52 protein-coding genes and 2 tRNA genes are annotated in these 53,034 nt (G+C 48.7%); 28 read left to right on the top strand and 26 right to left on the bottom strand.

The genetic code is table 11. The annotated features are described in order from the left end of the window. Nucleotides 1-252 precede the first annotated feature (252 nt). From HFE64_01680 to HFE64_01640, 9 genes are all read right to left on the bottom strand, one after another. Nucleotides 253-340 (bottom strand) — tRNA-Ser (locus HFE64_01680). Nucleotides 341-426: 86 nt separating this feature from the next. Next, nucleotides 427-1,125 carry a CvpA family protein gene (locus HFE64_01675; GenBank protein MCI8632181.1) on the bottom strand — a complete coding sequence of 233 codons (699 nt, stop codon included), beginning with the start codon at nucleotides 1,123-1,125 and terminating at the stop codon, nucleotides 427-429. Beyond that, on the bottom strand, nucleotides 1,118-2,470 hold the full coding sequence (locus tag HFE64_01670; protein ID MCI8632180.1) for a hypothetical protein: 1,353 nt from the start codon (nucleotides 2,468-2,470) through the stop codon (nucleotides 1,118-1,120). The genes HFE64_01675 and HFE64_01670 overlap by 8 nt, the downstream gene beginning before the upstream one ends. Next, the gene (locus HFE64_01665) at nucleotides 2,430-3,551 is read right to left on the bottom strand and encodes a GerAB/ArcD/ProY family transporter (protein ID MCI8632179.1); all 1,122 of its coding nucleotides are present in this window, start codon (nucleotides 3,549-3,551) and stop codon (nucleotides 2,430-2,432) included. The genes HFE64_01670 and HFE64_01665 overlap by 41 nt, the downstream gene beginning before the upstream one ends. Continuing rightward, a complete protein-coding gene (locus tag HFE64_01660) occupies nucleotides 3,548-4,513 on the bottom strand; it encodes a hypothetical protein (GenBank protein MCI8632178.1) in 966 nt (321 codons plus the stop codon). Before HFE64_01660 ends, HFE64_01665 begins: the two co-directional genes overlap by 4 nt. Nucleotides 4,514-4,623: 110 nt before the next feature. After that, the gene (locus HFE64_01655; GenBank protein ID MCI8632177.1) at nucleotides 4,624-5,985 is read right to left on the bottom strand and encodes a peptidase C1; all 1,362 of its coding nucleotides are present in this window, start codon (nucleotides 5,983-5,985) and stop codon (nucleotides 4,624-4,626) included. Further along, entirely contained in the window at nucleotides 5,972-6,310 is a 339-nt protein-coding gene (locus HFE64_01650) for a hypothetical protein (protein ID MCI8632176.1), read from the bottom strand. The genes HFE64_01655 and HFE64_01650 overlap by 14 nt, the downstream gene beginning before the upstream one ends. Next, nucleotides 6,311-7,210: a DUF3881 family protein gene (locus HFE64_01645; GenBank protein ID MCI8632175.1), complete on the bottom strand. Its 900-nt coding sequence runs from the start codon at nucleotides 7,208-7,210 to the stop codon at nucleotides 6,311-6,313. 4 nt (nucleotides 7,211-7,214) lie between these two features. After that, nucleotides 7,215-7,892 carry a hypothetical protein gene (locus tag HFE64_01640; protein MCI8632174.1) on the bottom strand — a complete coding sequence of 226 codons (678 nt, stop codon included), beginning with the start codon at nucleotides 7,890-7,892 and terminating at the stop codon, nucleotides 7,215-7,217. Between the two features lie 316 nt (nucleotides 7,893-8,208). Between HFE64_01640 and HFE64_01635 the strand changes: the two genes are divergently transcribed. From HFE64_01635 to HFE64_01625, 3 genes are read left to right on the top strand one after another with little or no spacing between them, the layout of a single operon-like run. After that, entirely contained in the window at nucleotides 8,209-8,658 is a 450-nt protein-coding gene (locus tag HFE64_01635; protein ID MCI8632173.1) for a hypothetical protein, read from the top strand. Further along, entirely contained in the window at nucleotides 8,655-9,251 is a 597-nt protein-coding gene (locus tag HFE64_01630) for a hypothetical protein (GenBank protein MCI8632172.1), read from the top strand. The genes HFE64_01635 and HFE64_01630 overlap by 4 nt, the downstream gene beginning before the upstream one ends. A gap of 32 nt (nucleotides 9,252-9,283) precedes the next feature. Further along, on the top strand, nucleotides 9,284-10,531 hold the full coding sequence (locus HFE64_01625; protein MCI8632171.1) for an AI-2E family transporter: 1,248 nt from the start codon (nucleotides 9,284-9,286) through the stop codon (nucleotides 10,529-10,531). Between the two features lie 33 nt (nucleotides 10,532-10,564). On the opposite strand, the gene trxA is transcribed toward HFE64_01625, so the two are convergent. Continuing rightward, complete coding sequence (trxA, locus tag HFE64_01620) at nucleotides 10,565-10,882, bottom strand: thioredoxin (protein ID MCI8632170.1); 318 nt, start codon at nucleotides 10,880-10,882, stop codon at nucleotides 10,565-10,567. 232 nt (nucleotides 10,883-11,114) lie between these two features. Between trxA and HFE64_01615 the strand changes: the two genes are divergently transcribed. Continuing rightward, nucleotides 11,115-12,053: a CPBP family intramembrane metalloprotease gene (locus HFE64_01615; protein MCI8632169.1), complete on the top strand. Its 939-nt coding sequence runs from the start codon at nucleotides 11,115-11,117 to the stop codon at nucleotides 12,051-12,053. On the opposite strand, the gene trmB is transcribed toward HFE64_01615, so the two are convergent. From trmB to HFE64_01585, 6 genes are all read right to left on the bottom strand, one after another. Then, entirely contained in the window at nucleotides 12,031-12,687 is a 657-nt protein-coding gene (gene trmB, locus HFE64_01610) for a tRNA (guanosine(46)-N7)-methyltransferase TrmB (GenBank protein MCI8632168.1), read from the bottom strand. The two genes, HFE64_01615 and trmB, sit on opposite strands and share 23 nt — an antisense overlap. After that, complete coding sequence (locus HFE64_01605) at nucleotides 12,684-14,261, bottom strand: mannitol dehydrogenase family protein (GenBank protein ID MCI8632167.1); 1,578 nt, start codon at nucleotides 14,259-14,261, stop codon at nucleotides 12,684-12,686. The genes trmB and HFE64_01605 overlap by 4 nt, the downstream gene beginning before the upstream one ends. After that, the gene (uxaC, locus tag HFE64_01600; GenBank protein MCI8632166.1) at nucleotides 14,258-15,673 is read right to left on the bottom strand and encodes a glucuronate isomerase; all 1,416 of its coding nucleotides are present in this window, start codon (nucleotides 15,671-15,673) and stop codon (nucleotides 14,258-14,260) included. The genes HFE64_01605 and uxaC overlap by 4 nt, the downstream gene beginning before the upstream one ends. Next, complete coding sequence (gene uxuA, locus HFE64_01595) at nucleotides 15,670-16,743, bottom strand: mannonate dehydratase (GenBank protein ID MCI8632165.1); 1,074 nt, start codon at nucleotides 16,741-16,743, stop codon at nucleotides 15,670-15,672. The genes uxaC and uxuA overlap by 4 nt, the downstream gene beginning before the upstream one ends. 106 nt (nucleotides 16,744-16,849) lie before the next feature. Further along, nucleotides 16,850-16,922 (bottom strand) — tRNA-Lys (locus HFE64_01590). A 488-nt stretch (nucleotides 16,923-17,410) separates the two neighbouring features. Beyond that, nucleotides 17,411-18,184 carry a hypothetical protein gene (locus tag HFE64_01585; protein MCI8632164.1) on the bottom strand — a complete coding sequence of 258 codons (774 nt, stop codon included), beginning with the start codon at nucleotides 18,182-18,184 and terminating at the stop codon, nucleotides 17,411-17,413. Nucleotides 18,185-18,304: 120 nt separating this feature from the next. Here HFE64_01585 and HFE64_01580 point away from each other — a divergent pair, with 120 nt between their 5' ends. The 8 genes from HFE64_01580 (at nucleotide 18,305) to HFE64_01545 (ending at nucleotide 28,029) form a co-directional block, all read left to right on the top strand. After that, nucleotides 18,305-20,008, top strand: coding sequence for a M3 family oligoendopeptidase (locus HFE64_01580; protein MCI8632163.1), 1,704 nt, complete (start codon nucleotides 18,305-18,307; stop codon nucleotides 20,006-20,008). 3 nt (nucleotides 20,009-20,011) lie between these two features. Beyond that, nucleotides 20,012-20,545 carry a hypothetical protein gene (locus tag HFE64_01575; protein ID MCI8632162.1) on the top strand — a complete coding sequence of 178 codons (534 nt, stop codon included), beginning with the start codon at nucleotides 20,012-20,014 and terminating at the stop codon, nucleotides 20,543-20,545. A 187-nt stretch (nucleotides 20,546-20,732) separates the two neighbouring features. Next, a complete protein-coding gene (locus HFE64_01570; GenBank protein ID MCI8632161.1) occupies nucleotides 20,733-23,009 on the top strand; it encodes an ABC transporter substrate-binding protein in 2,277 nt (758 codons plus the stop codon). A gap of 98 nt (nucleotides 23,010-23,107) precedes the next feature. Next, nucleotides 23,108-24,094 (top strand): ABC transporter permease, encoded by a 987-nt coding sequence (locus tag HFE64_01565; GenBank protein MCI8632160.1) that lies wholly within the window; start codon nucleotides 23,108-23,110, stop codon nucleotides 24,092-24,094. Between the two features lie 16 nt (nucleotides 24,095-24,110). Continuing rightward, nucleotides 24,111-25,619 (top strand): ABC transporter permease, encoded by a 1,509-nt coding sequence (locus HFE64_01560; protein ID MCI8632159.1) that lies wholly within the window; start codon nucleotides 24,111-24,113, stop codon nucleotides 25,617-25,619. 14 nt (nucleotides 25,620-25,633) lie between these two features. Next, nucleotides 25,634-26,821 carry an ABC transporter ATP-binding protein gene (locus tag HFE64_01555; protein ID MCI8632158.1) on the top strand — a complete coding sequence of 396 codons (1,188 nt, stop codon included), beginning with the start codon at nucleotides 25,634-25,636 and terminating at the stop codon, nucleotides 26,819-26,821. Beyond that, nucleotides 26,778-27,812 (top strand): ATP-binding cassette domain-containing protein, encoded by a 1,035-nt coding sequence (locus HFE64_01550; GenBank protein MCI8632157.1) that lies wholly within the window; start codon nucleotides 26,778-26,780, stop codon nucleotides 27,810-27,812. Before HFE64_01555 ends, HFE64_01550 begins: the two co-directional genes overlap by 44 nt. Then, nucleotides 27,802-28,029 (top strand): hypothetical protein, encoded by a 228-nt coding sequence (locus tag HFE64_01545; protein MCI8632156.1) that lies wholly within the window; start codon nucleotides 27,802-27,804, stop codon nucleotides 28,027-28,029. The genes HFE64_01550 and HFE64_01545 overlap by 11 nt, the downstream gene beginning before the upstream one ends. 25 nt (nucleotides 28,030-28,054) lie before the next feature. Here HFE64_01545 and HFE64_01540 read toward each other — a convergent pair whose 3' ends face one another. After that, nucleotides 28,055-28,741 carry a prolipoprotein diacylglyceryl transferase gene (locus tag HFE64_01540; protein MCI8632155.1) on the bottom strand — a complete coding sequence of 229 codons (687 nt, stop codon included), beginning with the start codon at nucleotides 28,739-28,741 and terminating at the stop codon, nucleotides 28,055-28,057. A 54-nt stretch (nucleotides 28,742-28,795) separates the two neighbouring features. Continuing rightward, nucleotides 28,796-29,092, bottom strand: a complete 297-nt coding sequence (locus HFE64_01535; protein ID MCI8632154.1) for a DUF4190 domain-containing protein — start codon at nucleotides 29,090-29,092, stop codon at nucleotides 28,796-28,798. Nucleotides 29,093-29,299: 207 nt separating this feature from the next. Here HFE64_01535 and HFE64_01530 point away from each other — a divergent pair, with 207 nt between their 5' ends. The 3 genes from HFE64_01530 to HFE64_01520 all read left to right on the top strand — a co-directional run bounded on the left by HFE64_01530 (nucleotide 29,300) and on the right by HFE64_01520 (nucleotide 31,473). Further along, entirely contained in the window at nucleotides 29,300-29,638 is a 339-nt protein-coding gene (locus HFE64_01530) for a helix-turn-helix transcriptional regulator (GenBank protein ID MCI8632153.1), read from the top strand. Nucleotides 29,639-29,825: 187 nt separating this feature from the next. Further along, nucleotides 29,826-30,047 (top strand): helix-turn-helix transcriptional regulator, encoded by a 222-nt coding sequence (locus HFE64_01525; GenBank protein MCI8632152.1) that lies wholly within the window; start codon nucleotides 29,826-29,828, stop codon nucleotides 30,045-30,047. Nucleotides 30,048-30,219: 172 nt separating this feature from the next. After that, nucleotides 30,220-31,473: a PDZ domain-containing protein gene (locus HFE64_01520; GenBank protein ID MCI8632151.1), complete on the top strand. Its 1,254-nt coding sequence runs from the start codon at nucleotides 30,220-30,222 to the stop codon at nucleotides 31,471-31,473. Between the two features lie 47 nt (nucleotides 31,474-31,520). On the opposite strand, the gene HFE64_01515 is transcribed toward HFE64_01520, so the two are convergent. Both HFE64_01515 and HFE64_01510 read right to left on the bottom strand, forming a co-directional pair. After that, nucleotides 31,521-32,039: a hypothetical protein gene (locus HFE64_01515; GenBank protein ID MCI8632150.1), complete on the bottom strand. Its 519-nt coding sequence runs from the start codon at nucleotides 32,037-32,039 to the stop codon at nucleotides 31,521-31,523. Continuing rightward, the gene (locus HFE64_01510) at nucleotides 32,036-32,956 is read right to left on the bottom strand and encodes a helix-turn-helix transcriptional regulator (GenBank protein MCI8632149.1); all 921 of its coding nucleotides are present in this window, start codon (nucleotides 32,954-32,956) and stop codon (nucleotides 32,036-32,038) included. Before HFE64_01510 ends, HFE64_01515 begins: the two co-directional genes overlap by 4 nt. A gap of 248 nt (nucleotides 32,957-33,204) precedes the next feature. Between HFE64_01510 and HFE64_01505 the strand changes: the two genes are divergently transcribed. Continuing rightward, nucleotides 33,205-34,173, top strand: a complete 969-nt coding sequence (locus HFE64_01505) for a biotin--[acetyl-CoA-carboxylase] ligase (GenBank protein ID MCI8632148.1) — start codon at nucleotides 33,205-33,207, stop codon at nucleotides 34,171-34,173. Here the strand turns inward: HFE64_01505 and HFE64_01500 are convergent. The 4 genes from HFE64_01500 to HFE64_01485 form a co-directional block, all read right to left on the bottom strand. After that, a complete protein-coding gene (locus HFE64_01500) occupies nucleotides 34,168-35,418 on the bottom strand; it encodes a peptidoglycan-binding protein (GenBank protein ID MCI8632147.1) in 1,251 nt (416 codons plus the stop codon). The two genes, HFE64_01505 and HFE64_01500, sit on opposite strands and share 6 nt — an antisense overlap. A gap of 105 nt (nucleotides 35,419-35,523) precedes the next feature. Beyond that, complete coding sequence (locus tag HFE64_01495; protein MCI8632146.1) at nucleotides 35,524-38,067, bottom strand: response regulator; 2,544 nt, start codon at nucleotides 38,065-38,067, stop codon at nucleotides 35,524-35,526. A gap of 21 nt (nucleotides 38,068-38,088) precedes the next feature. Then, complete coding sequence (locus HFE64_01490) at nucleotides 38,089-38,445, bottom strand: Hpt domain-containing protein (GenBank protein MCI8632145.1); 357 nt, start codon at nucleotides 38,443-38,445, stop codon at nucleotides 38,089-38,091. Next, nucleotides 38,442-40,538 (bottom strand): diguanylate cyclase, encoded by a 2,097-nt coding sequence (locus HFE64_01485; protein ID MCI8632144.1) that lies wholly within the window; start codon nucleotides 40,536-40,538, stop codon nucleotides 38,442-38,444. Before HFE64_01485 ends, HFE64_01490 begins: the two co-directional genes overlap by 4 nt. 520 nt (nucleotides 40,539-41,058) lie before the next feature. Here HFE64_01485 and HFE64_01480 point away from each other — a divergent pair. The 11 genes from HFE64_01480 (at nucleotide 41,059) to HFE64_01430 (ending at nucleotide 50,992) form a co-directional block, all read left to right on the top strand. Further along, on the top strand, nucleotides 41,059-41,790 hold the full coding sequence (locus HFE64_01480) for a hypothetical protein (GenBank protein MCI8632143.1): 732 nt from the start codon (nucleotides 41,059-41,061) through the stop codon (nucleotides 41,788-41,790). 136 nt (nucleotides 41,791-41,926) lie between these two features. Beyond that, nucleotides 41,927-42,514, top strand: a complete 588-nt coding sequence (locus HFE64_01475) for an RNA polymerase sigma factor (GenBank protein ID MCI8632142.1) — start codon at nucleotides 41,927-41,929, stop codon at nucleotides 42,512-42,514. A gap of 38 nt (nucleotides 42,515-42,552) precedes the next feature. Next, nucleotides 42,553-43,503 carry a transglutaminase domain-containing protein gene (locus HFE64_01470; GenBank protein MCI8632141.1) on the top strand — a complete coding sequence of 317 codons (951 nt, stop codon included), beginning with the start codon at nucleotides 42,553-42,555 and terminating at the stop codon, nucleotides 43,501-43,503. A gap of 12 nt (nucleotides 43,504-43,515) precedes the next feature. Beyond that, nucleotides 43,516-44,553 carry a type II secretion system F family protein gene (locus HFE64_01465; protein MCI8632140.1) on the top strand — a complete coding sequence of 346 codons (1,038 nt, stop codon included), beginning with the start codon at nucleotides 43,516-43,518 and terminating at the stop codon, nucleotides 44,551-44,553. Between the two features lie 25 nt (nucleotides 44,554-44,578). Further along, nucleotides 44,579-44,899, top strand: coding sequence for a hypothetical protein (locus tag HFE64_01460; GenBank protein MCI8632139.1), 321 nt, complete (start codon nucleotides 44,579-44,581; stop codon nucleotides 44,897-44,899). 23 nt (nucleotides 44,900-44,922) lie between these two features. Further along, on the top strand, nucleotides 44,923-45,405 hold the full coding sequence (locus tag HFE64_01455; protein MCI8632138.1) for a DUF4860 domain-containing protein: 483 nt from the start codon (nucleotides 44,923-44,925) through the stop codon (nucleotides 45,403-45,405). Between the two features lie 40 nt (nucleotides 45,406-45,445). After that, nucleotides 45,446-45,889, top strand: coding sequence for a hypothetical protein (locus HFE64_01450; protein ID MCI8632137.1), 444 nt, complete (start codon nucleotides 45,446-45,448; stop codon nucleotides 45,887-45,889). Between the two features lie 5 nt (nucleotides 45,890-45,894). Next, a complete protein-coding gene (locus HFE64_01445; GenBank protein ID MCI8632136.1) occupies nucleotides 45,895-46,398 on the top strand; it encodes a hypothetical protein in 504 nt (167 codons plus the stop codon). After that, nucleotides 46,395-47,453 (top strand): PilT/PilU family type 4a pilus ATPase, encoded by a 1,059-nt coding sequence (locus tag HFE64_01440; protein MCI8632135.1) that lies wholly within the window; start codon nucleotides 46,395-46,397, stop codon nucleotides 47,451-47,453. The genes HFE64_01445 and HFE64_01440 overlap by 4 nt, the downstream gene beginning before the upstream one ends. 23 nt (nucleotides 47,454-47,476) lie before the next feature. Next, nucleotides 47,477-48,868: a transglutaminase domain-containing protein gene (locus HFE64_01435; GenBank protein ID MCI8632134.1), complete on the top strand. Its 1,392-nt coding sequence runs from the start codon at nucleotides 47,477-47,479 to the stop codon at nucleotides 48,866-48,868. A gap of 15 nt (nucleotides 48,869-48,883) precedes the next feature. Next, entirely contained in the window at nucleotides 48,884-50,992 is a 2,109-nt protein-coding gene (locus HFE64_01430) for a glutamine synthetase type III (protein ID MCI8632133.1), read from the top strand. 392 nt (nucleotides 50,993-51,384) lie between these two features. Here HFE64_01430 and HFE64_01425 read toward each other — a convergent pair whose 3' ends face one another. Further along, nucleotides 51,385-51,864, bottom strand: a complete 480-nt coding sequence (locus HFE64_01425) for a GNAT family N-acetyltransferase (protein MCI8632132.1) — start codon at nucleotides 51,862-51,864, stop codon at nucleotides 51,385-51,387. An 81-nt stretch (nucleotides 51,865-51,945) separates the two neighbouring features. Then, nucleotides 51,946-52,383, bottom strand: a complete 438-nt coding sequence (locus HFE64_01420) for a MarR family transcriptional regulator (protein ID MCI8632131.1) — start codon at nucleotides 52,381-52,383, stop codon at nucleotides 51,946-51,948. Between the two features lie 379 nt (nucleotides 52,384-52,762). Here HFE64_01420 and HFE64_01415 point away from each other — a divergent pair. Next, on the top strand, nucleotides 52,763-53,034 hold a 272-nt coding region (locus tag HFE64_01415), incomplete at its 3' end, for an NUDIX domain-containing protein (GenBank protein ID MCI8632130.1).

Genomic DNA, 53,034 nt, shown 5'->3' with positions numbered 1-53,034 from the left:
GTCTTTTCTTACCGTTCTCTTCTTCGCTGCTTTGCTTGCAAAGCAACGTTTTTTCTTCTCAGATGTTACACTGTTCGATTTTCAATGTCCGCGCTGCTCTTTCGAGTCAGCTTATCTAATTTACCACATCTCTTGTCCTATGTCAAGTGCTTTTTTCACTTTTCTTTCAGCTTCTTTCTGATGTGGAACGGATGCTATTCTACTACATCCTTTGCTTCCTTGTCAATACCTTTTTTATAAAATATTGACAAACGGAGAAGGAGGGATTTGAACCCTCGCGCCAGTTTCCCGACCTACGCCCTTAGCAGGGGCGCCTCTTCGGCCACTTGAGTACTTCTCCATGGCTTACTTCGTTGGCTCCTCACCACGAGTGCTTTGTTTATTATATCGACTTCCCTATTCTTTGTCAACTATCTTTTCTCAATTTTACCCGAAAATTTCCATGATCCAATCGATCAGGTGATTGCTATGATAAAACCAAGAGGCTACGGAGCTTTTTTCAATGGCAACAACCAGTGTTGTAAACACATTTTGCCCTGTGGCAAACATTGTTAATATAAACATACTCAGCGCAATCACACAGGCACCGATAATGCCGCCAGCCGCCAGCCCCAGAATCCGATTTGCCAGGCCAATAAGCGGAATCTTATTAACAGCCCCCAGTCCTCTGGCAACGATCCGCAGAAGCAGCAGGGCAACCACAAATACCAATAGCACTGCTATCGCATTCACAACCATGTTTGCTAAAAACACACCAATATAATCTTTAAACGAGTTCACGCCGAGCGCCGCATAGGCTTCATAATTATTATTGCCCAGCAAGCTGCTCTTTAATGCTTCGGGAAGCGCCATACTTTCGATAAATCCGCTAGCCTCTGCCATTCCTGGCTGTGCGGGCGCCTGAAGCCCCGCTCCAAAACTGCTGGCCAGCTTCGCCTGCACGCCAACTGCGCGCAAAAAATCAGCTACATATTCATATAACTGCCACGCCAAAAGGATTGCAAGCAGCCAGCTAAACATCGTTACGACGGTACGTGCCAGACCTCTGTGCCAGCCGCGCGCCAGATAGAACACAAATATAAAAATCACGACTGCGTCCATTATAAAAGGAAGTAATTTAATCATTCTCACCCTCCATTGCATTTTTTATGGCCACCCGATAATAACAAATCTGACCATTTCGCAGCCCCGCAACTGTATTTCCGCTTTCAAAAGCAACTAGGCGATTATATTCTTCCAATAAATCAACCTGCCACTTTGGAGATCCCTTTGCCGACATTCCATAATAGGTTCTGCCCGCTCCGCAAATCAGCGTATCTCCCCATGCATCCAGATAGTCCGCATCGGCAATATTTTCTTCATGCAGGACCGCTCCCCGATAGCTATAGATCACAATATTGTTTTCTGCCGGTCCTGTCGCACCAGCCAGCCCCTCTCCTAAGCGAACAGCAAAATAGGAATCCATCATCACCAAGGAAGCGATTTGATAATCCAGCTTTTTCTCCCACAGCACCTCACAGGCACCACTCGTTGATAATACGCCCACCCGGTCGCTGCCTGCGAAGAAACAATCGCTTCCGTCAAAGCGCAGATCAGAAACCAGACAGCCCTCAAGAGAAACACTCCCCAAAATGCGGTCTACCAGTGCTGAACCATTTTCTGTTAGATCAAATACGGTGATAATGCTCTGCAGCTTTGTGCCTGTATAATGCACGTAGGCCGTTGCCATTCTGGCATTGTCCGCACTCAGAGCAATCGCAATCGGAATCCCGTCCGCATTAGCATAGGTATACCGCTGCATCAGCATTTCACCTGTATTGGAATACAGGTTTACGCTATGCCCATCGCCTCCATCAAGCACAACGGCACTGGAGCCCTCCTCGTTTACACATTGCATCAGTACCTTTTTCTCGGTAGTAATCTGCGTTTCCACAACGCCGTCCCGGATTAAAAGCACCGACGTGCCAAGCCGGTCTGCTACCGAAATATAATCGCCTGCTTCCAGCATATACGGAGAAGACATCGTAAACGGAATATCCCAGACCACCTGACCGGTTTCACTGAGTGCCTGCAGGCCATCCTGACTGCATCTAAGCAGATTTTTCCCGTATAAAACAACGGTAGTATTGCCCTCTGCAAAGCTGACGGTCTGATCCATTTTCTCTAAGGTATAGCTGGACCGTCCCTGAATCATATTATAAAAACGATCGGAAAACAGAAAGGCCGCCAGCGCCACCAGACAGACGGCCACCATTCCCATCAGGATCCATTTTTTCTTATTTTTTTCGGGCTCTTCAAGCTCGCGGTCATCCTCTATGTCAAATTGCGAATCCTCTTGATCAAAGCTAAATTCATCGCCCTCTTCCGGCCCTGCCGGCTCGCCGCCGTAAAATTCCTGTTCAAATTCATCGTCAGCTGTTTCCAGCCAGTTATTGATGCGGCCGTCTTTGCCTCCGCTTTTGTTTTTCATATAGGGTCTCCTTTTTGGGAATGCATTGTATCATCATTAGAATTAACTGTCCTATTCCCAGATAGCCGAAAAATCGGTAGCCCTTGGTCACCAGCCCTGTAAAGCCAAAGCCGGATAAAATAAGCGCGAGCAGGATCATCGTCAGGCAAATAATGCTCCTGCTGAGCGGCAGCGCGGCCTGCACGCGCCGGATGAAGCCGAAACCATCTGAAACTGCCGTGGTATACATGGCCCCCAGCAGCACACCTACATATAATTTCTGCCAGAAGGCATGCTGATCCAGAAGCGCCAGCACGGGAATAGATACTCCCTGTATTGTATCATAATTTGAAAATGTTGCAACCCCTAGCGCCAGAGTCAATATGAGTAATACAGCGCCCCCGAGACACGCAGCCTGAGCCGCTTCTTTTTTCGTATGTATGTATGCCGACAGCGATACCAGCACCGCTGCCGCCCCCAACATGTTATAAGACGCATACAGCACCGCGCTGCCAAGTGCCTGCGGCAGGTTTTTCATCGGCTGCGCCGTAAAAATGGACAGCGGCTCCAGCAAAAGTCCTGCTGCTTCTTTTTTTGCAGCAAAGCTGAGCAGGGTGTAGCCCCCCAGCATCAAGATGCCGGCAATGAGGATCGGCGTCAAAATCCGGTTGATCCAGATGATGCCGCCGCTCTCACTTTTTAGAGCCAGAAAAGTAAGGCCAGCCATGGCGGCAGCTCCTGTCCACTGCGGAAGATGCCATTGCTGTGAAAAAATGGCGCCGCTGCCAGCCAGCATGACGCCATATCCAAGCAGCATAGAAAGCGTAACCATGACGTCCAGCAGCGCACCGATCCATTTTCCGGCAATCTGCTTGGTGAAGGTGCCATAATCTGTGTTTTTATGCTCATATGCAATTTTAAGCGTGATATAGGTGGATCCTGCAAATATCACTCCCGCTAGGATCATTCCCATAAATCCAGCCTCTCCGTAGCTGGTAAAATACGCCATTATCTCTGCGCCGGATGCGAATCCGGCGCCAATTACCGTGCCGATGAGCACCAGAGCGATATGCCAGGCATTAGAAGATTGCTTCTTCTTCATTCTCCGCTCTGCTGCTCCGCATCGCCTCCCTGATCGGGAGTCGATGCCTCTGATCCTGCAAGCGTGGATTCCACACCAGCCATTGTTTTATGCATCTGTTCCATTTGCAAGTCCATCGTCTCCAATCGGCTTTGAATTCCATCCAAGGTGCTCACGCTGTTAAATAAAAGCATTCCCATGACCAGCGTGATCATCAGCAGAACTGCAGATATGGATGTGAGTACCCGCAGCGGGCTGCTTTCCTGATATTTCTTTTTCTCCGCCGGGTCACTAGCCCGAGAAGCGGCCGCCGGCGCAGGTGTTTTCTTTTCTTTTAACAAATAGGATAAAAAAGGTCTCTTCGACGCTTCCACCGGCAGCTCCCACGGCAGCGGGCCTTCCTCCTTATTTTCCTCTTCTCTTCGGCTGCTGATACCGGCGCTCATGCTATTTTCTGAAAATTGACCGCCTCTAAAATCGGCCGGATTCTGATCAGAATACACATAATACCCGCCCAGCTCATGATAATTGCCCTCAGACCACTGATAAAATGCCAGTGAACCGTCCAGTCCGTCGCCCATCATCAGGATGGGCGACTGCGCAAAAAATTCTTCATTTTCTTTAGCAAACCGCCAGGCTCCGTCATTGCCGTATCCCGGCTGATTTAAGGCCCATCCCACTACCTGATAACTGGGATACTGCCGCTGCCGCCGGCGCTGCAGACTGCTCAGCTGTTCCTCTGTAAAATGGATCTGCCGGCTGCTGCCCGATTCACCTTCTAAAATCCCGCGGATCAAATATACCGTTTGTCTTCCCAGACGGTATTCGCGCCCCAGCAGATAATAGAGCTGAAACCGTCCCACGCGGTTTGTCATATTTTCTTTTAAAAAAAGATCACTTTTTTCTTCTAAATATACCTTTACTTCTTCATTTGGCCTTCCTATACAGCGCACAATGCCCTGTCCGTTCTCATTGGTTGTCATACTGCTCTCCCCCTTGATACTTTCTGTAGGCAGAGTTTACCATATTTTACCAAAATAAAAAGCCGAAATTTGTCGGCTCTTTTTAAAAAGTTATCGACAAATTTCAGCCTCTATCTCCTCGTAAACGCTTTCAAGCACAAATTGCACCGTAGCTTCAGTCCTGCATCCTGCCAGCTTTCCCCATCGCTGCTGATATAGCTCTCGCCCGCCTGCACCTCCGCCTTCGTCCACTGAGAATCCTTCTGATAATATTCAGCCGCCAGCGGCATCTTCACATCAGGCGTTGTAATCCGCAAAATAATAGCAAAATGCTGCTCGCTCTGCAGCTGTATTTCCTCCTCCAGATCAATGGTATAATAGCCAGCATGTCTGAGGTTTCCCTGTGCTACCAGCTGCTTATTATCAAACTTAGCCGCATCCGGATCCACCACCACATATATTTCATAGGAAGTCAGCTCATCCGTGGCGTAAAAGCTAACAGCAGCCAGCCGTTCCTCTGTCTCAGCCGTAAATACATTAGCGCCCCATGCCGTTTCGCCTTCATACCCCATCTGCCCCGTCCAGCCAAACTCGTCATGCTGATAGATCCCGTCATATACGCCCGGCTGATCCAGCCGCGAATATGTCAGCGTATTTTGCGCAATCGTCGTATCATAATACGAAACATAGAAAAACCCTTGATCGCCAAACTCCTCTCCCCAGCTGTTCTGACAGATGAAAGCTCCGTCCCCTGCCGGACATTTCACAAAATGATCCCGGCTGTATGCATCATCCCAGCCAATAATTAGTATATCATGATTGTACTGCACGGCCCCGTCATAATAATAGGCACAGCTTTCCGGCTGATAATACTGTGAGCTGCCCTCCTCCTTCAGAATCGCATCATCCGCATACAGAGAGCTCTGCACAGCGCCGTTTTGCATCACCGCCCGTTTAATCGCATAGCGGTCATTCTTCAAAAGCTTTGCCTCCTGCAAATGCGCACGCACCTGCGCCTGCGGGTTGGTCTGGCCGTCCGCATACGGATCATCCGACTCCCACACCGGCCCTTTCCAGCCCGTCAGATAGGCCAGCGCCATTGTAAAATTGCCGCCTTCCTCCGTGCTCACGCCAAAGCCATGATTCATCGCCATATGATCGACCGAAAAGCTTTCTACCTTTTGCGGAAGCCACAGCACCTCCAGGCCGCCAAGGGCGGCAAATGCCCAGCAGGTCCCAAGCTCTCCCTGATTCTTAATGCTGGCGGTGCGTCCGATTTTCCGATTGTCCCACTCGGACGGCAGCTCCCATCTCTCGATATCTGTATGGCTGGTAAGCTCTTGGTCGGCGGCCCCGTCTACCTGTTTCCAATTCTCGGTCTCGGCCTGCCATGTGCTGATCACCAGTGCCTCCTCCTGCCTCTGACACCCAAGAAGCAGTCCGCAGAGAAGCATGCAAACAAGCCCTATTCGATATTTTCTACTCCTCATCATCTTCATCTGTCCTTACAATCTCGATCTCAAAGCTTTGATAGGGAAAATGCTCAATAAAATGATCCTGATGAAACTTTGTCTGCCGAAACCGCTGCATTTCCTGATGGTTTTGCGCAAGCCAAATCGGCCGCGGCAAATCCAGCGCATGAATGATTTCATCTATGCAGCTTTCTAGCCGCAGCGCCTCTGCCCAGTCCGTATGTTCATCTGTAGCCGTATGGCTTTGATAGATCTGATTCTTGTGCCATATCTTTCCCCAAACCTGCAGCACCTTCCCTACCTCCTGTTTCGTCAGCTTTTGCGGCTCTGCCGCTCTTATGCTCAATTAAAAAAATGTGTTTTGATCTTCTAAAATCATACGCGCCGGATCCAGCCGCCCGTAAAAATAGACCTGACCTAAGAAACGCCGGCCTGGCTGCGGATCACCGAGCAGATCGCGCGGATTGATGCAGACGCGCACGACCTGCCCGAGCACCTCTAGCTCGAGATAATATACCCACTCCTCGGTGTAGGAGTTCATGAGCTTTTCTACGCGCAAGATATCTCCCAGCAAAAAGAAATGATTATCGGCTCTTTCGGCCGGATACATGAATCCGTCGAATATGCTGTACACATCCTCTTTCTGCAGGCGCTCCTCGATCTCTTGCTGTGTAAGATCTTCATCATACTGTATTTCGCTATAGGCCTCTTCATCGCCCTGCATCGCGCGCTCCAGAAGCTCGCGGCGCCAGGCCTCGCTTTCTCGGATGGCCTCTTCGTCTTCTTTGCTTCTCTCGATGCCAAGCAGTACCTTGCCTTCTGTGGAAAGTCCGTAACAGGAGGTGTATAGCTGTGTTTTTCCTTTTAGATGAGGCTCCAGATAATACCGGTGCACCTCGGTAAGCTGCAGGCAAAGCCCCTCTAATGTGGCTTGCTCCTGACCTGCCAGATATAGCGAATCCCCTGTGCTCTCCTGAAATTCACAGTCCACCAGACTATAGCCGCGCTTTTCCCTGAGCGCCGGCACAGCCATAAATATATTGATGTAATCCTTTCCCTTCAGTTCGCCGCGCAGGACCATCCGAAACGGCCCCATATCTTTAAATATTTCCACATGCATTTCGCCGGCTTTGATAAATTGCTGTCCTCTGAGCTGATTTTTCTGCAGCAGCTCATTGATCAGCCGGTCCATATTGCGCTGACTGGTGTATTGACTCATCCCAATCGCCGAAAATTTTCGCAGCATATGATTACTCCTTTATCATGACGTATGCCGTTGCCGTTTGATCCGTCCCTTGCAGGCTGGCCTGTATCTCAAAGACGCCCTGCCTGTCAGGCGCCGTATAGGCGCCATACTGATTGATTGTACCGGCATTTTCTCCAATTACCTTCCACTGCACCGTACCCTGCAGGGTATCGGCTTTGCGGCAGCTAAATGTGTATTTCATCCCTGGGCGCAGTGATTTCGGCGGATTGGCAATATAAAATAGCTGCGCCTTTGCGGCCGTCTCTTCTTTTTCTGTCATCAGCTCTTCTTTTCTGGCCTGCCAGATCAGGCACAGTGTTCCGGCCGGCATTGGCGATTCGAGCCGGATCCCAATCTGCAGATACCCTGTCTCCTCTTCCAGACAGGCGGCCAGCTTTGCCTCCGGCACACCGGGAATATAGCTTGACTGATGAAAGACCTGGCTATCGCCGTATAAAATGCGCCGACTTTCCAGCGGTTTTTCATCTATCCCCATTTCATCTGCCAGATGCAGGGAAATCTCATGGCGCCCCGGTCCCAAACCTGTATCGATCCGGCGCGTGTAAAAGCACTGCCCTGCTCCGCGGCTTTCCTGCACGGTAATCCTAATTTCTCCGCCGGCAAACGGGCCTTTTAGGGACCGCGCTATATATTCTATCGTAACACCCTTACTCTCATGCATATAAAATCTCCAGTCTACTATTTACATATGTCCTATTCTAGTCCCTTTTCTTCCCATGCGCAAGATTTTTTTCAAATTATCAATTTAAAAAGAGCTCCGCCTATGGTATAATAAGCGCAGCAAAGTCGGCAAAGCAGTTTTGGCTAATCAAGTCCCTGAGCCGCCTTATGAGTTTGGCGTAAAACGCCAAACTCTGATATCGTCATGATATAATACAGACACAGGACGATCGCAAGAATCCCACAGGGATTTCTTGCCAAGTTCAGCGAGGAACGAGCTGAACTTCTTCAATAAAAAACAGGAGGATTATTCTATTATGAAAACTTTTTCTACCGAACGCCGTGGTTATAACATAAATGAAGTCAATCAGTGGGGGCAGGAGCTCGAAACAAAACTGGAAAACCAAGAAAAGCAGCTTGCCGAGTATCGTCAAAAAGAAGCTGCCATCAATGAATCCGTTGTCGAAGCCCGGCTGCTGGCTAACAAAATTATTGAAGAGGCTAAAACAGAGGCCGAGAAAATCCATCAGGACTCATTGGATTCCATGACGGATATCAAGGCTCAGCTCACAGCAATGCGTGAAAAATTAACGGCCTTTCAAAATGACTATAACCATGCGCTCCAGCAATATTTAGTAGCTGTACGCTGCACCGATATGGTAAAGCTGTTTGATGATCTTGATCAGTTTATGGAAAAGCTCGGACTAAACAAACCAGAAGAAGATGCCGTTGAGCTAACAGAGCTACAAACGGAGGAAAAGGCATGATCTGGTTTTATATTCTTGGCACGCTGATGCTGGCATTTTTTCTTTTAAAAAATATCCACAGCACCGGTGAATATAAAAAATATGCTCAGCAGGCTTTATTTGTTTTTGATGATACAACTAAAATGCATAAGGTTTCCCGCATTTTTTTTACCATTGGTTTTTTCACATCCATTGGCATGCTTCTCATTGCCTTTTTTATATTAAAGGTCCGGGAGCCGGACACCCTGATGATTCTCATTTGCCTCATCATTGGCTGCCTATTGTTTGGCTTTTTTCCCTTCACTCCCGGCAGGTGGGTCCTCACTCAGGATGGCATCTATCTATACAACTATAATCTTTTTGTTCCCTGGAGCCAGATGATCGGCAATCAAATCGTCGCGCGCAAAAGAAAGACCTTTTTAATTCTATCGCTCAAGCAGCAGGATGGAGAAGCGCTTAAAAGAACGATGTATCCTTTGCTGATTCCTGCCCATCAAGCCGTTGATATCTCGCATATGATCCGGGATTTTGTCAGTCTTATAGAGAAAAAGCAATACCGCAAGCGCTTTAATGAGGAGCGGTCCCTCTCCTTAAAAGACCGAAAATTTTATTGATTTCACTCGTTTAAAAGGGAAGGGAGGGCTTTATGAGCTCAAATAAACAGCGTCTGGCATGGCTCCGCAATCTGCCGCCGTTATTCACTCTTGCGCTCGTCACGGCATTTGGCATTTTGTTTTATAAGATCGTTCGCGATATCGATATATCCGGCATTCACTTCTCCCGCATCCTAACTATTTTAAATCCGTTTATCACTGGCCTTGTGATCACTTTTTTTCTTGTTCCGCTTGTCAAGCTTTTTGAGAACCGGCTCTATCGTCTTAAAAAAATCAAGTTGCCTGCTAAAGTGGTTAAACTTTTAGCCACCCTCATCAGCTATGTTTTGATTTTCGGTCTGCTCATTCTCATACTAGTTTATATCATCCCTCAGATGTTTGCCGGCCTTTCCACTTTAATCACACTGCTGATCGATTCTATTCAATACTTATACGGCAACCTCAATAGCTTTATAGATTATTGGGATCAGAGCTCCTGGAGCTCTCTGATTTCCGGTCAGGATGTGTACCGTTTTTTAGGCGATCAGCTTTCTTCTCTGGCAATCAATCTGCAGAATATCGCTTCTACCGTATTACCCATGCTATACAAAACCATCGCCGGCATCGCTTCCGGCTCTATCAATTTCATTGTAGGCATTATCATATCCATTTACCTTGTCAACGATCGGCACCGCGTTGCCTTTGCTGGCAAACGTCTTTTGTATGCCCTTCTGCGGCAGAGCTGGGCCGACCGCGTTTTAAATCTTGCTCAGGAAACGCTCCTCATTTTCCGGCGTTTCTTTATCGGCAAGGCTTTAGACTCTCTGATCATCGGAATCCTCTGCTTCGTTTTCATGAAGCTTTTCCGGCTGCCCTATGCAGAGCTGATCAGTGTAATCGTTGGAATCACAAATATCATTCCGTATTTCGGACCTTTTATTGGAGCGATTCCTTCTATTTTAATTATCCTAATGGTTTCTCCTATGGATGCCCTCATCTTTTCTGTGTTTATTCTGGCGCTGCAACAGCTGGACGGCAACATCATCGGCCCCGCTATTCTTGGCAATTCTCTTGGTTTGAAGCCGATCTGGATCATCTTCTCCGTCACTGTCGGCGGCGGTCTTTTCGGCATTGCCGGAATGCTGATCGGTGTTCCTGCTTTCACCGTGTTATACACCTTGTTTCAGCGTATGATCCAAAACCGGCTAAAACGCAAGGGGATCGCCTCCTCTGAACAAATTGAGGAAATCGACCGTCAGCGCCTCCGCGCACAAAAAAATAAGGAAGAGACAACGCCTTAATTTCCTTGTCTCTTCCTTCTATTTATCATATGCTTATAAAACTGCGTTTATTTTTTCCTGCATCTGAGCCTTCGGAATAGCGCCGATCACCTGATCAGCTGTCTGGCCGTTTTTAAATAGGATAAAGTTGGGAATACTCATAACTTTATACTGACTGGCCAAATTGGGATTTTCATCCACATTAATCTTAGCGACCTTGATCTTCCCTTCCATCTCATCACTGATCTGCTCCAGCACTGGGCTCATCATCTTGCAGGGGCCACACCAATCCGCATAAAAATCCACCAAAACAGGCATGCTGGCTTCCATAACCTCTGTCTGAAAATTTTCTTCCGTAACCTTAATTACCATCACAAACTCCTCCTTTTCTAATTTGCAGTACACCACAAGTTCAGCTCATTCTTCGCTGAACTTGTGCCGCCTTTGCTATGCCATAATGATATCGGAGTTTGACGCCAAGCGTCAAACTCATAGCGCAGCACAATTACTTGAATAGCCGAAATATATCCAGCTGCGTTTATTATACCATTAAGCTCTCTGAGCATCAACCTCATATTGGGCAAAATGCCCAGAAAGGCTTCTTATGAATCGATTGCTGCGCACGAACCTTTTTGTTTTTTGCTTTATTATTCTCTATTTCGCGCTTAGTTTTTCTATCGGATTTATTTCCGCACTTCTTCCCGAGAATGCCCATGCATCGTTATGGACCTCTCTGCTTATCTACCTGCTTAGCTTTGGCATTCCCGCGCTCGTTTATGCGCTCATTGCCAAACGAAAAAACAATCAGCGCCTTGCCGACTTCTTTTCTTTTCACAGGCTCCCCGTGGTCTCCATTTTGCTCGTCATCGCAGCCGCTATCACCGTCCAGCCGCTTATGATGCTGATTTCCTCCATCTCACAGCTATTCTTCCGAAATATTACCACCTCTTCCATGCTTCAAATGGCCGAGATGCCGCTGTGGGCCTTTTTAATCTCCTCTGCTGTACTGCCCGCTTTCTTTGAGGAGCTTATTTGCCGCGGCATCATCTTTAATGGCTATCAAGACACCCCCGCGTGGTATGCTCTTTTCATCCCCGCGCTGTTCTTCGGCATGCTGCATCTTAATTTTCAGCAAAGCCTCTATGCCATCGCCGGCGGTATTTTCTTTGCTCTGCTTGTAAAGGCCACCGGTTCTCTCTGGTCCTCCATTATCGCCCATCTAACGATCAACGGACTGCAGAGCCTTTTCGCATGGTATATGCTGCAATCAGGCGCCTATGACAGCGCCGCCGCTCTAGAACTGCCCACCGGCTGGATGGGCATGCTGCTAGCGCTGATCCCTTATATATTCTTAACCGCCATTACCCTGCCGCTGCTCATCCTGTGTCTGCGCCAGCTTTTTATCCGTCACCGCAAGCCCGAACAGACTCTCCGTCCCCTCTGGCCTCATTGGCATCAGGGCGCCTGGGTCATGTACGGAATCATAGGCTTTTTACTTTTATATACAATTGCCACCGAAATTATGATTCGTCTGCTTCCATAATCCGCGGCGGATAGGCCTTTAAATAATGAATATTTTTCCCCGCCCTGACAAAATTCTCCTCGTACTCCGTCATCACATTTCCTTCTATGTAGGGGCTGTGATGCAGATCATCACTCATCTCTCCGATGCTCCAGCCCTGCTCCTTAAGACTTTCCAGTGAGAAGGCAAACAGCGCATCATTATCCGTTTTAAAAGAAAGCCACCCCTCCGCATTCAGAAGGCGGGCATAGAGCGGCAAAAACCGCTTCGATGTCAGCCTTCTTTTTGCATGCTTTTCCTTCGGCCAGGGATCGCTGAAATTCAGATAAATACAGCTAAGCTCTCCCTCCGCAAACACCTGATCCAGCTCCTGCGCATCCCAGCGAATCAGCCGAACATTATGGCCCGCCTCCGGATACATCTGCCCGGCTGCGCGCGCCAAAATCGTCGACATCCGCTCATCGCCAATCCACAGCCCATCCGGATGCCGGCTTGCCATCTCCTTAATAAACCTGCCTTTTCCGCAGCCAATCTCCAGACAAAGCCGCTGCTCCGGCGCCCCGCGCCACTTTCCCCGAAGCTCCGCTGGGTCCGCTACAACAAACGATGAAGCCGCTAAAATTTCTTCCGTATTTTTCAGGTACCGTATCCTCATCTGCAGTCCCGCCCCAAATATTTCTTTAACGTAGCGCGCACAGCGCCAACTCCCGTCATCATCTCCTTAAAATACCGGATAACGGGCTCGGCTAATCCGACCTCCTCCAGATCCACACCAAAAATGACGGCATTTTGCAGAAGCGGCCGCAGCACTTCCTCTTCCACAGCTTCCCCTAGCCTCATTCCCGCAAACACAGGCAAAAGCATAGGCAAAAGCGGATCAGGGCTAAGCTGCATAGAATTCCCTTCATCATCTACTGCAACCAGATAGCGCAGCCATCCGGCCAGCACAAGGGGGATGAATCTCATCTGCTTTACTGAATCCGGCGAGGCGGCCCAGGCCTTGATGGTCTCGCCAAAGCGGACAGCCAGTTTCTGCGATGTATCCGTTGCAATACGCTGAGGCGTATCGGGCATAAATGGATTGGGCAGGCGCTGCGTGAGCACCTCTTCTAAAAACTGCTGCGGATCTATAACGCCGGGATTAACCACAAAGGGCATTCCTTCCTCTTTGCTCATCTTTGAAACAAAGCTCTTAAGCTCCGGATCCTTCATTTCATCGGCGATAGGGGTATAGCCCAATAAACAGCCGTATATGGCCAAACAGGTATGCAGCGGATTGAGGCAGGTGGAAACCTTCATTTTCTCCACCTGATTTACTGTCTCACGCGTTGTCATGATGACGCCCGCTTCCTCCAGCGGCGGCCTGCCATTGGGAAATGAATCCTCGATCACCAGATACTGCGCTGCTTCTGCATTGACAAACGCCGCTGTATACGTCCCTTTTGCCGTCACAAGCGGCTGGATATCTTCCAGTCCATCTGCCAGCAGCACCTTTTCAACAGCTGAATTAGGCCGCGGTGTGATCTTATCAATCATTGTCCAGGGGAATGAAATTTCATTTTGCAGATAGGCGTAATCCTCCTGACTGATCTGGCCGCTGCGCTGCCATGCGCTTGCAATTTCCATAACCGCTTGCTGCAGCTTCTCCCCATTATGAGAGCAGTTGTCCATACTGACCAGCGCCAAGGGCTTGCCGCATGCGGCGCGCCTGCCGATGCAAAGTGCGGTAAGCTGCGCCATAAGGCTCCGGCAGCCTTCGGGGCCGTTTTGCATATCATAGGCAATATCGGGCAAAAGCTTCTGCGATGCGTCCCGCAGCGCGTAGCCTTTCTCTGTAATCGTAAAGGAGACCATCTGCAGCGATGGCGCATCAAAAATCTCAGCAAGCCGCTTTTGGTCCTGGCTGAGAATAAGGCTTTCGGCTATGGAGGCAATAACCTGTTTGTGCATGGAGCCGTCTGCGTATAATGTGACACCGATGGTCAGGTTGTCATAGGGACGAAGGCTTTTGGTGACGATTTCTTCGTCATAGCTTTCGCAGCAGAGGATGCCGATGCCCAGCTTTTGACCCAGTGCCGCCGGGAAAATCCGAAAAATGTTGCCGGCGCCAAAATGCAGCCAGCGAGGGGCTTTTTTTGTGTTTTCGGCCAGTTGCTGCGGCTCAAATGCCGGCATCTGATATCCATCCCATCTGTGTGGGCTTTGAATTTCTTTTAATGATAGCTTCATTCTCCGACCTCTCCTTCAAATCCAAAATACCGGTTTGCATTGTGGTAGCATATATCTGCCACCAGCTTATGCAGCTGCTTCTCATCATTGGGGTATTGTCCGATTTCGACCCATTCACCGATCATGCTGCAAAGCAGCCGGCGGAAATATTCATGACGCGTGTAGCTCAAAAAGGACCGCGAATCGGTGAGCATGCCGACAAAGTCTCCTAATACGCCGCATGCAGCCAGACTGTTTAGCTGCGCGCGCATGCCGTCTAGGTGATCGTTAAACCACCATGCACTGCCGTGCTGCAGCTTGTTTCCGTCCTGAAAGCAGCCGATAATCGAATCGATCGCCGTGTTATCAACAGGGTTTAACGAATAGACAATTATCTTAGGCAGACCCTGATTTTCTGCCATCTCGTTTAAGAGCGGCGCCAGATTTTGCACGCCAGAGGCCGGGTTGACTGCATCATAACCGGTATCCGGCCCCAGCAGCGCATACTGCCTGCTGTTTACATTGCGCTGACAGCCAAAATGAAGCTGCATGACCCAGTGCTTCTCTGCATATTTCTGGGCACAGTACACTGTGAGATATGTTTTATAGGCATCTGCCTGCGCAGGTGCCGGCTTCTTTCCCTGCATGGCCTGTGTAAAGGCCTGCTCGGCTGCCTCTAGATCCGGCTTAACATACATACAATAATCCAGGCCATGGTCGGCTCCTAGGCAGCCGCAGGCGGCAAAATAGTCGATTCGCTCTGCAAGCGCTTCCGCTACCTCCTGCGCGCAGGTAAGCTTATGTCCGCATACGGCAGACAGCTGCTCGATATATTGGCAAAAGCCCGGCTTCTCTATATTGATGGCCTTGTCGGGCCGGAATGTGGGCAGCACCTTGATTTTAAAGGAATCATCCTCTGCGAGCTGCTTATGCCACCGCAGATCATCGATGGGATCGTCGGTTGTACAGATGGCTTTTACATGAAAGTGCTCCATCAGCCTGCGCGCGGAAGACTCTTTTAGCTTTTCATTGCACTGCTCATAGATGAAATCCGCCCGTTCGGGCGTAAGAATCTCTTCTATATTAAAGGCCCTTCGCAGCTCCAGATGGCTCCAGTGATACATGGGATTTCCGATTAGCTTTGGCATGACGCGGGCAAAAGCCCTGAACCTTTCTTGATCATCCGTCGCTTTTCCGGCTTTGCCGGTGATATATTTTTCATTGGTTCCGTTGGCACGCAGCAAACGCCATTTGTAATGATCGCCCCCCAGCCACAGCTGTGCAATGTTTTCGAAATGCCGATCCTCCGCAATTTCCTGGGGTGAAATGTGGCAGTGATAATCCAGTATCGGGAGCTGCTTGGCTGTTTGATGATAAAGTCTTTTGGCTGTTTCGGTGGTAAGCAGAAAATTTTCGTTCATAAAGGTGTTCATCTGTCTGCCTCTGCCAGCCTTTCGAGCATGTCCCAGCAGCCCCACAGATACATGACGCCGAGTGCTCTGTCGTACAGGCCATACCCGGGTCTGCATTTTTCGCCCCAGATATGGCGGCCGTGATCGGGTCTTACATATCCGGTATAGCCGCAGTCATGATAGGCCTTGACAATTTCGAGGATACCGACGTCTCCGTCGCAGTCCCGGTGAGATGCCTCTGTAAAATCTCCGTTTGGATAATGTTTTACGTTGCGGATGTGGGCAAAGGCGATTCTGTCGCAATAGGTGCGGATGATGTCTGCGACGTTGTTGGCTGGGTTGGCGCCTAGGGATCCGGAGCACAGGCACAGACAGTTATACGGATCGTCTACCATGGCGAGAAAACGGCCGATGGATTCTTTGTCGACCAGCAGACGGGGAAGGCCGAAAATATCCCACGGGGGATCGTCCTGATGAATGGCCATCTTGATGCCTGTTTCATGACAGGTGGGCATGATTTTTTCCAGAAAGTACTGCAGGTTTTCCCAGAGCTTTTCCTTTGTCACGGTGCGATATGCATCAAAGAGCTCGTGCAGCTTCGCTAGGCGCTCGGGCTCCCAGCCCGGCATGGTGAAGCCTTCGCATTCTTTTATGATATACTGTGCCATTTCCTCTGGATCTTCTTTGATTAAATCCTTTTGATAGAAAAGGGCTGTTGATCCGTCTGGCATGGGATGGTACAGGTCGGTTCTGGTCCAGTCAAAAATAGGCATGAAATTATAGGTGACAACCTTGACCCCAAACTGGGCTAGGTTGCGCAGCGTTGCCTTGTAATTTTCAATATACTGATCGCGGCTAGGCCGTCCGATTTTGATATCGTCATGCACATTGACGCTCTCTACCACTTCCATGTGAAAGCCGGCGCCTTCGATTTGTTTCCTTGCTTCTTCTATTTCTTCTATTTCCCACACCTCGCCTGCCTGCTTATGGTGCAGCGCCCATACGAGCCCTTTCACTCCCGGGATCTGTTTGATTTGCTCTGGCGTAATGCTATCGTTGCCTTCGCCATACCATCGAAATGTCATTTGCATTATGTGCGCCTCCTGCTTTATTTTAATTTATTATCTAATAAAATGCGGTGTTTATCAAGACATTTATGAAAAAAATAAAACCCGCTGTTTAAGCGGGTTTTATGCATGAGCCGCGGGGGATTCGAACCCCCGACACCTGGATTAAAAGTCCAGTGCTCTACCGGCTGAGCTAGCGGCCCATTTCTCATGCGTTCTATACTTTATCATATCTAAGCTTGTTTGTAAAGAGCTTTTTGGAATTTTTCTCTATTTATTTGAAATCCAGCGGCCTTTTGCTTTTATGCTCGATACCAATTTCGGCCACGATATGCCCGTGATTTTGAATGGCTTTTTAATAACCACTGATTACAAATTGACAAATGCTCAGCTGAAATATCTATTTCACGATTGACCACTTCTAATCTACCCTTGATTTGCTTTTATTATCCTGCATTTCACTGATGATTCAAAACTTTTTCTCCGTTTTTGGGCTCGACTGCCCGAAAGGCACTACTAATATCATCCTTTATGCCCGTCATTTTATAAATCGATCCATTTTCCACTACCAGACCCTCTCCTCTTACCCGTGATTTTTTTATATCTTTTCGCTATCACTACTATCCGCTGCAATGGGGACGGACCTCCGACTATCCGGGCTTATCGTTTTTCATCTGCCAGGTCCGTCCCGCTAATCCAGCCTATACCAATTTATCATCCTTCTTGCCTCTTCTGCACTAAATGCGCCATTTTCATCCATTGTGATGATCAGATTTCTTTGCGGCACAAAGCCGGCCTCCTCATAAATCATCAGTTTTTTTCTGAATTTCTTAGCATAGTCCTCCAGATGCATCAAACCGGCATGCTCCCATATCAGCATCGTGCCATCTCTTCGCCATACGGTAAAATCCGGCTTTAAATGCCAATTTCCAATTGTCATTGGTTTTTCATATTCATACCGAATTCCTCTGGAAAACAATAAATTGGCAATGATCTCCTCTGATTTAGAGGCCACCAGATCTCCGCGGTCAGTGGCATGCTTATACTGTGAGGCATATTTTTTGTCCTTAGCCTGTTTCTGCGCCGTTTGCCGCTGATATTCAGCCGCTTTCTTCTCCATTTTCTTCTGCTCATAAGCTGCTAATACCTCCCGCCAGTTAATCCTCATCGCACGAAGAGCCTTTTTCATCCTGTTCACAAAAAGCCGCAGCACCGTCCTGCGCCTTTTCTGTTCTTTCATAATCTGTATCTGTTGACGTGTCTGCACAAGCTCGCTTTGCCGCACATACTGCTGGTACTGCTTTCCCTTACGATAATACTGCCAGTACGAATATTTCTTATCCTTTCCTTTCCAAACAATCGTCCCCGGCGAATGCCCTAAACTCTCATTCAATCTTTCGAGTCTGAGATGCATATCGTAAAACATCTCACACATTTGTTCCTCAGCCTTTTCAATTTCTACCATATCCATCACCTCCTATTATTAGTATCGTACAAATATAAGATAAATCCCCATCCATTGCATCACTGATCATTCTGTGCTAAAATTTAAACATCTTATCATCAAAATAAATGGAGGATTCTTATGAAATTTTCTCAAATGCCCTATCAACGGCCCGATTTAGCACAGCTCAAGGCCCAAATGCAGGAATTTACCAACCGCCTTCAGCAGGCTCAAAGCTATACGCAGGCCAAGGATGTATTCCTAGAAAAAGAAAACTTTGAAAAGCATTTTGAAACCATGGCCACGCTGGCTCAGATCCGCCATAGCATCGATACCCGTGACACATTTTACGACCAGGAAATGCAGTTTTGGAATGCAGCTATGCCCGAACTTGAGGAATATGCTCAGGCCTGGACGATCGCCCTACTCCACTCTCCGTACAGAGCTGATTTTTCAAAAGAATACGGAGATCTCATGTTCAAAAACGCCGAGATCTCCCTCAAGACCTTTTCCCCCGAAATCATTCCCGAACTACAGCAGGAAAACGAACTGACGCAGGCATATGAAAAGCTATTGGCCTCTGCTCAGATTCCATTTGAAGGCAAGATATATACGCTCTCTCAAATCGGCCCCTTCAAAAGCGATCCTGACGACGCACGCCGCTTGGCCGCTTGGAAAGCAGAAGCCTCCTGGTATAAGGAAAATCAGGCACAGCTAGATGATATCTATGATCAGCTTGTCCATCTGCGCGATAAAATGGGTAAGAAACTCGGCTATGAGGGATACACCACGCTCGGCTATTACCGGATGGGCCGAAACTGCTACACCAAGGAAGATGTTGAACGCTTCCGTGCTGCCGTCATTAAGCACCTAGTTCCCGTATCCGATCAGATCTATCGCGAGCAGGCCAAGCGTTTAGGAAAAGAGTATCCCATGAGCTTTGCCGACAACGCCCTGCAGTTCCGCTCCGGCAATCCCAAACCAGCCGGCACTCCTGACGATATCCTCGCACAGGGCAAAAAATTCTACGACGAGCTCTCGCCCGAAACCAGCGAATTCTTCAATACCATGCTGGATAACGAATTATTAGATGTCCTGTCCACCGAAGGCAAGGCCGGCGGCGGCTATTGCACCAGCATTCCTGATTACGAAGTCCCCTTCATCTTCGCCAACTTCAACGGCACCCAGGGAGATGTTGAGGTCGTCACCCATGAAGCCGGCCATGCTTTTGCCTGCTGGATGAACCGCACCCGTATTCCTTCCGAATACATCTGGCCAGGCATGGAAGCCTGCGAAGTACACTCCATGTCCATGGAATTCTTCGCTTGGCCTTGGGCAGAAGGCTTCTTCCACGAAGACACGCGCAAATTCTATTACAGCCATCTCTCCGGGGCGCTCACCTTCATCCCTTATGGCACCCTCGTCGATCATTTCCAGCATGTTGTCTACGAAAAGCCGGATCTCACACCCGCCCAGCGCCACAGCGTCTGGAAAGAGCTGCTAGGCATCTACATGCCCTGGATGCGCCTCGACGGCGATATCCCCTTCTACAGCGAGGGCGAGGGCTGGCAGCGTCAGCATCACATCTATTCCAGTCCTTTCTATTATATTGATTATTGCCTCGCACAGACCGTATCACTTCAATTCTGGGCCCTCATCCAGCAAAACCCCGCCAACGCCTGGAAGCATTATATGGCATACACTAAGCAGGGCGGCAGCCGCGTATTTACCGAGCTCCTCCAAAATGCAGAGCTCGATACCCCCTTCGAAGAAAAATGCCTGCAGACCGTTTGCAGCGCTGCTAACAGCTGGCTCGCCGATTTTGACTTAACAGGAATCGAATAAACCATGAAACACACATCACCCAAGCGGCACAGCCGCAAAAGCTATCTAAATGACTTTCACCAAACTCCCAGCGGCGCATATGCTTATAAGGGTGCCCTGTATTCTTATATTCCAAAGAACAAGAGCCTAAAACAGGCTCTTGTTCAGCTTTGGGCTCTCTATGGAAGCACTCTGATCGCCGCTATCATTGCCGGCTGCCTGCCAGTATATGGCATGCGGTCCTCTATTTACGTGATTTTACCCTATACGGCACTGCTCATCTGCACGATTCGGCTCTGCTGGGCGCTCGGCCGCCTAACAGCAGGCGGAAATCCGCTTCGCGAATATATTTATCTTGCCTGTCTTCCTAAGTTTCCTGTTTGGACTACGCTTGCCATAATTTGCACGGCGTGTCTGCTCCTAGGCGAGCTCACCCATCTGATTCTATATCGGACGGAGACACACGCTATCCTTTGGTTCTTTTTCACATTGATCTACATCCTCATTGCCGCTTTTTGGAGCAAACGCCTCATTCGTCAAATGCAATGGTCAAAATAAACAAATTCTCTCTTTAAGTGTCCGCATATTGCACACAGGCGTGCATTGACAAAGCACTATATTGCAAGTAAAATATCCTTCAAAATCAAAAGATGATTTTTACACTTTAAAATCTTTCATTTTCAAGAACACCGGGAAGTTTTAACCCGTTTAGTTCTCTATATTTTTCCAAAAGGAGGATTTCAAAATGAAGAATCCAAAACGGTTACTTGCACTATTGTTAGCCTTGACGATGTGCATCGGACTTTTGGCTGCATGCAGCAAAGATGGAAACGACCCTTCCTCTGATGCGCAGACCGCCAATGCAGGCGCCGACAAAGAAGACAAAACTCTGGTCGCTGCCAGCAACCATTTCGAGGGAAAATTTTCTCCCTTCTTCGCGCAAAGCGCCGAAGATCTTAACATCGTCAACATCACACAAATTTCATTATTAGGCACCGATCGTGTGGGCGCCATTGTAGAAAAAGGAATTGAAGGCGAGACCCGCCCCTACAACGGTACCGATTATCATTACACCGGCACATCCGATCTCACCATCACTGAAAATGAAGATGGCACCGTATATTATGACTTCACCTTGCGAGATGATTTACAATTCTCCGACGGAACTCCTGTGGATATTGATGACGTCATTTTCAGCATGTATGTATTTGCCGACCCAACCTACGACGGATCTACCACACTCTATAGTCAGCCTATTTTAGGAATGGATCAGTACCGCAGCGGTATGTCCACCCTTTCCGTCCTTTTAGCCGCCGCTGGCAAAGACAACACAGACTTTACAAACTGGACAGAAGAGCAGCAAAAGGCTTTTTGGAAGGCGATTGAGGAGGGCGGCGCTAAATTCGCTCAGGAAATCGTAGATTACTGCGCTGCCGAGGGTTACAATGCTGAAGGCGATGTCGCCGCTGCCGCTGCCAACTGGGGCTTCGAAGGCTTAGCAAGCGATGCTACCGCAGAAGATTTCTTTATGGCCATCGGCGACTCCTACGGCTGGAATTTTGCTTCCATCGAAGCAGAAAGTGCCGGCTCTGCTTTATCTGACCTCATTCCGGCAGAAGTATATCAGTATTCCACTATTGGTGTTTCTACCGGGGATTCCGCTTCCTATATCGAAGGAATCCAGCGCACCGGAGATTACAGCATGCGCATTGTCGCCACCGAGATTGCCGCCAATATGGTATACTCCCTGGCCCTTCCCATCGCTCCTTTGCACTATTATGGAGATGAAAGCAAATATGATTATGACAACCATAGCTTTGGTTTTGACAAAGGCGATCTTTCCAGCGTACGTGCCAAGACGACTAAACCCTTAGGCGCCGGCGCTTATACGTTTAATAATTATTCCAATGGTACTGTATATCTAGACGCGAATGCTTCTTATTATCAGGGCGCTCCGGCGATTGCCCACCTAAACTTCCTCGAAACACTGGAGGACGATAAGGTTGTAGGCATTCAAGCCGGCACCATCGACATCGGAGACCCCTCTTACTCCACTGATGTGCGCGATCAGATCGCCGAATATAACGGCGGTTCCGACGCTCTTGAGGGAGATGTCGTAACCATCAAACTCTATGACTTTTTAGGTTATGGTTATGTGGCCATGAGCGCAGACAATGTTAATGTAGGCGGCGAGCCCAACTCAGAGGCCTCCCGCGCACTGCGCAAAGCCATTGCCACCGTTATCTCCGCCTATCGGGCAGAGGGAATCGATTCTTATTATGGCGATACGGCTTCCGTCATTAATTATCCGATTTCCAGCACCTCATGGGCAGCTCCGCAGGTAACCGACGACGGCTATCAGGTCGCTTATGCGGTCGACGCCAGCGGCAAAGCCATCTACACCGACGGCATGTCCGCCGAAGAGCGTTATCAAGCCGCTCTGGACGCTGCCCTCAGCTTTTTCGAGGCAGCCGGCTATACCGTTGAAAACGGCAAGCTGACGGCTGCTCCTGCAGGAGCCAAACTCGAATATCAGGTGAATATCGGCGCCAACGGCAACGGATCTCATCCGTCCTTCCTCCTGTTAAAGAACGCCTCTGATGCACTCGCTAAAATCGGCTTTACGTTATCCATCAACGATATCGCTACTGCCGCCGAGCTCTATCAGACCTATCAATCCGGTGTAGCCGACATCTGGGTAGCGGCTTGGGGTGCAACGCCTGATCCCGACATGTACCAGATTTATCACAGCCTTGGCTCTACCAACTACTATCGGATCTTCGACGAGGATCTAGATGAGCTCATCACTTCAGCCCGTCAGTCCACCGATCAGACCTACCGCAAAGGGCTCTACAAGGCCGCGATGGAAATCGTTATGGATTGGGCGGTAGAAATTCCAATCTACCAGAGAAGCGAATGCTATATCTTCTCCACCGAGCGTGTCAATATCAGTTCCCTGACACCCGACATGACCCCCTACTGGAGCTGGATGAGTGAAATTCAAACCCTGCAGATGAACTAAAATGCAGCTCATCTGTACCAACTACGAAGCCCGAAGATCGGCCAATCGCCGTCTTTCGGGCTTTCCGTATCATTATCTGTCAAACAGGAGGAACTTTCATGCGCAAATTCATTATTCAACGCTTATTTCTCTCCATCCTCATTCTGTTTTGCGTCACCTTCATCATCTACGCGCTCATGCGCAGCCTGCCCGGTTCCTTTGTGGAAAACATGGCCATGCAGCTCGCTCAGGCGCCAGGCGCCAAACCCTTTGAGGAATGGATGGCACAGCTAAATGCCGCCTACGGACTAGACAAAAATCTGATCCCCGGTTATTTCACCTGGCTCAGCGACGCGCTTGCCGGCAATTTCGGCGACAGCTGGAAATATACCGTCCCCGTACTGGATAAATTCAAGGAAGTCATCTGGCTCTCCTTCACCACGGGCGCTATCAGCTTTATTTTAGAGCTTGTGATTGCGATTCCGCTGGGCATCATCGCCGCCACCAAGCAGTATTCTAAAACAGATTATTTTATCACTGCCGGCGCCTTGGTCGGCATCTCGCTGCCTACCTTTTTCTTCGCTACGCTGCTCAAGCTCGGCTTTTCCGTCAAGCTTGGCTGGTTTGATCTCTATGGCTTAGTAGGCCGCGATTATGCACAGCTAAGCAGCTGGGGACAGTTCTGGGACAAAGCAAATCATCTCGTGCTGCCCATTCTCACCTTAGTCATCGTTTCAATCGGCTCACTGATGCGATATACCCGCACTAACATGCTCGAGGTCTTAAGCTCTGATTACATCCGTACCGCACGTGCCAAGGGCCTATCCGAGAAAAAAGTCATTTATCATCACGCATTTCGCAATACGTTGATCCCGCTCGTCACCATCATCGGCGGCTCCCTGCCCGGGCTTTTTTCCGGTGCACTGATCACCGAAACCCTCTTTTCCATCCCTGGTATCGGCTGGACCTCCTATCAGGCCATGCTCGCCGGCGACATTCCCTTTTCCATGTTCTACATGACCTTCCTCGCCATTCTCACGCTGGCAGGCAACTTTATTTCCGATATTCTCTACGCCGTGGTCGACCCGCGCGTACGCATCGCATAAGAAAGGAGGTAACCTCATGGAAACACATCAGCTTTCCTTAAACGACGACCGGCGCGTCAAATCCCTATCCCCCGGCGCCCTCGTTGTCAAACGATTTTTCCGCAACCGTCTAGCTGTCATTGGGCTCGTCCTATTGCTGTCCATGTTTATCTTCTCTTTTCTGGGCGGCCTGCTCACCCCTTACGGCGAAGACGAGCAATTCTACACCTATACTCAGATGAACAAGGAGTACGTCGGTGTCGTTCGAAACGACGATTTCCGCTATTTGGCCGCTGAAAATCAGGAATTTGGTTCTATTTTGCAAGCCCAATTCCTGCTTGCAATCAGCAAAAAAGCCGATTCCTTCACCTATAAGGACATTTCCTATCAAATCACTGCCGAAGGCCCCGACCTGTACACCATATTACTGGACGATTCCCCCCTGGCCATTGCCTTCAAGGATATCGTCAACAGCGAGACACAGGATCTCTCCTTTTCTGCAAAGCGCGCGGCGCTAATTGCTTACGCGAATGGCCAGAGCCGCTTTACTGCAGACGGAAAGGAATACGGTCTGGATGATGCCGGCAACATTCTTGACGGCTCTGCCGTAATAGGCTATATCAGCCGCTTCGTTGTGCAGGCTCAGGAAAACGGCGTAAATATCACCCGAGATTTCAAAGAATCGCTGGAGCAAGCAATCGATGCTGAGGACAGTGAATTTGCTTACACCGACGAAAACGGCAAGCAATCTGACTATCTCATCACTTACAAGGCCGATACTAATAGCTGGTCTGTCTCACAATCTACCGAGACTTATGTATATGACGGCTACAGCACCCCTTCCAAGGCTCATCCTCTGGGGACCGACCGCAACGGAATGGATATGCTGACGCGGCTGATGTACGGCGGGCGTGTGTCCCTGATGATTGGATTTATCGTGGTTCTGATTGCCGCTTTTCTGGGCGTGCTTCTAGGCGGCATTGCTGGTTATTTCGGGCGCTGGGTTGATAATCTGATCATGCGAATTGTCGATGTCTTTTACTGCATTCCCTCCACACCGCTTTTGATCATTATCGGGGCCGCTATGGATAACATGCAGGTAGATCCGAAGCTTCGTATGCTTTTTCTGATGCTAATCCTCGGCTTCCTAAGCTGGCCCTCCATCGCACGGCTGGTGCGCGGACAGATTCTTTCTCTGCGCGAGCAGGAGTTTATGACAGCAGCCGAGGCCTGCGGCATCCGAGTCTCTAGGCGCATTTTCCGTCATCTGATTCCCAATGTCATTCCGCAGCTGATCGTAACCTGCACGATGAGCCTGGGCTCCACCATCTTGACCGAGGCCACGCTTTCTTTCTTAGGCCTGGGTGTTAAGTTTCCGTTTGCCTCATGGGGCAATATCATTACCGATGTCAACAACGCTTTTGTAATGACCAACTACTGGTTTATCTGGATTCCCGCAGGCATCTGTCTGCTGATCACCGTGCTCGGCTTTAACTTCGTGGGCGATGGTCTGCGAGACGCTTTCGATCCCAGAATGAAACGATAAAGGAGGTATAGAATATGGCGAAAAAACACGCAGAGGGTTATCTTACTGCAAAAGAGGCGCGGCGCATCGCCAAGGCCAACCGGCGCATCACGAACGAGCTGGAAAAGCAGTATAAACGCAAGAACGTATCCGAAAGTGAATATCTGACTCAGATGCACAACCCGCAAAACGCTGTCGAATTCGATAATCTCCACACCTATTTCTTCACAGATACCGGCACTGTAAAGTCCGTGGATGGTGTCACATTTGATATTCCCATCGGAAAGACTGTGGGTATCGTCGGTGAATCTGGATGCGGCAAGTCCGTCACCAGCCTTTCGCTCATGCAGCTTTTGCAGCGTCCTCAGGGTCAGATCGTAGAAGGCTCTATTCGTCTCAATTTAGGCGATAAAGCCTATGACATCACCAAAATGCCTGTGGATCAAATGCAGCGCCTGCGCGGCAATTATATGTCGATGATTTTTCAAGAGCCCATGACATCGCTCAATCCGGTATTTCGCATCGGCAATCAGGTCGATGAGGTCATCGCCCTTCATCACAGCGCCGATCAAAAGTACTCGAAAGCTGATATTAAAAACCGTACCATTGAGCTCCTGAAAACGGTGGGCATTGCAAACAGCGAAGGCGTATACGAGATGTTTCCTCATGAGCTTTCCGGCGGTATGCGTCAGCGTATTATGATTGCCATGGCTCTCGCATGCAGCCCCAAGGTTATTATTGCCGACGAGCCCACAACTGCTCTTGATGTGACCATCCAAGCACAGATTCTGGATTTGCTGCGCGAATTAAAAGACAAAATCAACTCCTCCATCATGCTCATTACTCATGACCTAGGTGTAATCGCAGAGATGGCAGATTATGTAGTTGTTATGTACGCCGGACGCGTCGTAGAAAAGGGGACCGTGCAGGAAATTTTTGAACACCCATCCCACCCTTATACAATTGGTCTTATGGCTTCTAAGCCTGTAGTCGGCAAAGCCATCGAGCGACTTTACTGCATCCCCGGCAAGGTTCCCAATCCAATCAACATGCCTGACTACTGTTATTTCCGCGATCGATGCGAACAGCAGGTTCCGAGCTGCAGCGGGGAATACCCCTGCGAAATCAGCCTTTCTCCTACGCATAAGGTGAGCTGTCACCGCTACAGTGCTTTTCAAGATGCTCCAAAGGAGGGTATATCCAATGAAAACGAATCCCGCTAATGCCTCTGCTTCTCCTTATATTTTGGAGGTCAAGGATCTAAAGAAGTATTTTCCCATTAAAGGCGGCATGGTAACCAAGACCATCGGGCAGGTAAAGGCTGTGGATGGTGTAACCTTCCGCCTTAAGCGCGGCACCACCATGGGACTCGTGGGCGAATCCGGATGCGGAAAAACTACCGCCGGACGCACGATTCTGCGCCTATCCGGAGAAAAAACCGGCGGCGAGGTGCTGTTTAACGGTCAAGAGGTGTATGATCTCTCTGCAAAACAGCTGCGTGCACTGCGGCCAAAAATGCAGATGATCTTTCAAGATCCCTTTTCCAGCCTCTCTCCCCGCCTTCCTGTTGGCGAAATTATCGGTGAGGCCGTGCGCGAACATCAGCTAGTCCCCAAAAATCAGCTAGAGGAATACATTGATCATATTATGGATCAATGCGGTTTGCAGCCGTTTCACAAGGAGCGGTACCCTCATGAATTCTCCGGAGGCCAGCGCCAGCGTATCTGCATTGCCCGCGCATTAGCCCTAGACCCTGAATTTATCGTCTGCGATGAGCCGGTTTCCGCACTGGATGTATCGATTCAGGCACAGATCATCAATCTTTTAAAGGATCTGCAGGAAAAACACTCGCTAACCTACCTGTTCATTTCACATGACCTCTCTGTTGTAGAGCACATCTCCGATACCGTGGGCGTCATGTATCTAGGCGGTCTTGTAGAATACGGCGATACCAAGGATATTTTCCAAGCACCTCTTCATCCCTATACCAAGGCGCTCTTTTCTGCCATTCCTATTCCAGATCCCCATGCCAAGATGAATAGAATGGTACTGCAGGGCTCGATCCCTTCTCCTGCCAATCCTCCCTCCGGTTGCAAATTCCATACACGCTGTCCCTATGCAACCGAGCGCTGCAAAACAGAAGTGCCCGTTCAACACGAGGTCGGGGCAGGCCATTATGTGGTATGTCACCGGTTTGATACTCATGATGCGTAGTAAAAGGGCCCCTGATGATGACGGGCGCGTAATTGCCTCTATGCTTTCTGCCGAAGAGCAAGCCTCTGCCCCCTCTTCCTCCCCCGAGGATGCGCCTGCCTTTACGTCCACGGAGCGCCGCCTCTATGCTCTGGCAGCGTTAAAGGCCGCACTCCTTATCGGCACTGCATTTCTAGGCGGTCTTGCCTTTGTCATTTGGCTCATCACATTATTATAAAAAAATGGCTTCTATAGGATAAAACCTAAGAAGCCATTTTTTTATACGCCGTTCTAACGAGCACTGCCGCTATGATCGCCGCACTAATCCACTGTGAGGTGGAAAGTCCAAGCCACATACCGCGCAGCGCATAATCGCCGCGCAAAAATTCAAGACCGAAGCGGATCACCGCATAGCAGCTGAGATAAATATACAAAAGACTGCCGGCACAGCGTCCCTTTCTCAGCAGCGCATACAGAATGCCAAATAAGACAAAATTAAGCCCTGCCTCTAACAGCTGCACCGGAAAGCGATTTACACCATTGGCCGAATGAATGAGCGCCTGCGTATAGGTAAAGCCGTGCTCTGACTCAACCCCATAGCAGCATCCTACCAAAAAACAGCCAATCCTGGCAAATCCATGAAACAACGGAATCGCCGTCGCTGACACATCATAATACAGCGCCTTGGGATATCCTTTTCTTTTAATCACAATAGCGCCGACTGCTAACGCGCCCAGCAGTCCACCATAAAATACCTGTCCGCCAAACGCCTGCAAAAATCCATCCTTCAGCTCTTTTATATGCACCAGGCCGTATAGCAGATGGCCTCCTAAAAAAACGCCCACCGCTCCATACAGCAGCACCTCAATCATATAAAAGGGATGGGCGCCCCTTTTCACCGCCTGATGCTCCGCAAAGCCTCCGGCAATAAGGGCGCCCACCAATGCCATAAGGGCATATGTAGATAGATTGTTTCCTGCTATCCGTATAAAAGGATACATCTCTTACAGGCCAGCTGCACAGGCAGCGCAGCCTACAGAGCCGCAGGCAACTAATGCACAGGCAAATATGATACCGGACAAAACAACGCCAATGATACCAAGCACTAAGCCTGCCGTAGCCATGCCGGGACGCTGACCGTTCGGCGCTTCTTTTCCTGCCTTAACAGAAAGAATAATTGCCACAATACCCAGCGCCAGCGCTACAATAGCAAAGTATCCAAACCAGCAAAATACTACGCTGATAATACCGCACACCATAGACGCAATCGCTATACCTTTTGTCGGATCCCCTGGATTCATCTGATTCATTTTTCTCCTCCTTCTTAATATGAAAAATCATGCTCCCATCATACCATCGATATGGGGCTGCGTCAATGAAAATATTATTCTTTAATCTTCCTCGTTCTGACCCTTTTATACGTTTTGTTTAAAAAATGAATGCCTATTTGAAATTATGGTAATATAACATTATTCACAATCTGTTTCATTTTCAAGGATGGTTATTCTATGGTTAATTATCGCAATACTTTAGGCAGTCGTTTAGTCGACTTGCGGGAACGCCGCAATCTAAAGCAGAAGGATGTTGCTGCCGCCCTCCAGATTTCTTCTCAGGCGTACTCGCAATACGAACATGACAGGCGCTCGCCTGATCTTCTTACCGCCGCGCGGCTTGCACACTTCTTTGACGTTACCATTGAATATCTAGCCACCGGCGAAGGGCTCTATGAGCATGGCATCGCCAGACAATTGAATGAGGATCTCACCTTTCTTCCTCCGGAAGGAATCGAAGAGCTGCGTATTTTCTACGATTATCTGCAGTACAAATATCATACCTCTCAGCACTGATTTTTTTAAGTTTTCTCCCCCTCCCTTTTTATATGGGAGGGGTTTTGCGTTTTATTATTAAATATTTATTATTCCATCAAAATTATAAAACCGGCCTGTTCTGCCAATATGGTAAGTTTGCTTCCTGTATGTTCTACTCCTTTTGAACTATAATATTTTTTATACCAATTTGAAAGGAGGTGATATCATGGGTAAAGATCAGATCCGCCAGTCGCTTTCACAACGCCTGTTTACATACCGGAAATCGCAGAACCTGTCGCAGGAAGATATGGCTGAGCTTTGTTCTCTTTCTTCACGGGGATATAAAGATCTTGAACTTGGCATACGCGTACCCAATCTAGACACAGCGCTTCGTCTCCATCAGATTACCGGTATCGATCTGCATTCACTCCTCCCGGATCAACCATAACCGGCCAAAGCTTTAACATTCTAAAAAGTATCGCCTCTTCTCATAGAAGCGATACTTTTTTGTTTGCAAATTTTTCATAAACTTGTTAAAAACTGATCATAGGTTTTACATACTTTGGACAAAATTATAAGATACAATACCCCTATCAAACATCAAGGAGGTCATTATTGTTATGACAGACATGAATAAACCTGATTCTTTTTATCATACCTGCGAGTCTTCCCCCGAGGGAACGCCCGCCCCGTATCGTCCCCGGTCAAAAACCTTTAGCCGCAGCCGTGTCATTGCGCTGATCCTTTGCTGCTCTGTTTTATTTGGAGGCATTTGCTTTGGCAGCGCTTGGGCTCTGCGCGGTGCCTTCTCCTCCGATGCATCGACCCCCTCCGCAAATGCGCCTTCCAACCCAAGCCAGCCCTCCAATCCTTCTAGTTTAGCTCTGAAAATGGCTAAAACAGAAGAAGATGCGCTGACCATCCCTGAAATTACTGCGAAAGCTTCCCCCAGCGTGGTTGAGATTACCACCGAATCCGTTCAGACGGGCACCATGCTCCAGCAGTATATTTCATCCGGCGCCGGCTCCGGCGTGATCGTAACCGATGACGGATATATTATTACCAACCACCACGTAATCGAAAATGCAACGCGCATCAATGTAACGCTGCAAAGCGGAGAGGTTTATCCTGCAACGCTGGTTGGGCTTGACGACCAGCTTGACGTAGCCCTTTTAAAGATCGAAGCCTCCGGCCTCACCCCCGCCTCCATTGGCACCTCCTCTGATTTAATTGTAGGCCAGACCGTGGTTGCCATTGGAAACCCGCTTGGGCAGCTGGGCGGCACTGTAACGGACGGCATCATCAGCGCCCTTGACCGTAGCATCACATTAGATGGTCAGACCATGTCTCTTCTGCAGACCAATGCTGCCATCAATCCCGGCAACTCAGGCGGCGGTCTTTTCAATGCACAGGGAAATCTCATCGGTCTCGTGGTTGCTAAATCCTCTGGCACCGATGTAGAGGGACTGGGCTTTGCCATTCCCGTCGATAATATTGTGACCATATTAGAGGATCTCAAAACCTATGGCTATGTAAAAGGCCGTGTGAGCCTCGGCGTTTCTCTTCTTGACATTAACAGCGATCAGATGGCATGGATGTACCGGGTATCTGAACAGGGCATCTATATTTACAGCATCACCGAGGGCGGCGCCGCTGATCAAGCCGGCCTTTTGCCCGGTGACCGGGTTCTTTCTATCAACAATCAGTCCGTCTCTTCTATCGAAGAAATCAAGACTCTGCTTAAGGAAGTTTCCGTCGGTGATACGCTTACGATCGAAATCTCCCGTACCGGCCAGGTACAGACCGTGTCAGTAACAGCCGGTGAATATATCCCCCAGGGGATTCAAAGCCTGCAAAATAATGGGAATCTATAAATAAACACACGAGATACCTCCCGTTTTATAGGAGGTATCTCGTACTGTTATTCCTTATTTTTTTGCTCCTTTTTCGCCCCATACCGGATAACAACAGAAAGTGCTATCAAAAAAATGCCAAATGCTATACTACCGGTATCATCAAATCTATTCCATTCTACTTGGCTCATTCTTTCATAGATCCCCTCTGCTATGGCTGTGGATATAACAGATACGACAACCATAACAACTCCCAGCTGTTTTATCCTGTCTGCACCTGCATTTGTAAATGGCGTACCCTCTTTCAGCTCTGCCGTGAAATACCGATAAGCAAATGCTGTAAGAATGCCACCAAACAGCAGAGAAATAGCCGCAGCGGTCAGAATCCCTATGATCTGTTCCTTACTCACTCCAGCCTCAACCGCTAAGAAACGGAAAAACTGATTTTCTGCGTTTAATACATCTGCCGCTACGAGTACCGCACTAATGGACGTTAAAGCTACGCCCACGGCAGCAAATATTAAAATAATTTTTGAGAATACCTGTAATACGCTCATGCCCTTTTGAATTTTTTCTAAATTGCTCATTCCTTCATTTTTCTTTCCTGATTAGCCATCTGCTGCTCTTTCTTAAAAGCACAGATAATAAGCTCGCTCCTTATGCCATTCAGCTCAATGATGTTTTCTGCTCCGGGCGTATCAAAGCGCTCTGCACGCTGCCCCTCCTTTTCATAGGAGATACTTGTTCCGATCCCTTTTGTAACGGCAGTAAACACAGCATCCTCTGGGATATGAATTTTTGAAGTTGCCGATACCTGATTGATGGCTATCTCGGCATTTAACGAATGGCAGATGACTTCCATATCAAGATTGCAATCTATCTCTATCATACCCGAAACATCTCCCAGAACAATTTTAGATGTCTTTACGTCAAGCTCTAAACTATCACACTCCAGGGATGGGATTTCTATACGCTCCGCATTGACCGCACACTCCATTTTCCTGACATACTGGGATGGAATCTGGACAAAAATACTGATTGCCTCCTTCGCCATCGCTTCAGAGACACCGTTTCTACGGTTCACCTCCACATCCATCCGCTTGGGGGTATCATCAATTTTAATTTTAAAATCATTCTGGATCGTAGAGAGGGTATTGGATGCCAGCCGAATACGAACCTTTTCCCCTTCATAGCCTGACAGTATCAATTGCTTGGCTCCTCCAAGCTTCATGTCATAGCGTTTCATTTCGTCAACATCATACTCTGTGACGCTTTCAAAAAGATATTCCGTCTGCTTTTTAATCTCTTTTTCACCGGAAAGCAGCTCATCGATAGAAATATCAAACAAAGCAGAAATTGCCATCATGTTTTCAATATCCGGAATCCCCGCATCCGTTTCCCATTTTGTAACGGCCTGTCTTGATACGCTAAGCTTTTCTGCCAGCTGCTCCTGAGACATCCCTGCCCGCTTACGGATGAATTTCAATTTTTCTGCAAATGTCATGCTTATAGCCTCCTCATTTTAATATGACCAGTTCAGTATAGAAAAGTCTGCTTTACATTGCAAGCAATCAGGGATTCCATTTTCATTTTTTATGCTACTTTACGTAGCAGTCCCATCATTTCTCAAATGTAGGATTGTCAGACATGTATACTGCCGCCGAATCATAAACCCTTGAAAAGGATGCCGCTCTTTGCTATAATATAAAATCAACATTTACCAAGACTTAAAACAACTTTTCCGAGGGTATCATGTCCATCAAACTCAACCTATTAGCCGCGCTCGAAAAAAGCAAGGGGATCTTTTTATCCGGCGCTGCTCTGGCCGCATCGCTCGGCTGCTCACGCAATGCAATCTGGAAAGCCATAAACTCCCTCCGCGAGGAGGGGTATCCCATCGAAGCTGTATCCAACCGAGGCTATCGCCTGCCCGCCCAAAGCGATATCCTGTCCGCTCAGGCGCTCCTCCCCTATCTGGAGCACCCCGATGTGTCGGTCACCGTCCTGTCCGAAACACCCTCCACCAATCAGACCCTAAAGCAGCTCGCCCTCGCCGAGGCGCTGCCCCAAGGATCTCTTGTCATTGCCGACTCCCAGACCGCCGGCCGCGGCCGGCGTGACCACAGCTTCTATTCCCCGCCTAAAACAGGCCTTTATCTAAGCATTTTGCTGCGCCCCCAGCAAACACTCGAAAGCAGCCTCACTCTTACGGCAGCAGCGGCCGTAGCCGTATGCCGCGCTGTTCGCCGCCTCTATCAGCTTGAGCTCGAAATCAAGTGGGTAAACGATCTGTTTTGCCATCACAAAAAAATCGGCGGCATCCTGACAGAGGCTGTCACCGATTTTGAAACCGGGCATATGGATTTTGTCGTGATCGGCGTAGGCCTGAACCTTTTTCCGCCGCAAGGCGGCTTCCCAGACGAAATTGCCTGCCTTGCCGGCAGCCTGCAGCAGCAGCTAGATGTGCCGCTGCCCGGCGGTCGCTGCGAGCTTGCCGGCGCCATTGTTAACGAGCTTTTGCGCTGTCTTGACGATCCCTCTGTGATGGCAGAATATGCACGCCTAAACCTGCTTCCCGGGAAGCCGATCTGCATTTTACAAAACGGTGCAACCCGGGAAGCAACCGCACTGGCCATCACTCCCGAGGGGCAGCTGCTGGTGAGAAATGCGGACGGGTCTGAAGAAGCCCTCTTGTATGGCGAGGTCAGTATCCGATCATAGCTCAGCGATCCCGCTTACAGCCGTATAGATCTGCGACAGGCGGTACCATGTGCCCTTGCCGACAACCCCATCCGGCGCGAGATTAAAAATAGACTGAAATTTGCGGACCGATGCTTCAGTGCCCCGCCCAAAGATTCCATCCACTGCCAGATCGGGGATCGCCGGATAATTTTGCCGGATTCGCTTTAATTGACTTTGAATGATCCGTACATTGGGCCCGCTGTCTCCGTTTCGCAGCGGTGTTCCGGGATAGGAGGCCGGTACGCCCTCCACGCGCTCCGCCGTATCCAGCGTGATATCATAGCCATAATAATACCGCAGTATATTGAGCGCGCTGTAGCCCTGATCTCCCAGCGATTTGGACCCCCACTGCGAGAGCCAGCCGGGACAGGTCACGCGCTTCCCGTCGCAGTACTGTGTAAATAGCGGCTGGATGATGTCGGGACGCGTGATATAGTTTGTAAATACGCTGTCCACTGCATTGGAAATGCTTTCAAAGATATTGCGGCCATAAATGAATTTTTGATCATAAGCAGTGGAGGTTGTAATCGTAAACGGATATCCTTTTGACGGATACCATTCTGTATACACTCTGTTAAGCGTAAATGACATGATGGCCAACACATTGGCAATCAGGGTCGATTCGGGCCATGTAGCATAAATCTCGCTGCTGGCTACATTTTTAATATAGGTAGCGTAGGGAACCCAATAATTGGCGGCGTTTTCATTGGGCCTTCCATCATGCACAATAACAAATTCAGGCACCACCACATTGGGCAGCACCACAAAATCATCGCCAAAATCCGGCAGAGGCTTCACTTCCTCCTCCGGTATCTTGGCCGGAAATTCTCCCCAAAGCGTATTAGGGCCGATCTCGATCATAGAAGAGCCGTTTGAAAAGGAGGCAAACCCCTCCTCTGCCCGTGATATTGCTCTGACCTCCTGAATGGATTCCTGTCCAGCCAATATCTGTGTGCCCATGATGCGCACCGTCTCCATCTCCGCGGATTCTACTGTAATATCATAAGTAGAATATGGTTTGACCTCCTCCTGCGGCTCCAAGGAATAGGCTACGTCCGGTGTGGGCAGCTCAGCCGCCGGTGTATTGCCTGATTCATCCGTGCGCAGCACCTCAATCACTTGCTCGCTGCCAGAGGGACGAATGGTAACGGTAGCATCCGGAACGGGATTAAACCCGAGCTCTGTCCTTGTCTGTATACGCAATGTACCAAAAGAATCTGCCATAAGAAATTCTCCTGTTTTTGCCTAGTATATGCGGCCGCATTAAAAAAGGTGATTCATTCGAATCACCTTTTTTCACGCCTAGCCCTTTCCATCCAATTCTGCATATTATTTCACGAATTTTTCAAGCTGTTTCATTACCAGTTTGATATCAATCGGCTTGGCTACATGCGCATTCATGCCGCTGTCCAGACTCTTTTGGATATCATCTGAAAAAGCATCTGCCGTCATCGCAATAATCGGCAGATCGTGATCGGCGCGCTCCAGCGCCCGGATCGCTTTAGCTGCTTCATATCCCGTCATATTGGGCATCCGAATATCCATGAGCACGGCATCATAATAGCCCACTTCTGATTGCTTAAACATATCCACGCAGATCTGTCCATCCTCTGCTCGCTCCAATAAAAGACCTTCCTCGCCCAAAAGTGCTTCGTCAATCTCCCAGTTAAGATCATTATCCTCTGCCAGCAGGATTCTTTTTCCTTCCAGCTTAGACTGAGCCTGCACGGTCTCTTGTTCTTCCTTTTGCTCCTCTGCATTAACGTACTGTTTTAGTCCATAGAATAACGTGGATTTAAACAGCGGCTTTGAAATGAATCCATTGATTCCGGCATCTTTGGCCGCTTCCTCTACATCGCTCCAATCGTAAGCGGAGATTAAAAGAATCGGAACATCACCACCCATATGGCGCCGTATCTCTTTAGCCGTTGTAATGCCGTCCATTCCCGGCAGCTTCCAGTCCATCAGAATAATCTCATAATCCCTATGCTGACTATGACGCTGATCCACCATGGCAATGGCTGTTTCTCCATCCAAGGCCCATTCTGCCTTAATGCCAATCGACTTCAGTGTTGACACCGTGCTCTCGCCCAGCTGCTCATCATCGTCCACCACCAGCATATTCCACTCCGGCAGCATCATATCCTCTTCCTTGACTTCCGCCTTTTCCAGATCCAATACGACATGGAATTCTGTTCCCTGGTTAGGCGCACTTTCTACCTCGATTGTACCGCCCATGGCATCAATGATATACTTGGTAATCGCCATACCGAGGCCGCTTCCCTCTGTCTTTTGCACGCTAAGATTGTTTTCCCGCTCAAAGGACTCAAAAATTTTCTTCTGAAACTCCGGCGTCATACCGATTCCGTTATCCTTGACATGCAGATGGATCCGAATATACTTCTCGCCCTTCTGAGAGTCTTCTTCATGAAGTGCGATCTGAATCGTTCCCCCCGTGGGGGTAAACTTATGCGCATTAGAAAGCAGGTTGAGCAGCACCTGATTGAACCGTACGCCGTCGCAATACACATTTTCGGCTGAAATATCATGAATAAATACATCAAATTTCTGCTGCTTCGTCTTGACCTGCGGCTGCATGATGCTGACAATGCTATCCATAACCTCTCTCAGCGATACCTGATCCATATGCAGCGTCATCTTGCCGCTTTCAATCTTTGACATATCCAGAATATCATTGATCAGACCCAATAAATGCCGTCCTGATAATGAAATCTTTTTCAGGCAGTCCTGTACCTGCTGCGTATTTTGGATGTTGGCCGTTGCGATGGCGGTCATGCCCACAATAGCGTTCATGGGCGTACGGATATCATGGCTCATGTTAGAAAGAAATTCACTCTTGGCGCGGGTTGCCTGCTCAGCCGTTTCCCTCGCCTTTTCCAGGGCCTTCATCTGCTTTTGAATCAGCCTGATATAAATAGAAAAGACCAGCGTAAGCGCAAGCAGGATGACGCCGCATCCGCTCAGCATCATATTAAACCACTGATTGCTCAGATCGTTCACCGACTCGTCAAGCGGACCGTAGGGCATGATTGTCACCAAATTCCATTCCGAATACGGAAGCGCAACACAGTGCATCTGCCGGCGCTCTCCGTCGACTTTATAAATGGCAATATATTCTTCTTTGTTTTGCATAGCGCTGTGCATCTCACTGGCATACTGCTCGGCGGTTTTTCCGTCCGTCTCCTCAAACTCTTCGCGCACGCGGTCCAGATACGATTCGTGACCATCCTCTGCTCCGCGGATCACATAAGTGCCGTCAGAACGAATGATATGGGAAAAGACCAGCGAGTCCTGTTTGTCGAGCTGCAGCGTTTCGCTCACATAGCTGGCCGGAATTGCGGCTACTAAGGCCATGCTCAGTTCACCGCTCTGCATCCTGTAAACGGCTGGCACGCCGATCAGCACAACCTTCTCTCCCGTCGAATCAACGCCCACGGCCACCTTCTTTTCTCCCTTCTTTAAGGAATTGAAAAAGGATTCGGGATCTACTAGTGTCCCCTCCTTGCCGTATATCATATCGAAATGACCGCCTCTCGAACAAAGCGCCAGTGAATTGAAATCACGTACACGCCCCAGCTCCTCCAGCCTTTGTCTGATTTCGTCATATGTACCGCCCTGCAGTGGAACTGCCTCCACCATCGTCTCCACCTGCTCAAGGCGCAGCTGCATCACGGTTTCAAAATGCTCGGTAATGCGATCGCCCATATTAGACATATAAAATGTCCCCACTTCGGCAATCGTATTGGAACTGCGTTTTTGCATATACAGCATCAAAAATGTAAAAATCGCTACACAAAGAAGGGCAACTCCCGTCAGGCCCAGCGTAACTGTCCGTATTGGCTTATTTTTCATCGGCTAAGTCTCTCCATTATTTTATTCTGCGGATGCCTTCAGCTCTTCAATGGCGGCAACCGTGCGCTGATAATCCTCTTGTACTTTTTGCACCGCTTCCTCGCCCGGCTTCTGCCCGCTGCGCAGCTTTTCTGTAAGCTCGCTGCTTGACTCCTGCAAAGCAGAAAAACTCAGATTCTGACACATTCCTTTAATGGTATGCGCAGCCCGGAAGGCCTCTTCGTAATTTCCCTCCGACAGCGAGCTGCAAAGCAGCGCATAGCTTTTATCATCCACAAACTTAAGCACAAACTTCTGCACCAGTTTTTCACTGCGCAGCCGCGCCAGTACATCCTCATAATTGCCGCCAAGTGCAGCATAGCATTCCTGTAAATTCATTCTTTTTCCTCCCTGTGGTTTTCTTCATCACTTTCAATCGGTGAAAGCGCAGAGAACATCCCTTGCATTGAATCATCATAAAAGCGGTATTGCTTTCTGCCATCCCGCTTAACCGCATAAAGCGCCTTATCGGCTGCATGCAGCAATGTATCGTAGTCATTGCCGACCATCTCTGATTTTGCAATTCCCATACTCAGCGAAATAGGAAACTCTTCATACTGTCCGCAGAGCGTATTAAATATTCTGTTAATCCCGGCATCAATTTCTTCTTTGTACTCTAAGAAGATCAGAAATTCGTCGCCGCCTACACGCGCGGCAATATCGCCGCCCCGTATTGCCTGCCGCAGCTTTTCTGCCATATAGATTAAAAGCCGGTCTCCAAACATATGCCCATAATGATTATTGGCATTCTTAAAATGATCCACATCAAACATGACCAGCGCATATTTGCTGAAGGGCCGCTCCTCCATTCGCTGTATAATACGCTCTTTTGCATGCGCATGGTTAAGCAGACCGGTAAGCGAATCGTGAAACGCAAGCCTTTTCAGGGTTTCCATTTCCTTATGTGTCTCATGTATATCAATAGCCTTCCCTATTGTTCCGATATAGCGCGGCGGCTCGTCAGTAGACCAGATCGCTCTTGCAATGATGCGCGTCCACCTTTCCTCGCCGTTAATCGTCAGCTGACAGTCGTACTGCACCACCGGCTGCTCTGTTGTCGTGCTATGGATCTCCTCAGAAAGAATCCTCATATTTTTTCTCGAAAATACAGAAAAAATCTTTTCGTTATCGAAGGGACCTACCAGTACCTTGCCGCATCCAAGCTTCTCTGCCCCCCAATCGTTAAGAGTAATCATCGAGGGTGATATTGTATATTCAAACTGAATTTCCTGACTGAGCGCAGCAAAGAAATCGTATTTCATCCTTTCATGCTCCAGCAGCTTTAATGTCCGTTCGGAAGCTGAGAGCTCCTCATGCCCCATCATGGCCTGTGCAATGCTTTGCATCTCTCTTCGGTTTGCCTTAACAGGCGAGTCTTCTGTAAGCTCTTCTTTGATAAGCTCGTGCACATCCTGCAGGCATTCTAAAACCAGCGGATTAAAATTGCCGCACTGCCCGCCTAGAATCATCTGCACTGCTTCTTCATGCGGAATGGCTTTCTTATATACCCGTTCGCTTGTCAGCGCATCATACACATCGGCCAGCGCCACAATTTGCGCAGAAATCGGAATTTCATCTCCTTTTAATCCATCCGGATATCCCGTTCCATCATACCGTTCATGGTGCCAGCGGCATATTTCATAAGCAATCTTCACAAGGCTTTCACTCTCATACCACGGCAGAGCTTCCAATATCTTGGCGCCGGCAGTGGTATGCGTCTTGATTACCTCAAATTCCTCTTTTGTCAGCCTGCCCGGTTTATTTAAAATCTCATCCGGAATGGCCATCTTACCGACATCATGCAGGGCCGATGCCAGGCCAATGAGCCCGATATCCTCCTGAGAAAGTGCATATCGATCTGTTTTTTGTACCAGCTGCTTTAACAGAATTTCCGTCAGCGTCCGAATATGGAGTACATGCAACCCACTCTCTTCATTACGAAATTCTACAATATGGCTTAAAATGTTAATCAGCAGATTGCTGCGCTGTTCTTTTTCATAAACCTGATCTGCAACCAAGCTGGTAAGGCGCTTTTGCTTTGTGTATAAAAGAATGGTATTGACCACACGATGCCGCACAACCATCACATCAAACGGCCGTCCAATAAACTCGGTCACGCCTAGCTCATACGCCTTCTGCATATGTTTAGAGGCTGTCTCGGCTGAGATCATGATGACTGGAATGTCTTCAATCCAGCCGCTTTCATTCATAACCTGCAGAACCTCAAAGCCATCCATCTCTGGCATGACTATATCTAAAAGAACTAATGAAATTTCCACGCTATACTTTTGTAATATATTAATCGCTTCTACTCCATTTTCCGCTTCTAATATTTCATATTCGTTTTCCAGCATATCAGTCAAAATGGCCCGATTCATTTCTGAATCATCGACAATCAGTATCTTTTGAAGCTCTTTTTCCTGATGGCTCATATTTACAGAACCTCCTGCCCATTTTATAAGGATTTTATGTTTGTTATCATATCATATCGTCTATTAAAATTCAATCAATCCCTACAATTAAATACATGAAAACTATTTACTGATGCGTAATTTATGGTATAATATAGGCGGCAAGGCAGTTTTGGCTAATCAAGTCCCTGAGCCGCCATCAAAGTTTGATGCAAAGCATCAAACTCCGATATCGTACTGGTATAAGACAAACACAGGACGACTGCAAGAATCCCGTAGGGATTTCTTGCCAAGTTCGGTGAGGAACGAACCGAACTTGTGCTGCGCAAAGGCGGCAAGGCAGTTTTGGATATTTTAGTCCCCGAGCCGCCTTGTGAGTTTGGTGTAAAACGCCAAACTCTGATATCATACTGATACCTAAGAGCGGCAAGGCAGTTTTGGCTAATCAAGTTCCTTCGCAAGAATCTCGTAGAGATTTCTTGCCAAGTTCAGCGAAGAATGAGCTGAACTTTTATACATTTTAATCTGACAGGTGATTACAATGCATTTACAAAAAAATACAGATCTGCATCCCTCTTCTCATGCTGAGTCGGATGCATTATTTCGTCAAATCTCACAGCAGCTGCAGATCCAACCTCAAAAACGCTCTAAATGGCGGCCAGGGTTTGTGATCACTGCCGTGCGATATTTCTCGCCTCGCATTGCGATGCTTCTTTTCGTCATCATCACATTTACTTTTTCTCTTCTTTTTTTGACTTCGCCTCTGGAAGCTCAAAACATTGCCGTTTCACAATCATCTGCTGGCAGTGAACGCGTTTCCTTTGAAGTTGAAAATTCATTCTGGGTTAAATCTGTCAGCGCTTCGCTTAATCATGCGGCGCTTCCAGTCACCCAGACAGATGCAGGATATTATGTGGATGTTTCTGCCAACGGCGTTTTACTTTTAGAAATTGAGACTGTCTCTCATGTGTGCTCTCAAACAGAGATTGTGATCGACACCATCGATGATCAAGCACCGCATATTCAAAGGCATTCCCAAAACAATGACGAAATCTTTATTTATCTTTCTGACGGAGACGGAGAGGGAATTGACTGGGATGCCATCAGCGGCCGTAGCAGCCTTTCAGATACAGCTGTTTCTCCTGTGCGCTATGATGCGGCGGCCGGGTATGTTGTTTTTAAATATCCAACCGAGCCGATTTACATCAGCATTCCGGATCACGCCGGCAATACATTAACTGCACGCTTAGAGCCGGCACGCAGGAAAGAATAGTTACTTCAACCCAAAGAAGAGTTCCTTGCATTTCTTGACGCCCTATTCCGTTCATGTTATCTTAAAATATTAGTAGTAAACAAACTCTTAAGAAAGGATGCATGAGGTCAATAGGCTAACCGCGTACAGAATATTTATGGCAAGCGAAAAATTTGATTATCAATATTATGCGTATCTGGCGTCACGCATCCGCAAAGGAGACAGCAATGCATTTGCAGAGCTATATGACGCCACCTACGAAAGGCTCTACCGTTATGTATATTATTTTCTAAAAAATCCGGACTTTGTTCCGGATGCTCTGCAAGAAATTTACATATCCGTTTATAAGAATATTCATTCCCTAAAGATGGATAAACTGCTCATTCCATGGATGAAGCAAATCGCCTATCATGTTTGCTGCGACTTTGCCAAGCAGATTGCCGGACGCCATGAAACGGCGACGGATCTTTCTGATGATACACAGGCTTCCTTTTCAGGCACACTGGAAGCGCCTGACTGTTTTCAGTCCGTTTTTGATAAAGACACTGCTTTGCAGCTAAACACGGCATTAAGCAAGCTTCCCGTGAAAATCCGTCAGGCCTTTCTTCTGCGGTATGAGCAAGAACTGAAATTAGAAGAAATTGCAGACTTTATGGACGTAAGCCTAAGCTCTGTAAAGCGCTATATCAACACCGCACAAAAAGCGCTACAAAAGAGCTTCACCCATCTGCAAACTCGCCTATAACTCCTTGATCACAGGGAGTAATTCCGAGGAGTACCCTGATGCATCACATACACCGATTGACTACCGTATTTACCCTCTTTTTTCTTAGCTGCCTGCTGCTGATTCTTGGCGGCTGCTCCCAAAACGCAGCCGATCCGCCTGCTAATTCAAGTTCAAGCATCCAAAGCCTGCGGTCCAATAACCCTACAGTTTATACGCCAAAAGCAGACGGCCAAATCACTCTGGGGCAGGAGCCCCTGATTCTGGATATATCTCACACAGATCAGGGCTATATCATGACCCGATATACCGGAACCTCTGCGAAAGCCAATCTGCAGGTTACAGGCCCCGATGGCATTACGTATAAATATTTCTTTCCGCCCTCCGAGGCCTATATGACCATTCCCATCACTGCCGGCAGCGGAACCTATGAAATTGCTGCCTATGAAAATATCGTAGACACCAAATATGCTACTCTTTATAAAGAAACTGTCGAAATCACATTATCCAGTGAATTTCTTCCGTTTCTTTATCCGAATATGTATGTTAATTTTTCAGCTGATTCCAAGGCCGTCTCAGCCGCCGCCGACATCGTTTCCTCCGTATCTTCTGATTTAGAAGCTGTCGGCGCTATTTACCATTATATTATAGAGCACATCGTATATGACAATCAAAAAGCCCAGTCAGTTCCATCCGGCTATCTGCCGGACATTGATGAAACCCTGCAGACCAATGCAGGGATCTGTTTTGATTATGCCTCGCTGACCGCCGCTATGCTGCGCTCGCAAAATATCCCCACCCGACTCGAATTCGGATATTCCGGCGAGGTTTACCATGCCTGGATCAGCGTTTATATCGAAGATATCGGATGGATCGACAAGCTTATCGAATTCACCGGAGACTCATGGACCCGCATGGATCCCACCTTTGCCGCAAGCAATGACAATAGTTCAGCCATTCTAGAGTATATCGGCGATGGCTCTCATTATATTTTACAGTATATACACTGAGAAAGGATGCTTATGAAACCCTTAACTAACGCAGAGCTGGCTACCTTTTGCAATCAGCTGGCACTCATCCTTCGTTCTGGCATTTCTGCTCCAGAGGGATTATCCATCATGATAGAAGACACACCTGAGGGCGAAGGCAAAACTCTTCTGGAGACCCTGCTCTCTCACCTCGAAGCGACCGGCTCCTTATCGGAAGCCCTAAGCGAATCCGGCTGCTTCCCTCCCTATATGTGCAGTATGATCCAGCTAGGCGAGCAATCCGGCCGTCTCGACGACGTCACGCAGTCGCTCGCCGCCTACTATCAGCGCGAAGACTCTCTTTCCAAAAGCATCAAAAGCGCTGTCACATACCCTCTGGTCATGCTTGGCATGATGATCGTCGTTTTGCTGGTACTCATTATCAAAGTATTGCCCGTTTTCAATCAGGTATTTCAGCAGCTGGGCGCCAGCCTGACAGGCGTCTCCGGCGCCATTCTAACGCTTGGTGATTCTCTGAGCCAATACGGCATTCTTTTCATCGTCCTTATTATCATTGCGGCCGCTTTATTTTTCTATTTTTTCGGTACGGCCAAAGGCCGAAAGCATACCGGTGGTCTTGCCAATACCTTTTTTGTCACTCGTAATTTGGCAGCCAAAATCGCCTGCGCACGATTTGCCAGCGGAATGTATCTTTCGCTGAGCAGCGGTCTTGACACAGACCAAAGCCTTGAGATGGTTTCCCAGCTGGTAGAGCATCCCGCAACCCGTCAGAAAATCAATACGCTGCGCGAGCTTACCGCTCAGGGGCTCAGCTTCGCAGAAGCCATCCTGCAGACCAAACTATTTTCCGGCATCTATGCCAGAATGATCAGTATCGGCGCCAAGACCGGCGCTATGGATGAGGTCCTGCAGCAGATCTCGGTCCAATATGACGAGGAGATCGAAGACCGTATGGCCAGCGCCATTTCCAAGCTGGAGCCCACTCTCGTCGCCATCCTTTCTGTCGCCGTTGGTCTGATTTTGCTCTCCGTCATGCTTCCCCTGATGGGAATCATGTCCAACATCGGCTGATCAGTACTTCTAAGCGGAGGATTCCATGAATCGTTTTACAAAGCGCCATTCACTCAAGCCTCAAAGGCTCTTTTCCATCATCGCTTTTTTCTGTGTCCTGATTTTATTCTGGAGCGGATTAAGCTCGATCGCTCACATCACAGAAAAGCAAGAGCTTGACGGGCTTCAAAATACCATTTATCAAAGCGCCGTTCATTGCTATGCGCTGGAGGGCTTTTATCCGGATCAGCTTTCCTATCTGGAAGAGCATTACGGCCTGCAGTATGATAAGCATAAATATTTAGTCATCTACGAGGTCATAGGCTCCAATCTAATGCCGCATATCTCAGTACTGCCAGTCTCCTGATATTTTGAAACGGAGGATTTACCATGAATGCTAACCACCGCCCTTCTCATACGACTGACCTCCTTTTCAGTCTGGGGCTATTTTGTGTGTTTGCGGCCTGTGCCTTTATTGTGATCATGATCGGAATCCACGTCTACCAAGGCACAGTAGAGGATATGCAAAACACCTATTCCACACGAACGGCTCTATCCTATGTAACCGAAAAAATACGCCAGCATGACCGCAGCGGCTGCGTAAGTACGGCTTCCCTGGACGGAAAAACAGTTCTAGTGCTTTCAGATTCCATTGACGACACCACCTATCTCACATATATTTATGCAGATGAATCCGCTCTTTATGAGCTAACCATACAAGAGGGCGCAGAGCCCCAGCTCGATATGGGTGAAGCCATTATCGAGGTCAAAGACTTTTCTATTGAAGAAGCTGAAAACGGTTTCTATCAGTTTAGCGCCGCCGATCAAAGCGGTGATACCGTTTCACTTTTGCTTCACCTGCGCAGCGAGTAATACACTTTTGCTTATATTTTAAAAGAAAGGAGGCCCTATCGTGAACCACCTGCGAAGCTCCCGCTCGAGCCTGTTTCTGATGGAGCTCATCATCGTCATTTTATTTTTTTCTATCGGCAGCGCCGTCTGCATTCAGGGCTTTGTCAAGGCCCATCTGCTGAGCCAGTCAGCGCAGGACCTTAGCTTTGCCTCCTCTGCCGTCTCCAGTGCCGCCTCAGTGATTCGATACACGGATGGCAGCCTGCAGCAGCTGGATGATTATTTTCCCAACGCTGAGGAAACAGAAGACGGCTTTTCTATCTATTATAATGCAGAGCATGCCCTCTGCGAAAAGAAAGAGGCCTCCTATATACTCTATATTCAGACGTCACAGACTGCAGAAGAAGGCCGCTCTCACATTTGGATGACAGATAAAGGGGACACCGTTTTATATGAGCTGCAGCTGCAGTACCCGCTCCCTTCCTCTGCCAACATCAGGAGGTAGCCATTATGCAGCATTCACCGCAAAAATCAATCATCAGCACCGGTACCGCTTCCATCGTCTTAATCTTCGTGATGCTGTGCCTTCTTACCTTTTCTGTTCTTTCTCTCGTCAGCGCTCAGGCAAATCTGCGCCTCAGTCAAAAAAGTGCAGATCGGACCACGGCCTACTATGCGGCAGAAAATGAAGCCAACGAAGTGCTGCTTTCCCTTTTAAAGATCATGCAGCGCTATGAAAACGAGGACACAGCAGACGCCTTCTATCAGCATGTGCGCTCCGATGCCGAGACCAGCTGCGGCGTTACCTTCAGCAGCGATCAAACCGTATCCTATACGGTGCCCTTAGGCGACAGGCATATCCTTTTTGTATCTCTCACCATTACCTATGACCCTGTCACACAAGCCTCCGGCTATCAAATAGACTCATGGAATACCATCTCCCAATATGAATGGGATTCTGATCAGCCGCTTCCGCTTCCCGTGACAGATTCATCTCAGGAGGAACCATCATGACCATCTTAGAATTTCTAACACAAATGACCTCTCTAGGTGCTTCCGATCTGTTTATCGTCGCTGGCCGCCCCCTTTCCTACAAGCTTGGCGGCAAGATCATTCAGGTTGACGATCAGCGCATCATGCCTGACCAAACACAGCAGCTAATTGAGGAAATCTACGAGCTGGCCAAGAGAGAAACCCGCCGCCTTCTGCAGACAGGAGACGATGACTTTTCATTTGCCATCACCGGCCTTTCCCGGTTCCGTGTCAGCACCTATATGCAGCGCGGTTCGCTGGCCGCCGTCATCCGCATTATCACATTTACCCTGCCGGATCCTGCCTCTTTGGGCATTCCGCAGCAAATTATTGATTTGGGAAAAATAAACAAGGGCCTTGTACTGGTCACAGGACCCGCCGGCAGCGGAAAATCGACCACGCTGGCCTGTATCATCGACGCCATCAACCGTAATCAGGAAAAGCACATCATCACCCTTGAGGATCCGCTGGAATTTTTGCACCGGCATCAAAAGAGCATTATCAGCCAGCGCGAAATCAACTCTGATACCAAAAGCTATGTTGTCGCTCTGCGCGCGGCGCTGCGCCAAAGTCCGGATGTAATCCTTTTAGGAGAGATGCGTGATTTTGAGACCATTTCCATTGCCATGACAGCTGCTGAAACCGGTCACTTAGTCCTGTCAACGCTGCATACGCTTGGTGCTGCCAATACCATCGACCGCATTATCGACGTATTCCCACCTGCCCAGCAGCGGCAGATTTCCATCCAGCTTGCATCCGTTCTGCAGGCCGTTGTTTCACAGCAGCTCATTCCGTCTGCGCAGGAAAACGCCATGCTTCCCGCCTTTGAGCTCATGACCGCCAATACCGCCATTCGCAATATGATCCGCGAAAGCAAAATTCACCAGATCGACGGCCTCATTTCTGGCTCCTCCACAGATGCTATGTTCTCTATGGACGCCAGCCTAGCCAAGCTCTGCAAGTCAGGAGCCATCTCCAAAGCAGATGCGCTCATGCATAGTACCAATCCCGATATGTTAGCCCGTAAACTCAATTGAATTTAAGAAAAGAGGTCAAACCCATGCTGCAAGACGACATTCAATCCCTACAGATCCATCTGCCGGAAGACATTGCCAACGCCAAAGGCTGCGGCGATTTTGAGCGGGCGCAGCGCCTGATCGACGCGCGCCTGTCCGACATCCGTACCCCCAAATTCCTTTTACCCCGTCTGCGCGCGGAAAAGGCCATCCTTACCAGGCTTCCCCTGGACTACACCTATACCATCGCAGAGGCTGTTTCCCTCGTGCAGCAGGATATTCCCGATTTTAACGAAGCAGAATTTAACGAGCTGATGGACGCCGGCGCCATTGACTGGATTTATATCCACGGCACCCCTCACATCGCCGCTCGCTTTTACGAGACTTTACTCAAGGTAAATCCGCTGATTGCCCGCCGTGCGGGAAAAGAGGGCGATTTTGAAGCCTTGCCCGGGACCCAGCTGCTCAACCGCAATATGCAGCAGATGAAGGAGCTCGGCGGTGTGTGCCGGCATATCCGGATCCGCGCTAAGCTGCAGATCAAGGATTCTGCTTTCCGGCCCGGCCAGCATGTGCGCGTGCATATGCCGATCCCAGCAGCGGCGGTGAATATGAAAAATATTGAGATCCTTGCGACCAGTCCGGAGGCGGTTATGATGTCGGCTCCTTCGCATGCGCAGCGCAGCGTTTATTTTGAGGAGACGATGCAGGAGAATCATCCCTTCTATGTAGAGTATGCCTATGACTGCCTGGCGCTGAATCATGTGCTGGATCCCAATCAGGTTACGTCAAACCGCACGGCTTTTGATACGGAGGAGGAGCTTCCTCATATTTGCTTTACGCCCACCATCCGTGCGCTGTGTGATGAATTAAAGGGCGAAGAGGAAAATCCGCTGAAGATTGCCCGGCTTTTTTATGACTTCTGTACGACACTGGTTAAGTATTCTTTTATGAGAGAGTACTTTACGATCCCGGAGATTCCGGAGTATGCGGCTCTGAATCTAAAGGGAGACTGCGGCGTGCAGGCACTTTTGTTTATTACGCTTTGCCGCTGCGCCGGCATCCCAGCCCGCTGGCAGTCCGGCCTGTATATTACGCCTGATTCAGCTGGCGCGCATGACTGGGCGCAGTTTTATATAGCCCCCTACGGCTGGCTGTTTGCTGATCCTTCCTTTGGCGGCAGCGCCTACCGCAATGGCAATCTGGACCGATGGAATCATTACTTTGGAAGTCTGGATCCCTTCCGCATGGTGGCCAATTCCATGTTCCAGCAACGTATGGATCCGCTGAAATTCCAGCCTCGTCTGGACCCCTATGACAATCAGGTGGGCGAGGTGGAATATGATGATCAGGGGCTTTTGCGCAGCGATCTGACATATTCATGGGAAATTTTGGAACATACAGAGCGCGATATTCACGAACTGATAACCCTCTAAACGGAAAGGAAACTTATGGAAACCACAACACGATTAAATCATGTGCCGGCGCTGTTTGGCAGCATGGTCTTCAATGACCATGTGATGAAGGAGCGCCTGCCTAAGGAAACCTACCGCGCACTGCAGCGCACGATCGCCGAAGGGCGAAAGCTCGATCCGGCCGTTGGCAACGTGGTAGCTAATGCCATGAAGGATTGGGCCATCGAAAAGGGCGCCACGCATTACACCCACTGGTTTCAGCCTTTAACCGGCATCACCGCGGAAAAGCATGACAGCTTTATCAGTCCGGTGGAGGGCGGCCATGTTATCATGGAATTTTCCGGAAAGGAACTCGTAAAGGGAGAGCCGGATGCCTCCAGCTTTCCGAACGGCGGTCTGCGCTCCACCTTTGAGGCGCGCGGCTATACCGCCTGGGATCCTTCCTCCTATGCCTTTATTAAAGATCATACACTTTGCATCCCTACTGTATTTTATTCGTATGGCGGCGAAGCTCTGGATAAGAAAACGCCCCTGCTTCGCTCAGTGGAAGCGATTAACAAGCAGGCGCTGCGGATCCTGCGCCTGTTCGGACATCACGATGTGAAGCGTGTCATCGTCACCGTGGGCCCTGAGCAGGAGTATTTCCTGATCAGCCGCAAGAAATATTATCAGCGTCAGGATCTCGTCATCTGCGGACGCACCCTGTTTGGCGCACAGCCGCCTAAGGGTCAGGAATTAGAAGATCATTATTTTGGCACCATCAAGCCGCGCGTGGCTGAATTTATGGCAGATCTAGACGAGGAGCTCTGGAAGCTGGGGATTCTGGCCAAGACGGAGCATAATGAAGCGGCGCCGGCCCAGCATGAGCTGGCCCCGATCTTTAACGATACCAATACTGCTACCGACCATAATCAGCTGACGATGGAGATCATGAAAAAGGTGGCGCGCCGCCATGAGCTGGCCTGCCTGCTCCACGAGAAGCCCTTTGAGGGCGTGAACGGCAGCGGCAAGCATAATAACTGGTCCCTGTCCACCGATACGGGCATCAATCTGTTAGAGCCCGGCGATTCGCCGCGCGATAACGCACAGTTCCTTTTATTCCTCACCGCGGTCATCAAGGCTGTGGATGAATATCAGGATTTGCTGCGTGCGTCCATTGCCAGCGTAAATAACGATCACCGGCTTGGCGGCAACGAAGCGCCCCCGGCCATTGTATCGATGTTTTTAGGCTCTGAGCTGACCTCCATTTTGGATACGATCGAAAACGGCAGTCAATATGAACAGCAGGACCGCAAGGAGCTCAAGGTCGGCGTGCATATCCTGCCGCGCTTTGCACAGGACACCACCGACCGCAACCGCACTTCGCCGTTTGCCTTTACCGGCAATAAATTTGAGTTCCGGATGCCCGGCTCCGGCTCCTCCATTTCCGGTCCGAATGTGATCCTAAACACGATTGTCGCCGAAGCGCTTTCTCAGTTCGCCGAAGAGCTGGAGCAGGCCGAAAGCTTTGACAGCGCCCTACAGGCGCTGATCCAGCGCACGATCCACGATCACAAGCGGATCATCTTTAATGGCAATAACTACTCCCAGGAATGGGTTGAGGAAGCTGCCCGCCGCGGCCTTTCCAATCTGGTGACCACAGTAGATGCGCTTCCCGCTTATCTGGCCGAGAAAAATGTACAGGTCTTTACCAAGCATCATATCTTTACGCCTACCGAGCTGCAGTCCCGCTTCGAGATTTCTCTGGAAAGCTACTGCAAAACGCTCAACATGGAGGCGCTGACCATGATCGATATGGCCTACAAGGAGATCCTGCCGGCCGTATCCAAATATGTGGATTTCCTGTGCTCTGCCGTGCTGCATAAAAAGCAGGCCGGCCTTGCCGAGATCAGAACCAGCGAGGAAGCCTTGGCCCAGACGCTCTCCCGCCTTTCCTCCGAAGCCTATGAAAAGCTTTGCCATCTGGAGGATCGCCTGCAGAAAACGCACTGCATCACCGATATTCACGAAAAGGCCCTCTACTTCAAGGACGCCGTTTTGCCGGCCATGGCTGCCCTGCGCGCCTCCGCCGATGCAATGGAGCGCCTCACCGCCGAGGAATACTGGCCCTATCCCACCTATACGAAATTATTATTCTATATCTAAAAGCACAGAGGAGGAGGTCTTTGGACTTCCTCCTCTTTTGCTGTTGGCTTCTCTTGACGCGACCGCCACTTGTCGCCTTTGAAGCCTTTTTATCGCCTTTGAAGCTTTTGCAGTCTTTTGGAGCTATCGTACGCCTTTATCGCCTTTGCAGTCTCTTGAAGCCATCGTACGCCTTTTCAGCCGCCGCTGGCGGAAATGGGCGATATAGCTGAATTTTTTCCACCATACATGGTGGAACTTTTTATGATAGAGGAATTTTCCCAGCCAGCAAGAATCTCGGTATTAAAAATGGCGGAAGGATTTCAGCTACCAGTGCTTGGAGCTATGCACACGACTGAAATCCTTCCGCCATTTTTCAAATTCTTTCATCCTTGGTGAAACTACAAAGCCATTTATTTGCTCCTTAGATATAGCGTATAGGCACTGGGATCAAATTCGTCCCCTTCCCCATGATCAATCGGATCCACAAAGCCGTATTTAAAATAAATATGCTTTGCAAGCGCATTATCCTCTTCTACACCAATCGTAAATTCTGTATATCCTCTTGCTTCCATCTCTTTCAGCACATAGGCAAGCAGCCTCTGCCCAAGCCCTTTTCCCTGCCGCGCTTTCTCTACTCTGTATGCTGCCAAATAGACCCTGCGTCCGGGGATCGTCTCGCTTTGCAGCTCATCGCTGACATAATTAACCGTCAGCTCCCCGACCATCTCTCCTTCTGCTTCTATCACAAAAATATCCATTTCATGATTCATTAGCCGGTTTACACACTCGGCTCTATATTTTTTCCACAGCTCTTCATCACCCGGAAACAGTCTTTTTAAGCGATCAAACTCTTCCGCATCAATTTTTCTAAACCGGATATCTCTTTCCATTTCCTAATAATTCCTTTCTTTCTCGGAGCACTTTAGTTTTCAGTAATGCCTGTACATACAGAGAGGATGTGTTGGTCGAGATCAAATGTGTTCCTGCTCTTCAAGATTTTTTAGTATCTTTTCTAGCTCCGCATCCAATCTCAAAATCTCCTCCTCCGTAAACCCTTTATAAAACAGGAGACTCATTTCATCGGAGACCTGCTTATACTTACTTTCCAAGCTGCGCGCATGATCCGTAAGATGAATACGAATTTGTCGCCGATCCTCAGAATCATAGCGTCTTGTAATATGACCCAAGCTTTCCATCCGGTCCAGCATACTGGTCAAGGTTGTCTTTGCCAGCCCTGTTCTCTTGGATAGTTCCACAATGGGTAAATCGTCCTCCTGCCATAGCACATAAAGAATACGCCCCTGCGCACCATTAAATTCATCAATTCCAGCCTCTGTCAGCAGCCTTGCAAAAATGCGCCCCTGAATCTGTTTAATCTGTGAAATTAAAAAACCGCCCCTTGTTTCAATCATTCTATCCCTCCCATGCCAAATGATACTATATAGGACTATTCTTGTCAAGGTGAAGTTTGCGCAGCTACAGTAGTATGCTGCCCAAACTTCACCTTGACAAGATTTTAATCTCTGTCGTTGTATCTCTACCGCTTTTCCTTATTTAAACTGCTCTATATTTTAATTCATTCATTAGAGAGAAATATCATCGATATTCCAGTATCGACCAAGAATAAAACCAAATAAAAACAAAAATTAAGACTACTGCTATACAAAACAATTGCCGTGCAACAGTATACACTGTAAGTATTGCCGTGTGATAACTCCAGCGTTTTCTACAAAGCTGTTAGACACAAAAGTGATCCTGTGCTATAATCAGTCCAATAAATCGAAATTTATGATTATGGAGGTCGCCATGAGACTGCTGTTCGAAATGGACAAAAAGGATTACGATAAATGCACCCATTCGTTTGTCCGCAACTCTGCCAGAAGTATCATGATCAAAGGTAAAAGAATAGTAATGATTCATAGTATTAAGTACGATTATTACAAATTTCCGGGTGGCGGAATCGAGGACGGCGAAAACCCTGTGGATGCGATGATCCGGGAAACTCGTGAGGAATCGGGTTTAGTCGTCCTGCCGGATACCGTCAAAGAATACGGATATGT

The organism is Lachnospiraceae bacterium, assembly GCA_022794035.1.
Classification (GTDB): Bacteria; Bacillota; Clostridia; order Lachnospirales; family Bianqueaceae; genus CALWPV01.
Note: the sequence above shows the minus strand (reverse complement) of the source record. Positions and strands in the feature narration are given on the sequence as shown.

Excerpts from the sequence above, each read along its gene's own strand:
- HFE64_01675 (MCI8632181.1), bottom strand. The coding sequence starts at position 1,125 with ATGATTAAATTACTTCCTTTTATAATGGACGCAGTCGTGATTTTTATA.
- HFE64_01670 (MCI8632180.1), bottom strand. The coding sequence starts at position 2,470 with ATGAAAAACAAAAGCGGAGGCAAAGACGGCCGCATCAATAACTGGCTG.
- HFE64_01665 (MCI8632179.1), bottom strand. The coding sequence starts at position 3,551 with ATGAAGAAGAAGCAATCTTCTAATGCCTGGCATATCGCTCTGGTGCTC.
- HFE64_01660 (MCI8632178.1), bottom strand. The coding sequence starts at position 4,513 with ATGACAACCAATGAGAACGGACAGGGCATTGTGCGCTGTATAGGAAGG.
- HFE64_01655 (MCI8632177.1), bottom strand. The coding sequence starts at position 5,985 with ATGATGAGGAGTAGAAAATATCGAATAGGGCTTGTTTGCATGCTTCTC.
- HFE64_01645 (MCI8632175.1), bottom strand. The coding sequence starts at position 7,210 with ATGCTGCGAAAATTTTCGGCGATTGGGATGAGTCAATACACCAGTCAG.
- HFE64_01640 (MCI8632174.1), bottom strand. The coding sequence starts at position 7,892 with ATGCATGAGAGTAAGGGTGTTACGATAGAATATATAGCGCGGTCCCTA.
- HFE64_01635 (MCI8632173.1), top strand. The coding sequence starts at position 8,209 with ATGAAAACTTTTTCTACCGAACGCCGTGGTTATAACATAAATGAAGTC.
- HFE64_01630 (MCI8632172.1), top strand. The coding sequence starts at position 8,655 with ATGATCTGGTTTTATATTCTTGGCACGCTGATGCTGGCATTTTTTCTT.
- HFE64_01625 (MCI8632171.1), top strand. The coding sequence starts at position 9,284 with ATGAGCTCAAATAAACAGCGTCTGGCATGGCTCCGCAATCTGCCGCCG.
- trxA (MCI8632170.1), bottom strand. The coding sequence starts at position 10,882 with ATGGTAATTAAGGTTACGGAAGAAAATTTTCAGACAGAGGTTATGGAA.
- HFE64_01615 (MCI8632169.1), top strand. The coding sequence starts at position 11,115 with ATGAATCGATTGCTGCGCACGAACCTTTTTGTTTTTTGCTTTATTATT.
- trmB (MCI8632168.1), bottom strand. The coding sequence starts at position 12,687 with ATGAGGATACGGTACCTGAAAAATACGGAAGAAATTTTAGCGGCTTCA.
- HFE64_01605 (MCI8632167.1), bottom strand. The coding sequence starts at position 14,261 with ATGAAGCTATCATTAAAAGAAATTCAAAGCCCACACAGATGGGATGGA.
- uxaC (MCI8632166.1), bottom strand. The coding sequence starts at position 15,673 with ATGAACACCTTTATGAACGAAAATTTTCTGCTTACCACCGAAACAGCC.
- uxuA (MCI8632165.1), bottom strand. The coding sequence starts at position 16,743 with ATGCAAATGACATTTCGATGGTATGGCGAAGGCAACGATAGCATTACG.
- HFE64_01585 (MCI8632164.1), bottom strand. The coding sequence starts at position 18,184 with ATGGTAGAAATTGAAAAGGCTGAGGAACAAATGTGTGAGATGTTTTAC.
- HFE64_01580 (MCI8632163.1), top strand. The coding sequence starts at position 18,305 with ATGAAATTTTCTCAAATGCCCTATCAACGGCCCGATTTAGCACAGCTC.
- HFE64_01575 (MCI8632162.1), top strand. The coding sequence starts at position 20,012 with ATGAAACACACATCACCCAAGCGGCACAGCCGCAAAAGCTATCTAAAT.
- HFE64_01570 (MCI8632161.1), top strand. The coding sequence starts at position 20,733 with ATGAAGAATCCAAAACGGTTACTTGCACTATTGTTAGCCTTGACGATG.
- HFE64_01565 (MCI8632160.1), top strand. The coding sequence starts at position 23,108 with ATGCGCAAATTCATTATTCAACGCTTATTTCTCTCCATCCTCATTCTG.
- HFE64_01560 (MCI8632159.1), top strand. The coding sequence starts at position 24,111 with ATGGAAACACATCAGCTTTCCTTAAACGACGACCGGCGCGTCAAATCC.
- HFE64_01555 (MCI8632158.1), top strand. The coding sequence starts at position 25,634 with ATGGCGAAAAAACACGCAGAGGGTTATCTTACTGCAAAAGAGGCGCGG.
- HFE64_01550 (MCI8632157.1), top strand. The coding sequence starts at position 26,778 with ATGCTCCAAAGGAGGGTATATCCAATGAAAACGAATCCCGCTAATGCC.
- HFE64_01545 (MCI8632156.1), top strand. The coding sequence starts at position 27,802 with ATGATGCGTAGTAAAAGGGCCCCTGATGATGACGGGCGCGTAATTGCC.
- HFE64_01540 (MCI8632155.1), bottom strand. The coding sequence starts at position 28,741 with ATGGCATTGGTGGGCGCCCTTATTGCCGGAGGCTTTGCGGAGCATCAG.
- HFE64_01535 (MCI8632154.1), bottom strand. The coding sequence starts at position 29,092 with ATGAATCCAGGGGATCCGACAAAAGGTATAGCGATTGCGTCTATGGTG.
- HFE64_01530 (MCI8632153.1), top strand. The coding sequence starts at position 29,300 with ATGGTTAATTATCGCAATACTTTAGGCAGTCGTTTAGTCGACTTGCGG.
- HFE64_01525 (MCI8632152.1), top strand. The coding sequence starts at position 29,826 with ATGGGTAAAGATCAGATCCGCCAGTCGCTTTCACAACGCCTGTTTACA.
- HFE64_01520 (MCI8632151.1), top strand. The coding sequence starts at position 30,220 with ATGACAGACATGAATAAACCTGATTCTTTTTATCATACCTGCGAGTCT.
- HFE64_01515 (MCI8632150.1), bottom strand. The coding sequence starts at position 32,039 with ATGAGCAATTTAGAAAAAATTCAAAAGGGCATGAGCGTATTACAGGTA.
- HFE64_01510 (MCI8632149.1), bottom strand. The coding sequence starts at position 32,956 with ATGACATTTGCAGAAAAATTGAAATTCATCCGTAAGCGGGCAGGGATG.
- HFE64_01505 (MCI8632148.1), top strand. The coding sequence starts at position 33,205 with ATGTCCATCAAACTCAACCTATTAGCCGCGCTCGAAAAAAGCAAGGGG.
- HFE64_01500 (MCI8632147.1), bottom strand. The coding sequence starts at position 35,418 with ATGGCAGATTCTTTTGGTACATTGCGTATACAGACAAGGACAGAGCTC.
- HFE64_01495 (MCI8632146.1), bottom strand. The coding sequence starts at position 38,067 with ATGAAAAATAAGCCAATACGGACAGTTACGCTGGGCCTGACGGGAGTT.
- HFE64_01490 (MCI8632145.1), bottom strand. The coding sequence starts at position 38,445 with ATGAATTTACAGGAATGCTATGCTGCACTTGGCGGCAATTATGAGGAT.
- HFE64_01485 (MCI8632144.1), bottom strand. The coding sequence starts at position 40,538 with ATGAGCCATCAGGAAAAAGAGCTTCAAAAGATACTGATTGTCGATGAT.
- HFE64_01480 (MCI8632143.1), top strand. The coding sequence starts at position 41,059 with ATGCATTTACAAAAAAATACAGATCTGCATCCCTCTTCTCATGCTGAG.
- HFE64_01475 (MCI8632142.1), top strand. The coding sequence starts at position 41,927 with ATGGCAAGCGAAAAATTTGATTATCAATATTATGCGTATCTGGCGTCA.
- HFE64_01470 (MCI8632141.1), top strand. The coding sequence starts at position 42,553 with ATGCATCACATACACCGATTGACTACCGTATTTACCCTCTTTTTTCTT.
- HFE64_01465 (MCI8632140.1), top strand. The coding sequence starts at position 43,516 with ATGAAACCCTTAACTAACGCAGAGCTGGCTACCTTTTGCAATCAGCTG.
- HFE64_01460 (MCI8632139.1), top strand. The coding sequence starts at position 44,579 with ATGAATCGTTTTACAAAGCGCCATTCACTCAAGCCTCAAAGGCTCTTT.
- HFE64_01455 (MCI8632138.1), top strand. The coding sequence starts at position 44,923 with ATGAATGCTAACCACCGCCCTTCTCATACGACTGACCTCCTTTTCAGT.
- HFE64_01445 (MCI8632136.1), top strand. The coding sequence starts at position 45,895 with ATGCAGCATTCACCGCAAAAATCAATCATCAGCACCGGTACCGCTTCC.
- HFE64_01440 (MCI8632135.1), top strand. The coding sequence starts at position 46,395 with ATGACCATCTTAGAATTTCTAACACAAATGACCTCTCTAGGTGCTTCC.
- HFE64_01435 (MCI8632134.1), top strand. The coding sequence starts at position 47,477 with ATGCTGCAAGACGACATTCAATCCCTACAGATCCATCTGCCGGAAGAC.
- HFE64_01430 (MCI8632133.1), top strand. The coding sequence starts at position 48,884 with ATGGAAACCACAACACGATTAAATCATGTGCCGGCGCTGTTTGGCAGC.
- HFE64_01425 (MCI8632132.1), bottom strand. The coding sequence starts at position 51,864 with ATGGAAAGAGATATCCGGTTTAGAAAAATTGATGCGGAAGAGTTTGAT.